This window comes from Bacilliculturomica massiliensis, assembly GCF_900605495.1.
Classification (GTDB): domain Bacteria; phylum Bacillota; class Clostridia; order Peptostreptococcales; family Anaerovoracaceae; genus Bacilliculturomica; species Bacilliculturomica massiliensis.
The window spans coordinates 115,344-173,014 of record NZ_LR027600.1 but is presented as its reverse complement, the minus strand read 5'-3'; the positions used below and the strand labels follow the sequence as shown (position 1 = coordinate 173,014).

46 protein-coding genes (2 of these 46 cut by a window edge) are annotated in these 57,671 nt (G+C 55.6%); 3 read left to right on the top strand and 43 right to left on the bottom strand.

What is annotated here, in order from left to right; translation table 11 throughout:
• Positions 1-593, bottom strand: partial view of an SDR family NAD(P)-dependent oxidoreductase gene (locus E0E37_RS04435; protein ID WP_130861780.1) — the 5' portion only. 184 nt of this gene lie to the left of the window's left edge; 593 of the gene's 777 nt are visible here — the first part of the coding sequence; its start codon is at positions 591-593; its stop codon lies beyond the left edge, outside the window.
• A 638-nt stretch (positions 594-1,231) separates the two neighbouring features.
• Here E0E37_RS04435 and E0E37_RS04430 point away from each other — a divergent pair.
• Complete coding sequence (locus E0E37_RS04430; RefSeq protein ID WP_165445203.1) at positions 1,232-2,677, top strand: MFS transporter; 1,446 nt, start codon at positions 1,232-1,234, stop codon at positions 2,675-2,677.
• Between the two features lie 157 nt (positions 2,678-2,834).
• On the opposite strand, the gene E0E37_RS04425 is transcribed toward E0E37_RS04430, so the two are convergent.
• The 7 genes from E0E37_RS04425 to E0E37_RS04390 all read right to left on the bottom strand — a co-directional run bounded on the left by E0E37_RS04425 (position 2,835) and on the right by E0E37_RS04390 (position 11,431).
• A complete protein-coding gene (locus tag E0E37_RS04425) occupies positions 2,835-4,628 on the bottom strand; it encodes a sigma-54-dependent Fis family transcriptional regulator (RefSeq protein ID WP_130861778.1) in 1,794 nt (597 codons plus the stop codon).
• A gap of 251 nt (positions 4,629-4,879) precedes the next feature.
• Positions 4,880-5,812: a 3-hydroxyacyl-CoA dehydrogenase family protein gene (locus tag E0E37_RS04415; protein ID WP_130861777.1), complete on the bottom strand. Its 933-nt coding sequence runs from the start codon at positions 5,810-5,812 to the stop codon at positions 4,880-4,882.
• A 4-nt stretch (positions 5,813-5,816) separates the two neighbouring features.
• Positions 5,817-6,473: a 3-oxoacid CoA-transferase subunit B gene (locus E0E37_RS04410; protein WP_130861776.1), complete on the bottom strand. Its 657-nt coding sequence runs from the start codon at positions 6,471-6,473 to the stop codon at positions 5,817-5,819.
• Positions 6,461-7,150: a CoA transferase subunit A gene (locus E0E37_RS04405; RefSeq protein ID WP_130861775.1), complete on the bottom strand. Its 690-nt coding sequence runs from the start codon at positions 7,148-7,150 to the stop codon at positions 6,461-6,463. The genes E0E37_RS04410 and E0E37_RS04405 overlap by 13 nt, the downstream gene beginning before the upstream one ends.
• A 120-nt stretch (positions 7,151-7,270) precedes the next feature.
• Positions 7,271-8,662 carry a GntP family permease gene (locus tag E0E37_RS04400; RefSeq protein WP_154939418.1) on the bottom strand — a complete coding sequence of 464 codons (1,392 nt, stop codon included), beginning with the start codon at positions 8,660-8,662 and terminating at the stop codon, positions 7,271-7,273.
• Between the two features lie 234 nt (positions 8,663-8,896).
• Positions 8,897-9,658, bottom strand: coding sequence for a 3-hydroxybutyrate dehydrogenase (locus E0E37_RS04395; RefSeq protein ID WP_130861773.1), 762 nt, complete (start codon positions 9,656-9,658; stop codon positions 8,897-8,899).
• A 381-nt stretch (positions 9,659-10,039) separates the two neighbouring features.
• On the bottom strand, positions 10,040-11,431 hold the full coding sequence (locus E0E37_RS04390; protein ID WP_130861772.1) for a sigma-54 interaction domain-containing protein: 1,392 nt from the start codon (positions 11,429-11,431) through the stop codon (positions 10,040-10,042).
• A 700-nt stretch (positions 11,432-12,131) separates the two neighbouring features.
• Between E0E37_RS04390 and E0E37_RS04385 the strand changes: the two genes are divergently transcribed.
• Positions 12,132-12,533 carry an HTH domain-containing protein gene (locus E0E37_RS04385; RefSeq protein ID WP_130861771.1) on the top strand — a complete coding sequence of 134 codons (402 nt, stop codon included), beginning with the start codon at positions 12,132-12,134 and terminating at the stop codon, positions 12,531-12,533.
• Between the two features lie 11 nt (positions 12,534-12,544).
• Positions 12,545-13,657, top strand: a complete 1,113-nt coding sequence (locus tag E0E37_RS04380; RefSeq protein ID WP_246019637.1) for an IS3 family transposase — start codon at positions 12,545-12,547, stop codon at positions 13,655-13,657.
• A gap of 483 nt (positions 13,658-14,140) precedes the next feature.
• Here the strand turns inward: E0E37_RS04380 and E0E37_RS04375 are convergent, their stop codons facing one another.
• The 35 genes from E0E37_RS04375 to E0E37_RS18840 form a co-directional block, all read right to left on the bottom strand.
• Positions 14,141-15,496, bottom strand: a complete 1,356-nt coding sequence (locus tag E0E37_RS04375) for an ABC transporter permease (RefSeq protein ID WP_130861769.1) — start codon at positions 15,494-15,496, stop codon at positions 14,141-14,143.
• Positions 15,489-16,892: a COG1361 S-layer family protein gene (locus tag E0E37_RS04370; protein ID WP_165445202.1), complete on the bottom strand. Its 1,404-nt coding sequence runs from the start codon at positions 16,890-16,892 to the stop codon at positions 15,489-15,491. The genes E0E37_RS04375 and E0E37_RS04370 overlap by 8 nt, the downstream gene beginning before the upstream one ends.
• Positions 16,893-17,568: 676 nt before the next feature.
• On the bottom strand, positions 17,569-18,546 hold the full coding sequence (locus E0E37_RS04365; protein WP_130861767.1) for an ABC transporter ATP-binding protein: 978 nt from the start codon (positions 18,544-18,546) through the stop codon (positions 17,569-17,571).
• Positions 18,547-19,047: 501 nt separating this feature from the next.
• On the bottom strand, positions 19,048-20,355 hold the full coding sequence (gene tyrS / locus E0E37_RS04360; protein ID WP_130861766.1) for a tyrosine--tRNA ligase: 1,308 nt from the start codon (positions 20,353-20,355) through the stop codon (positions 19,048-19,050).
• A gap of 279 nt (positions 20,356-20,634) precedes the next feature.
• The gene (upp, locus tag E0E37_RS04355) at positions 20,635-21,264 is read right to left on the bottom strand and encodes a uracil phosphoribosyltransferase (RefSeq protein WP_130861765.1); all 630 of its coding nucleotides are present in this window, start codon (positions 21,262-21,264) and stop codon (positions 20,635-20,637) included.
• A gap of 66 nt (positions 21,265-21,330) precedes the next feature.
• Positions 21,331-21,762 (bottom strand): ribose 5-phosphate isomerase B, encoded by a 432-nt coding sequence (rpiB, locus tag E0E37_RS04350; protein ID WP_130861764.1) that lies wholly within the window; start codon positions 21,760-21,762, stop codon positions 21,331-21,333.
• A 115-nt stretch (positions 21,763-21,877) separates the two neighbouring features.
• On the bottom strand, positions 21,878-22,951 hold the full coding sequence (locus tag E0E37_RS04345; RefSeq protein WP_130861763.1) for an L-threonylcarbamoyladenylate synthase: 1,074 nt from the start codon (positions 22,949-22,951) through the stop codon (positions 21,878-21,880).
• Positions 22,952-23,023: 72 nt separating this feature from the next.
• Positions 23,024-24,091, bottom strand: a complete 1,068-nt coding sequence (prfA, locus tag E0E37_RS04340) for a peptide chain release factor 1 (protein WP_130861762.1) — start codon at positions 24,089-24,091, stop codon at positions 23,024-23,026.
• Positions 24,092-24,340: 249 nt separating this feature from the next.
• Positions 24,341-25,642, bottom strand: coding sequence for an ATP-binding protein (locus E0E37_RS04335; protein WP_246019631.1), 1,302 nt, complete (start codon positions 25,640-25,642; stop codon positions 24,341-24,343).
• Positions 25,643-26,065: 423 nt separating this feature from the next.
• Positions 26,066-27,754 carry a PP2C family protein-serine/threonine phosphatase gene (locus E0E37_RS04330; protein WP_130861761.1) on the bottom strand — a complete coding sequence of 563 codons (1,689 nt, stop codon included), beginning with the start codon at positions 27,752-27,754 and terminating at the stop codon, positions 26,066-26,068.
• Positions 27,754-30,801, bottom strand: a complete 3,048-nt coding sequence (locus E0E37_RS04325) for an MFS transporter (protein WP_130861760.1) — start codon at positions 30,799-30,801, stop codon at positions 27,754-27,756. The genes E0E37_RS04330 and E0E37_RS04325 overlap by 1 nt, the downstream gene beginning before the upstream one ends.
• A gap of 2 nt (positions 30,802-30,803) precedes the next feature.
• Positions 30,804-32,183, bottom strand: coding sequence for a hypothetical protein (locus tag E0E37_RS04320; RefSeq protein ID WP_130861759.1), 1,380 nt, complete (start codon positions 32,181-32,183; stop codon positions 30,804-30,806).
• Positions 32,184-32,200: 17 nt separating this feature from the next.
• Entirely contained in the window at positions 32,201-33,274 is a 1,074-nt protein-coding gene (locus tag E0E37_RS04315; protein WP_130861758.1) for a hypothetical protein, read from the bottom strand.
• Positions 33,275-33,308: 34 nt separating this feature from the next.
• Entirely contained in the window at positions 33,309-33,695 is a 387-nt protein-coding gene (locus E0E37_RS04310; protein WP_130861757.1) for a DUF4280 domain-containing protein, read from the bottom strand.
• 1 nt (position 33,696) lies between these two features.
• Positions 33,697-34,485 (bottom strand): hypothetical protein, encoded by a 789-nt coding sequence (locus tag E0E37_RS04305; RefSeq protein ID WP_130861756.1) that lies wholly within the window; start codon positions 34,483-34,485, stop codon positions 33,697-33,699.
• A 7-nt stretch (positions 34,486-34,492) separates the two neighbouring features.
• Positions 34,493-35,074: a DUF4255 domain-containing protein gene (locus E0E37_RS04300; protein ID WP_130861755.1), complete on the bottom strand. Its 582-nt coding sequence runs from the start codon at positions 35,072-35,074 to the stop codon at positions 34,493-34,495.
• A gap of 9 nt (positions 35,075-35,083) precedes the next feature.
• Entirely contained in the window at positions 35,084-36,826 is a 1,743-nt protein-coding gene (locus tag E0E37_RS04295) for a hypothetical protein (RefSeq protein WP_130861754.1), read from the bottom strand.
• A gap of 40 nt (positions 36,827-36,866) precedes the next feature.
• Positions 36,867-37,715, bottom strand: coding sequence for a hypothetical protein (locus E0E37_RS04290; protein ID WP_130861753.1), 849 nt, complete (start codon positions 37,713-37,715; stop codon positions 36,867-36,869).
• Between the two features lie 23 nt (positions 37,716-37,738).
• The gene (locus tag E0E37_RS04285; protein WP_130861752.1) at positions 37,739-39,475 is read right to left on the bottom strand and encodes a hypothetical protein; all 1,737 of its coding nucleotides are present in this window, start codon (positions 39,473-39,475) and stop codon (positions 37,739-37,741) included.
• A gap of 9 nt (positions 39,476-39,484) precedes the next feature.
• A complete protein-coding gene (locus E0E37_RS04280; protein ID WP_130861751.1) occupies positions 39,485-40,630 on the bottom strand; it encodes a phage tail protein in 1,146 nt (381 codons plus the stop codon).
• A gap of 21 nt (positions 40,631-40,651) precedes the next feature.
• Positions 40,652-42,766, bottom strand: a complete 2,115-nt coding sequence (locus E0E37_RS04275; RefSeq protein ID WP_130861750.1) for a baseplate J/gp47 family protein — start codon at positions 42,764-42,766, stop codon at positions 40,652-40,654.
• Between the two features lie 15 nt (positions 42,767-42,781).
• Positions 42,782-45,790 carry a baseplate J/gp47 family protein gene (locus E0E37_RS04270; protein ID WP_130861749.1) on the bottom strand — a complete coding sequence of 1,003 codons (3,009 nt, stop codon included), beginning with the start codon at positions 45,788-45,790 and terminating at the stop codon, positions 42,782-42,784.
• Between the two features lie 80 nt (positions 45,791-45,870).
• Positions 45,871-46,296, bottom strand: a complete 426-nt coding sequence (locus E0E37_RS04265) for a GPW/gp25 family protein (RefSeq protein ID WP_130861748.1) — start codon at positions 46,294-46,296, stop codon at positions 45,871-45,873.
• 16 nt (positions 46,297-46,312) lie between these two features.
• Entirely contained in the window at positions 46,313-47,083 is a 771-nt protein-coding gene (locus tag E0E37_RS04260) for a phage baseplate assembly protein V (RefSeq protein WP_130861747.1), read from the bottom strand.
• Positions 47,083-48,162 carry a phage late control D family protein gene (locus E0E37_RS04255; protein ID WP_130861746.1) on the bottom strand — a complete coding sequence of 360 codons (1,080 nt, stop codon included), beginning with the start codon at positions 48,160-48,162 and terminating at the stop codon, positions 47,083-47,085. The genes E0E37_RS04260 and E0E37_RS04255 overlap by 1 nt, the downstream gene beginning before the upstream one ends.
• A 67-nt stretch (positions 48,163-48,229) precedes the next feature.
• Entirely contained in the window at positions 48,230-48,931 is a 702-nt protein-coding gene (locus tag E0E37_RS04250; protein WP_130861745.1) for a CIS tube protein, read from the bottom strand.
• A 124-nt stretch (positions 48,932-49,055) separates the two neighbouring features.
• Positions 49,056-50,078 (bottom strand): hypothetical protein, encoded by a 1,023-nt coding sequence (locus E0E37_RS04245; RefSeq protein ID WP_130861744.1) that lies wholly within the window; start codon positions 50,076-50,078, stop codon positions 49,056-49,058.
• An 844-nt stretch (positions 50,079-50,922) separates the two neighbouring features.
• Entirely contained in the window at positions 50,923-52,818 is a 1,896-nt protein-coding gene (locus E0E37_RS04240) for a hypothetical protein (RefSeq protein WP_130861743.1), read from the bottom strand.
• A gap of 11 nt (positions 52,819-52,829) precedes the next feature.
• Positions 52,830-53,414, bottom strand: coding sequence for a phage tail protein (locus tag E0E37_RS04235; protein WP_130861742.1), 585 nt, complete (start codon positions 53,412-53,414; stop codon positions 52,830-52,832).
• A gap of 300 nt (positions 53,415-53,714) precedes the next feature.
• On the bottom strand, positions 53,715-53,942 hold the full coding sequence (locus E0E37_RS19220) for a DUF6760 family protein (RefSeq protein ID WP_165445215.1): 228 nt from the start codon (positions 53,940-53,942) through the stop codon (positions 53,715-53,717).
• Complete coding sequence (locus E0E37_RS04230) at positions 53,891-54,265, bottom strand: phage tail assembly protein (protein ID WP_130861741.1); 375 nt, start codon at positions 54,263-54,265, stop codon at positions 53,891-53,893. Before E0E37_RS04230 ends, E0E37_RS19220 begins: the two co-directional genes overlap by 52 nt.
• Positions 54,266-54,402: 137 nt before the next feature.
• Positions 54,403-54,825 (bottom strand): phage tail protein, encoded by a 423-nt coding sequence (locus E0E37_RS04225; protein ID WP_130861740.1) that lies wholly within the window; start codon positions 54,823-54,825, stop codon positions 54,403-54,405.
• A gap of 25 nt (positions 54,826-54,850) precedes the next feature.
• A complete protein-coding gene (locus tag E0E37_RS04220) occupies positions 54,851-56,653 on the bottom strand; it encodes a phage tail sheath family protein (RefSeq protein WP_330548537.1) in 1,803 nt (600 codons plus the stop codon).
• Between the two features lie 108 nt (positions 56,654-56,761).
• Positions 56,762-57,592, bottom strand: a complete 831-nt coding sequence (locus E0E37_RS04215; RefSeq protein ID WP_130861739.1) for a hypothetical protein — start codon at positions 57,590-57,592, stop codon at positions 56,762-56,764.
• Positions 57,593-57,622: 30 nt separating this feature from the next.
• Positions 57,623-57,671, bottom strand: the 3' end of a protein-coding gene (locus E0E37_RS18840; protein ID WP_130861738.1) for an ATP-binding protein. The gene runs 2,081 nt beyond the window's last position; the window shows 49 of its 2,130 coding nt (coding positions 2,082-2,130); the start codon falls outside the window, past its right edge; its stop codon occupies positions 57,623-57,625.

Genomic DNA, 57,671 nt, shown 5'->3' with positions numbered 1-57,671 from the left:
TAGACTTCCGCCTGGCCCACCAGCATGGGCGTTTCCACATCCGCCGGCGCGACAGCGTTCACTCTCACGCCCAGAGGCGCCAGCTCCAGTCCCAGGGATTTGGTGATCAGCGTCACGCCGCCTTTGGAGGCATTGTAGATACAGTTGCCGGGGTTCCCTCCGATCCCGGCGTCAGAGCTGATATTCACGATGCAGCCATGGGTCTTGATCAGTTCCGGGATGGTTCTGCTGCAAACAAAGAAGGTTCCCTTCAAATTGACATTGATCGTGCGGTCCCATTCGTCCTCGGTCATTTCCCAGGAATCGCCTTCCACCCAAACGCCTGCGGTGTTGACGACCACATCCAGCCTGCCCGCCCGTTTTACCACCTCGGCCACCATTTTTTCAATGTCCGCGACCTTCGTCACATTGCACACCACATAATCGACCGCGCCCATGGGATCCATTTCGGCCTTTGCCTTCTTCAGGCGATCTTCATTGATATCTGTAATGTAGACCTTCGCTCCCTCTTCCAGAAAGCGCTTGCCGATGCAGACGCCCATGCCGCCTCCGCCTCCGGTGACCAATACGACCTTATCTTTGAATTCGCTCATTTTCTGTTCTCCTTTCTGATTCGATCCGCGTTTTGCCTCCCGGCCGGCGGATACTGCACAATGCTGGCAGGGGACCGCCGTGCCGGCGCAAATTTTCATTGCCGGCAGCGGGGAGCCGTGTTTTAATATTCTTATATAAAGCAATCTCCATGCCAATCTGTCTTCCGCGCCAAAATCACCGAAAATAATTCACAAAAACCCCATTTCCCTTCCTTATATATAGAAATATTCCGCCCCTATGCGGTTTTTCGCACAAAATAGCCGGATTTTGTCCGCCTTCATTTCTCACATTTGATAAACAGATCCATGACATTATTTCAACTGGGCATGAAAAAAACCGATGAAAGACCTTAATTGTCCCCATTTATCAATTTCGAGAAACGCATTTATCATTATTGACAAATAAAAACCGGAGATTTTCTCTCTTTCAGCGCGCATTTTCCATATTTAAAAGTAATTTCTCGGACAGCGCGGCAAAAATACGCCATTTTTTGAGGAAAGCGGCCCAATTCATTGCTCCTAAAAAGAACTGGCACGGCATTTGCAGTTACAAAACAGCATTACCGGGTTCACTGCGCCCGGGCTGCAGCCGGACGATCCAATCAGACAGCTAAGACCAAAAGAAAGGAATGACTTACATGAATGAATTGAACTGTGACCGCAAACTTTCTTTCGCATCCAAACTGGGTTACTCCCTGGGCGGAACAGGAGACGCCATCGCCTACGATTTCATCGGCGGATTCCTGCTGTTCTTTCTCACGGACCTGGTGGGCATTTCGCCCGCCTTTGCCGGAACCATCACGTTTATCGCTATTCTGTGGGACGCCGTTACGGACCCCATCATCGGAATGCTCAGCGATAAGTCCAAATCCAAATATGGAAAAAAGCGGCCCTTCCTTCTGGGTTCCGCCATTCCGCTGGCACTGATCATGATATTTCTCTTCTCGGATCCCGGACTGACAGGAAAAGCGCAGATGGCCTATTACCTGATCTTCGCACTGCTTTTCTGGACCGCGTATACCACCTTCAACATCCCCTTCTTCGCGCTGGGGGGCTGTCTGACCACCAACGCGGACGAGCGGACCAAGATCCGTTCTATCGCTCAGGTCCTCAATTTTGTTGGCGTCTTCTGCGCCAGCGCGCTGCCCACCTTTATCATCGGTCATCTCACCGAGGATTACGGCATGGATGAGCTGGCGGCCTGGGGCGTGGCTGTCAAGATCATCGCCGCCATAGCCGCCGTCACGATCCTCATCTCCTGGCGGACCACCAGAGGCCTTGAGCTGATCATCGAAGAGACGGCGGACGTCTCCCACGACAACCTGTGGCGGGAGATCAAGGAGGTCATGAGCATCAAGCCCTACCGCAATGTCATCGCTTCCAACTTCCTGTTCTACGCCTGTTACTGCATCACCACATCTTCTGTTCTGTACTATGTGGAATACATACTGGGCATGGGAGAGAAGCAGGCCTCCGCTGTCTACACCGGCGTCACGGCGGGAGGCATCATCGTCGCCATCGCGCTGGGGCCCCTGGCCGTGATCTTCGACAAGAGGACCGCCTACATTCTCTGCGCCTTCATTTCCGGAGCCATCATGCTGGGCGCTACCTTTGTCCCCATCGCCACGCTGACGGCGGCTATCATATACGCCATTCTGATCAACATCGGTTCCGCCGGACACTGGACGCTGAGCTATACATTGCTGTACGATATCAGCGAGATCGACGAATTTGAAAACGGCAGACGGCGGGAGGGATTCCTGATGGCCTACTTCTCCTTCTGCGGCAAGCTGGGCAGCGCCATCGCCAGCTTCCTCACCGGAATGCTTCTGGAATTCAGCGGTTACAACGCCGAACTGGGCATGGCTCAGCCGGACAGCGCCCTGACCACCATCAAGCATCTGTTTACCCTTTGGCCGGCTCTGTTCGGCATCGCCTGCGGCGTGGTCATCCTGCTGTCCCCTGTTACCAGAGAGCGCTACAATAAGCTGCTGGCCAGCCTGGAACTGAAACGTCAGGGGAAGGCTTACACCACCGACGGTTTTGAAAAACTTCTCTCCAAGCCGTCCTCCATCCGCCACTGATCTTCAGATCCAGTGTAATTTCAGGCGGTGCAGGGAATCCTGCTTCGCGATATCTGCCCCATGATAAAAAGACGGAGCCGGTCGGCAGCCTTTACAGGGCTGCGGGCCGGACCCGTCTTTTTTCTTATGGCAGCGCGGCGCGGCTGGACGTTTTGCGTCATTTCCTGCCGACGCCCAGTTCCTTGATCTTCCGGTAAAGGGTGGCCTCGCCCATGCCCAGCTCCCTGGCCACAGCCTTTTTGGCCTCCACAGAGTACCCTGTGCGCTCCAGCGCCCGGCTGATGACCTCCCGCTCCAGATTGCGGCACTGTTCCGCCAGGGTCAGACCCCGCCGGGGCTCTTCCTCCCTGCGCAGACGAGGCGGCAGGCTCTCAGGGGAGAGCACGGCGCCGCTTTCCATATTGACTGCATACTCCACCACATTTTCCAGCTCACGAATATTTCCCGGCCAGTGGTAGCTCTGCAGCATAGCCAGCGTTTCCCCCTCATAGCCGCGGATATTCTTTGAGAGCAGCACATTGTATTTTTCCAGTGCGTTTTTCAGAAGAAGAAGAATATCCTCTTTTCTCTCACGCAGGGGAGGGACCAGAAAAGGAATGACGTTGAACCGGAAATAGAGGTCCTCCCTGAACTCCCGGTCGGCCACCATCTGTTCCAGATCGCGGTTGGTGGCTACGATGACCCGGACGTCCACGTCCAGTTCCCGGCTGCCGCCGATCCGTTCCACCTTGCCCGTCTGCAGCACGTGCAACAGTTTTACCTGCAAATGAAGGGGCAGGTCGCCGATCTCATCCAGAAAAATAGTTCCCTTGCTGGCTAATTCGAACTTTCCGGGCTTCCCCCCTTTGCTGGCCCCCGTAAAAGAGCCTGCCTCGTAGCCGAAGAGCTCGCTTTCCATCAGATTCTCCGGAATAGCGCCGCAGTTGACCGTCACGAAGGGATTGTCCTTCCTGGGGCTGGCGGAGTGGATGACTTTGGCGATCAGGCTTTTTCCCGTACCGCTTTCTCCCGTGATCATAACGGTGGATCTGCTGTCGGCGATCTTTTCGATCTGCTCCTTCAGGCGGCACATCTGCGCGCTGATCCCGATGATCTCATCCACCGACGCGCTCTCTTTCTTCTCCGTGAGATTGTAGACCATCCGGCGGACCTCAGCGATGTCCCGGAAGGACACCACGGCCCCCACGCACTTTCCGTCCTCCTCACCGGTCACTGCTTCCCCCTCGTTCTCCGGGGATATGCGCACCGGCACCGCGCTGCAGAAGAAATGCATTTCGCTGCCGTCGTCCCTGACGTAGCGTTCCTCCGTATCGCTGTAACCCTTTCCCGTGACCACCACGTTGAGGAGATGGGTGCCTCTCCACAGCTTCCTGATACTGGATCCCACGATCTCGCTCTGTTTTTTGCCGATCAGTGAAGCCGCCATCAGGTTGCACTCCGTAACGCTGCCTCTCTCATCCACCGCAATAATGCCCTCGTGAATGGACTGCAGAACCGTCCGCATACCGTTGGTAGCGCTGACCTCGTTTACTTTTCCCGCAATGAGAAAGGCCATCTTTCTCAAAAATTTCAGATATGTCTCTTTCCTTCGGATGAGCCGTTCCCTCTGCTCCTCCGTGAAAGCCACCAGTCCGATGACTCCCATCACCCTGCCCCCGGTCTTGACAGGACAGCAGATCTCCGCCAGCTCGTTCTCATATCCCCAATAATTGGGATCGCCCGGCGCGTCCTCGATAATATACTCCGTCCCCGTGCGCAGGATCGTCCCGTAGATCTCTTTGGTACCGGGGCCCCCGCACTCCTCGATGGTATTGATCCTGTCGTAATACCTGCCTGTTCCCGCCACGATGAGATGGGCGGTGGACACAATTTCCGTCTCCAGACCGATGGCGGCGGAAATCGCCTCCGCCACATCCTGCACTGTGCTCTGAATCGTAGACAGATCGATCATGACATTCCTCCTGCTGCTTTCGTCGTTCCTTCTTCGCCGTCGCCGTTCCTCCGGCTGAACCTGCCGAGCCTGCTGAATCCATCATATCACAGCCCACCACAGGAAAGCCATAAGAAAGCACAAGAAAAGAAAAACAGCGGGGGCCCCGCAGGTCGTGATTTTATTGCAAAGAAAAAGAACGCGGCAGGCGCGTCCTTTTTCCGTTGTATGTATCTGTACGGACATTGTGCGTTGTGTGGCTTTTAAAAAACTCACTCAAACAGGCATTTGGCCAGTTTGGTAAACATCTGGTCTCTGTATCTGATCTTCTCCGCGTCCTTGCCGTCGGAATAATCGTAGAAACCAGCACCGTTCTTCACCCCGTACTGCCCCTTCTCAAACCGATCCGCCAGCATTCCGAAGGGCTCCTTACGGTCGCTGAGATCCTCAAAGAGATAGGAAGCGATGTTGTAGAAAATATCCAGTCCTCCCAGATCGCAGACCTCGAAGGGGCCCAGGCAGGCGTAACGCATGCCCAGTCCGTATTTCATCACATCGTCCACCGCCTCAGGCGCTGCGATGCCCTCCTCCACGATATGAAGGCACTCCCGCAGTACCGCCAGCTGGATGCGGTTCAGCGCGAACCCCGGAGCATCCTGCACGATGACAGGCTTTTTGTCCACTGCCAGCGCCATATCCCGGATCGCCTCCGCGGCCTCGTCGCTGGTCTCTTTCCCCTGAATGACCTCGATCAGCGGGATCAGGTGCGGCGGATTGATCCAGTGCATGCCGCCGAACCGCTCCGGTCCCTCGATCACCTCCGCTATCCTGGAAATGGACAGGCCTGAGGTATTGCTGGCCAGCAGCGCGTCCCTGGGCACCAGGCGGGACGCCTCTTCCCAGAAGGTATGCTTGACTTCCAGCTTTTCCAGGATCGCTTCCACAACGAAATCCGCCGTCCCAAAACAATCCTTGGCGTCTGTGTAGATGATCCGTTTCAGCAGCGCCTCTGATTCCTCCTGGGTAACCACGCCCTGGGATACTTCCGTCTCCTGATTCAGCCGGATCAGCTTTTCCGCCTTTTCAAGAGCCGCGGGAAAAACGTCGTAAAGCACCACGTCATATCCGTATTTTGCAAACGTCTGACCCATGGAGGACCCCATGGTCCCCGCGCCGGCGATCACGATATTTTTGATTTCCTTCATGTTCCTACTCCTCTTCCATAGGCTTCAGATCCGGGCTGATGATCAGTTCGCAGCCTGTGGCGGCCTTGATCTCGTCCAGCGTGAAGTCCGGGTGCAGCTCTTTCAATACGATGCCTTCCGGCGCCACTTCCATGACTCCCATCTCCGTGATGATCAGATCCACTACGCCCAGCGCCGTGTACGGCAGCGTGCACTCCTTCAGGATCTTGTGCGCTCCCTTCTGCGTGTGCAGCATGGAGATGATCACTTTCTTCGCTCCCACTACCAGGTCCATGGCTCCGCCCATTCCAGCCACCATCTTCCCCGGTACGATCCAGTTCGCCAGATTTCCGTGCTCATCTACTTCCATGGCTCCTAGTACTGTGGCGTCTACGTGTCCGCCTCTCACGATGGAAAAACTCATGGCTGTGTCGAAAAAGTTCGCTTCCGGCGTGTGCGTTACGTACGCTCCTCCGGAGTTGATCACATCCACGTCCTCTTTTCCCTTTTCCGCGCTTCCCGCAAGTCCCGTAAATCCGTTCTCCGAATGCAGTACGATATGCACTCCCTCCGGAAGATAGTTCGCCACCATGGTCGGCAGGCCGATCCCCAGGTTGGCCACGTCTCCGTCCTTAAATTCTTTCGCCGTTCTCGACGCGATCCTCGCCTTTAAATCTGCCATGGTTTTTCACCTCCTACAATATATGTCGCAAAGATCCCGGACATCGCGTAGGTATCCGGATCTTTCTCTCCTACCTCATACAGCTGCTCCGTCGCGATGGCCACCGTGTCCGCCGCCATAGCCATCACGTAGTTGAAGTTCTTCGTGGCCTTGGCGCAGGTGAAATTGCCGAACTTATCGCAGACGGAGGCGCGGATCAGCGCGTAGTCCGCTTTCAGCGGCTTCTCTAGCAGATAGTCTTTTCCGTCGATATTGATGGTCTCCTTGCCCTCGGCAATGATGGTGCCCACTCCGGTGGGGGTGAGTACGCCGCCCAGACCGGCGCCCGCCGCTCTGATCTTCTCCGCCAGAGAGCCCTGGGGGACCAGGGTGCACTCCAGGGAGCCGTCGTTCATTCCCTTGCCGATGAGGGGGTTCATTCCCACGTGGGATGCGATGATATGGTCTACCATGCCGGCGCTCAGAAGCTTGGCGATCCCTCTGTCCGTGGTGCCGGTGGCAGCCGCGGGAAGTCCGCCGTCGTTTCCGATGACGGTCAGATGCTTGACGCCTTTTTTCACGAGCGCGTCGATCAGAATTTCGGGCGAGCCTGTTCCCAGGAACCCGCCGACCATGATGGTCATGCCATCCTGGATGCCGGCTACCGCTTCCTCAGCGGTTCTGATTTTGTTGATCATTTGAATTCTCCTCCGTTTCACACTGCCGGATCCGGCAGGCCGCTTATTTTCTGTCGCCGGGGCCCTGGTTGGTTTTTTCCCAGAGCCCTCGTCGATCAGGATCCACTGGCGATTTCTCTGTTACGCGATTCCCATGGAACCGAGAATGATGATGGCAATACAGGCGATGGTCGGGATGACTACGGTACACATACCGATGTTGACATAGCACTGCTTATGCGTCATGCCCGTCACTGCCAGAAGCGTGATGACCGCGCCGTTGTGGGGCAGAGTGTCCAGGCCTCCGCAGGCGACTGCGGCGACTCTGTGCAGGACCTCCGGGCTGATGCCGGCGGCCGCCGCCGTCTCCATAAAGCCTTCCGCGAAGGTGGCCAGAGCGATGGACAGCCCGCCGGAAGCGGAACCGGTGATACCGGCCAGCACCGAAGATGCGATCGCTTCGCCGATCAGAGGATTGGAAGAAATGGACAGCATTCCGGACGCCACGATGGCGAAACCGGCCAGCGATTTGATTACATTACCGTAGCCTACCTCAGAGGCTGTGTTCATGACGGCGAGAAGGGAACCGTTAACGCCTTCCTTCAGGGAATCCACCACGCCGTTTTCAAATCTCTTGAAGTTGAATATTACAACGAGCACGATACCGATGATCAGCGCGATGACCAAACTCCAGGTTCCTACCACAGAACCGAAGGTGGTGCCGTATCCCTCTTCCAGATAGGAAGAGTCGCCCGCGGGCAGAACCCACTTGGAAAATGCGAAATTGGCTGCGATCACGACGATGATCGGAATGATAGAAGTGCTGAAAGGCGGCAGCTTGGAGGGATCCATCACCTTCAGGTTTTCATTGGGATGATTCCCGTATCCCTCGCCGTTGGCCTTGGCCTTCTTCAGTCTGCTGGTCAGCCAGAACATGCCTCCGAACAGCATGATCAGCGCAGCCACGATACCGAGGATCGGAGCAGCGAACGCATCCGTTCCGAAATATGTCATGGGGATGGCATTCTGGATCTGCGGCGTGCCCGGCAGAGCCGTCATGGTAAAGGTGAAAGCTCCCAGCGCGATAGCCGGAGGCAGCAGTCTCTTCGGCAGATCAGCCTCTCTGAACAGGGCCGCGCCGATGGGATAGATGGCGAAGGCCGCTACGAACAGCGAAACGCCTCCGTATGTAATGACCGCGCAGGACAGCACGATCGCCCACATTTCTTTGCCTCTGCCGATCTTTTCCGTAATAAATTCGGCGATGGCGTTGGCGCTTCCGGACAGATCCATGACCTTCCCGAACACGGCGCCCAGCATAAACATGGGGAAATTGGACTTGATATACCCAGCCAGATTAGGCATGAAGGTCTCCGTATAGGTGGCCATCAAGTGGAATTCTCCGCCTTCAAGAAGAGCGAAGGCCGCCGCAAAGCAGGCGAGGATGGGGGCGAGCAAAATGATCGACCAGCCCCTGTACGCCAGGTACATCAGCAGGAGCAGGGAAATGACAATACCGATAACTCCGATCATGATTTTCCTCCTTCTTTATAAACAACACGTCTGTTACAGCTTGTTTTTAACTAGTAAAGATTGATACGATTGCAGGCCCGGGATCGGGCCTTTTCATCGGCCGTCAGCGGTCGCTCCGACCGCCGGCCGGTTCTGTGGCCGCTCCGGCCCCCGGTCTCTCCAGTCCACACACTGTCGACAGATCTGCGGTCCGGGCACTCCCGGACCGTAAGACGCTTTATCAGCGGCGCACGATCAGCCCGCGGTCCAGCCGCCGTCGATGGTCAGCGCGGAGCCTGTGATATTGTTTCCCACGTCGGAACAGAGGAATTTGACTACCTCCGCCACTGTGGAAGGTTCCAGCAGTGTCTTGACCGCCGCCTTCTGCAGCATGATCTTGCTCACCACTTCTTCTTTGCTGATTCCGTGATTCTGCGCCTGAGCTTCGATCTGATTATCTACCAGCGGCGTTCTCACATAAGCCGGGCAGATGGAATTGACCGTGATCCCGTAAGGGCCTCCCTCCAGGGCGGCCGTCTTAGTCAGTCCCATCAGGCCGTGTTTCGCGGAAACATAAGCCGACTTGAATTCCGAAGCCACAAGTCCATGGATGGAATTCAGATTGATAACGCGGCCCCAGCCCTGTTCCTTCATGGAAGGCCACGTATACTTCGTCAGCAGGAAAGGCGCAGTCAGCATCAGGGAGATCATGAAATCCCAGCGTTCCTCAGGGAACTCTTCGACCGAGGCCACATTTTGGATACCGGCCACGTTCACCAGAATATCCGTCTTTCCATATTGATCCAGCGTGTAGTCCACCAGATCCCGGCATCCCTGCCGTTTGCTCAGATCCACTGCGAAACAGTCGCAGGACAGTTTCTCCGACGCTTCCGAGAGCAGACCCTCGTTCACATCCGCCATGACCACCTTCACACCTTCCCTGGCAAGGCACTCCGCCGTGGCATAACCGATACCGCTGGCCGCGCCTGTTACAATGGCGACTTTGTTTTTCAGCATCTCTCGCTCCTCCTTTACATACACTCATGACCATACATCAGAACTCATACACTCATACTCTTTCGGTCACCTGTCTCTGTGATAACGTTTACCTGTCACGCCTATAATAAACTGCAATTATCATTCCAATCTGACAAAGAAATTGGAAATCGTGTAATACCAACGGTTGTAAAGCTCCTCAGCCTGAGGAATAAAAAAAATCCCCCGTTTTTCCGCAGTTTTCGCAGAAAAACGTAAGGATTTCCAAACATCAATATAAGAATCAGCAAATTTATGTACGATAATTCTTACACCATTTCATTTTTTCCAATTTAAAACGTTAGATATTCCGAACATTTACTTCTTTGTTCTGAATATTTTAGACTAATTCCACTTTTCTTATCACCCGTCAAACCCGCTGCCGATTTCGTACTTCATCATTTTCTCATACAGCGTCGTTCTGCTGATCCCCAGCTCTCTGGCAGCCTTTGTCTTGCTGTTTCCGCTCCTCATCAGGGCGCCGACGATAGCCAGCCGCTCCGATTCCTCCATGGTCTCTTTCAGCGTCTTTGCGCGGAAATCCGCTTCCAGACCCGTGATCCTGGAAGGAAGATGCTCCACTTTGATCTTCCCGTCGCTTCCGATAAAATTGATCGCCCGCTCCAGCACATTCTCCAGTTCGCGCACATTTCCCGGCCAATCGTATCTCATAAGGTACTCCATAGCCCCCTTCGACACCCCCTCAACGGTGAGATTTTCCCGCCGGGCAAACTTCTGAATAAAGATCCGTGCCAGAAACGGGATATCCTCCTTCCGTTCCCGCAGTGCGGGAATGTGCAGGGTCACCACGTTGAGCCGATAGTACAGATCGGAACGGAACCGGTCTTCCTGGACCATCTTGTAAAGACTTTTGTTGGTAGCGGCTACCACGCGGACGTTCACCGGTTCTCTCACATTAGAGCCGATCTTCTGGATCTCCTTGTCCTGAAGCACCCGCAGGAGCTTCACCTGCATATCCAGAGGCAGATCTCCGATCTCATCCAGAAATATGGTGCCGCCGTGGGCCGCCTGAAACAGCCCTGTCTTACCCCCTTTTTTAGCCCCGGTGAAAGAGCCCTCCTCATAGCCAAACAGCTCCGACTCGATGAGTTGGCTGGGAATGGTGCCGCAGTTGACGCAGATAAAGGGCGCGCTCTTTCTCATGCTGGCCTGATGTACCGCGTGAGCGAACAACTCCTTTCCCGTTCCGCTCTCTCCCAGAATCAGAACGCTGGAATTTGTCTTCGCCACCTTCTTTACCGTCTCCTTCAGATCCCGCATCAGGTCGCAGTTTCCGGTGATATCATCCACGCTGTATCGGGCTGTGTTGATCTTTCCAAAAGTCTTCTTGTACAGACTGAGCTCCAGCTCCATGGAGTTCATCTTTTCGTAGAGCATCCGCAGGTCGCCCATGCTCCGAAACAGCACCCTTCCAAAAGCGCCCAGGATCTCTCCGTCCTTATAGATCGGAATGCGGGAGGCGATCATCTTTTCGCCCTTGATCTGCTGAAACTCTCCCGTTTCCGGTATTCCGGTCTTTGTGACGATATCCATTCTCGTATTCTCGATGACCTCGCTGACATGGCGGCCTACCACCGTCTTCTGGTTCACACCCAGAAACTCCGCGTACGCTTTTGAGAGCGCCTCGATATATCCCTCCTTATCCACGATGACGATAAGCTCATCCACCGCCGACAGCATGGTTTCCAGCAGGATATCCGCCGCGATTTTCTCTTTCCGGCCCGATCGCTTCATCTGTGCTCCCCCTCCCACTTATCCGTCCCGTCTCATCTGCCTCGTTTGTCTCTATTTTATTGGCCATCGTCTCCAATTGCAAGGACGTTTTTCCGCACCCCGGCGTCCCGGCTGTCAACGGCCGCATCGAGCTCTGCCCCACGGTCCTGCGCGGCGGCTGTCCGGCCACTGTCCGGCATTGGGGGCCATTGGAGCCGGATTGTGCTTCCGGCCTGCGGCACAGGATGGCATCGCGGCCAACTGGAGCCGGATTGCGGCGGTTCCGGCTCACAGTGCAGGACGGCGTTCCGAGCCGGCAGATTCTGCTCACAGCACAAGGCGGCGTTCCAGGCCGGCGGACCCGGAGAATCTGTCCAGTAACCCGGCATCGCAGGCCATTGTCACCGGACAGCCGCTCCGGCCTTCAGCACAGGGCGGCACCGCGGCCCGGCAGACCTGGACAGCGGCCACGGCTCACAGAACGAAAATTGGGTGAGATCGAGAATTTTTTCTTGATCTCACCCAAAAACCGCAATGAAATAGGCGAAATGCATTTCGTTTTTAGCATTTCACCTATTTCTATACTGTACCCATAAGTGTGGACACGACCAGATTTTAGATACCCCAATTATGGACACACAGCCCGCTAGGGTTTTGGTGCATCCTGCAAAATAGACATTCGCTTTTGTGTATGGTACGCTAGGGACATCAGGAGGTCGTCATGAGCAAAATACCGTTCACAGAAGAGCAGATAAAACTGCTGCAAGAGAACCCATATACCTACAACGTTACACCCAACACCCTCTATCTCACGAAAGAATTCAAGGAACTCTTTTATCAAGAATATAGAAAGGGGAAGCTGCCCCGGCAGATCCTTGAGGAGCATGGATTTCCGATGAGCATTCTGGGCGAGAGCCGGATCAGCGGTATTTCTTCCATGATCCGCAAGGAAGCAAAGCGGCCGGAGGGGTTCCGGGAAGGTCCCACGAGCAGGAGAGAACTGCCCCTAATTGGGGATACGCCCGAAGCGGCGATCCGTGATCTTCTGCATGAGGTACAGTACCTCCGTCAGGAGGTTGAGTTTTTAAAAAAAATTACCTCGATCAAGAATACAAGGAAGTAGGTGCATTGCTAATGAATGAATCTTCCTTTGTATTTGAAGTGATCGATCAAACGATCGCGGCCGGAGAGCCCCCGCTTTGTGTGTCAGAACTGTGCCGGATCGCAGGGGTATCCAGAAGCGGCTATTACGCTTGGGTAAAAGCGGCTCCGATCCGGGAACGGCGAGAGGCAGCGGATCGCAGAGCGTTCGATCAGATTCTTGGCGCTTACAAGATGCATGGCTACACCAAGGGGGCCCGCGGTATCCATATGGCGCTGCTGCATCAGGATCCACCCGTCATCATGAATCAGAAGAAGATCCGCCGCTTGATGAACAAGTACAACCTGTCGTGTCCGATCAGGAAGGCGAATCCCTATCGGCGGATGGCCAGGGCGCTGAAGACGGACAACGTTGCGGAGAACTTACTCCGGCGTGAATTTGAATGCTATGGACCGAGGACGGTACTGCTGACGGATATCACGTACCTGCCTTACAACGGGACATTTGCTTACCTGTCGACCATTCTGGATGCCTTTACGAAAGAGATCCTGTCGTACGTAGTGAGCGAATCGCTGGAAATGGACTTCGTTTTGGAGACAGTAAAACAGCTTGTTGATCGGCATGGCATCGCGCTCACCGCCGAGACGATCGTTCATAGTGATCAAGGGTGCCATTATACCAGCCACTGCTTTATCAACCTCCTGACGGATAAGCAGCTGCGGCGTTCGATGTCGCGGAAGGGCAATTGCTGGGATAATGCGCCACAGGAAAGCTTCTTTGGCCATATGAAGGATCACATCAAGGAAAAACTGGGTGAGTGCAAGGAATGGAAGGACGTAAAGGCGGTGGTGGACGAATACATGGATTATTACAACAACCGGCGATACCAGTGGGATCTGGCAAAGCTTTCACCAACCGAGTTCTATGAATTTTGTACGACGGGAATGTATCCATTAAACATTCCCAACAAACCGGCTGTGCCAGCTGCGCACAAACCGGTTTGCGAATTGGGAGCGGAAGCGGAGCCAGGAAACAGCAGGCCTGGCTGTGCAGTCGAACAGCCTTGCAGAAAAGGAACAGGCGTCTGTTCCAGCTTCCCTGCGAAGGACAATGCCCAGGATAACGATCAAAGAAAGAGCACCTGAACATGCTGTCCATGATTCAGGGCACACAAAAAGCAACTGTCTAACATGCAGGTTTATCCAAACCTTGATTCCAAAAAATAGGGAAATCAAAAATTGATATTGTCCTTGACATGGGGTACCATTCATTCCCCGTAAAACTGAAGACATTACAGCCGGTTTTACCGCAAAAATAGGTGAAAACCGATATTTTTTACGGTTTTCACCTATTTGACTTTCCGTAATGTTTGATTTTTCCTTGAAATTGGCCTTACTCAGTGTTTGGCCTTCCTGCGGCTGTGTCTTCCGTTGGCAGTTGGCCGCCAGCCACAGCACCCCAGCCACAGCACCCCGACCGAAGCCCCCCAGCCGTAACACCCTGGCAACAGCACCCCGACCGAAGCACCTCAGCCGCAAAACCCGGCCACAGCACCCCGACCGAAGCACCTCTGCTGCAAAACCCAGCCGAAGCACCTCTGCCGTCCGCTGTTCGGCCACCAGCCGTCTCTACTCGTTCTTCAGGCTTTCCAGAGCGCTGAGATTCATGGCCCGTCTGGCCGGATAATACCCGGAGACCACACCGATGAAGATCGCAAAGACAAAGCCGCCCGCCGCTACCCACCAGGGGATGATGGAGACCACCGAACCGCCTCCGCCCATGGCGCCCAGCGCCATCTGCATAAAGGGCAGCAGCACCGTGTTCATGGCCAGCGAGATCAGAAAGCTGATCCCCACTCCCAGAAAACCGCCGATCCCGCCGATCATAGCCGCCTCAAGCAGGAACATCTTCCGGATATCCGGCAGATTTGCTCCGATGACCTTCATGACGCCGATCTCCTTCGTTCTCTCGTAGATGGACATGATCATGGTATTGGCAATGCCCAGCGCCGCCACAAGCAGCGAGATCGCGCCGATTCCGCCCAGAATGCCCTGGATCATGCGGGCCGTGTCCTGCATGGATTTCAGCCAGTCGTTCAGGCTGCTGGTCTGCAGGCCCAGAGTCTCCCGGATGTATTCGCTCACTTCCTCCACATCGTTGATATCTCCCACGTACACCATAGCCCGATTATATTCGTTGGACTGATTGGATGTAACATTTTCCTTCCGCGCTCTTTTCAGATCGTCCTGAATTTTTTTCAGCGCGTCAAAACTCATGAATACATTCCAGGCCGAATCGTCGTTGGGATTTGCCAGCACGCCCACGCCTTTGGCCTTATATTCCGTATACTTTATCTTTTCTTCCTGTCCGCCGCTGTTGCTGTTCTGCCGCTTCTGTCCGTAACTCATGTCCCCGGTGATGATCAGCTTATCGGTGAGCACATCCACCTGTGCGTCGCCGCCCCATCCTGCATAGGCGGTTTTTTTCGGGTTGTAAAACCAGCTTGGCACCTGATTGCCGAACACCACCACATTCTTGTCGCCCGCGGTCAAAAGGCGGCCTTCCTGCAGCTCATAGCCGAATTTCTCCATGACATTGGGATAGATGCCCATTACATCAGCCTGCATGATATACTTGCCGATGCCGAAAGTCAGATATTCGGAGATGACCGGCGACACTGCATCTACCTCGGGGATCTTGTCGATAGCTGCGATATTTTTATCGTTCAGCTTTCCATAATTTTTGTCCCCTGCCGGATTGTTGCCGCCCATGTTTCCCCCGCCGTTGCTGTACACGTTGACCAGATGCAGGTTTCCATAGCTTTCGATCTGCTCCTGAAAGCTGGCGGAAAGTCCGAATCCAATGGACAGCATGACGATGATAGCGCAGGTGCCGACCACGACGCCGACTACGGCCAGCAGAGTTCTGGTTCTCCGCCGCAGCAGATTTCTCGCACAGATGCTGAGTAAATCTCTGTTATTCATCGATTTCCATCTCCTGCTCCCGCTTCTTCTTGCGATGCTTTCTCCACACGATCAGTCCGATGACCGCCACTGCTGCAGCTCCAGCTATGGAAATGGGGATCCACGGAATTTTCTTCTCCGTTTCCGTGGGGTCCATCATGCCCGGATCCTCCCATGGAACCTCTTCCATGATGGTGACCTCGAAGGGCTTCTCATAGCGCTGCTCATTCCCTGCGGCGTCTTCATAGGTGAACGTGACCGTTCCCGTCATAGGCCCGCTCTGCCTGGGGATAAAAGTAAAATCATAAGAATCGCTCTTTCCGGTCTCCATATTGCCCACATAATACATGTTGGACTGAGACGCGTCAAAATCGCCCTCCACGTTGACCCGGAGATTATTCAGAACAGTCTTTCCCATATTGTAAAATTCAACGGAAAGGCTGGACTGCATGCCTGTGTAAAGCTCCGGAGGCGCCACCAGATCGTCTACTACCAGCCTGGTCTCCTGCATCACCGGGATCGAGATCACATCTTTGGATGTAAATGCATTGCCCGCCGTATCCTCATAGGACATATCAACGGTCAGGGAATAGGTCTTCTGCTCCGCGTCCCGCTTCGCGTTCATCACGATGGAATGGGCGGCGGAACCCTTTGCTTCGATCTTATCCACAAAGAAAGCGTTGCTGGACTTTACGGGAATAAACGTCCCGTCGTCCGCCGTTACTGTTACCTTCACATTGACCAGATCCTGCGTGGCGCTGGTATTGTAAAGTCCCAGATTCAGGCCGAAGTCATCTCCCGCCTGAACATAAGAACCGCCGTAACTGTAATTGGAGATCATAAGCTGAGGCGTCTTTTCCGCGCCGCCCAGATTCTTGACCATGGTCCCCGCATACTGGCTCACCGTCACCGTCTTTCCGCTGTTTTCTCCGGACGAGGAGGAGGACGACGCCTCCGCAGTGATCTTCAGCATCTGATATTCGTCTTTTTCCGTCTTTTTCGGGCTAAACAGGGTCAGGCTGCACCGCTGGGTCTTCCCGGCTTCCAGTCCTGTGATGACGAAGACGTTCTTCGTCTTGTTGGCCAGCCCTTCCGGCACTTCCACCGTGACTTTGGCGTCCTTTAAGCTGGACGTTCCCCTGTTGGCCACATCGAAAGCCAGCGTGAACTCATCCCCCGCCATGACCTGCTGGGGAATGCTGATCCCCGTGATCTCGATGTCCTTGGCAGAAAGCTTTTCACCGGTACCCTTGACCGGAATGTACAGCGTCTGCTCTAGCGATACGGAATCGTTGGAGGAATCCGCCCCTGTAATCTTAACCGTTATGGGGTAATTCTTCGAAGTTAATGTTTCATCCCCAGTTAGAGGAAACTTACACTTAAATGTACTGCCTACAAGGATATATCCAGCGTTCACATAACCCGCCGCATTATTGATCGACATCCCGTCAGGCAAATTTAAACTTACTTGGGCATTCTTGATTTCTGTATTTCCACGATTAAATATTTCGAGATTAATGGTTGTCACATCACCCGCGATAATTCCATCTTCATTCGATAATTTATATACAATATCTACCGCTGCATTCTTGGCACTGCTTTGTGGATTCAGATCTTCGGCGATTTCTATTGACGCACGCTTTTCTGTTAATTTAGCTCCGCTGTTTGAATCATATAATATCAATGTCAGCGTGTGACTGTTAACCGACGCCCTTCTTGCGACATCGATCTTAAATGTGCGTGAATCCTTATCGCCCGGCTCCAATGTTGTAGCAGCCGTGCTGTTTCCGCTGGAAACCGACAGATCATTTCCCACGCTCAACTCAGCCCTATAATTATAAGTACTTCCTCCAAGCGGCGCATTATTTTTTATTGAAAATGTGACTTTCACATCTTGTGCACCCTGGGATGCAAAATAATCCCCTTCAAAATCTATAATCAGATCAGAGATCGCATCTGCATAAACTGGCCTCCCCGCCATGCCAAAAAACATTCCGCAGATGACCGCCACCATCGTCAGTACGGCCACTGCCCGGTTCATGGACAGCTCCAAATTCTTTTTCCCCTCATCCTTCCGATACACACTGTTCATCTTACTGCGCTTCCTCCTTGTTCCCTTTTGAAATTCCTGCTTCTCTGTGCTGTGCATCTTTTTTCTCATCCCGGTCCGAGACCGTCTTCGGTCCTTCTGTCTCTATGGTTTCATTCGGCGTTCTTTCGTCTGCCGATATGGGTTCTTTTGTGAGTTTCAGCCCTTTGGGACGCTCCTGTTCTTTCGCCGGTTTCTGGCCCCCTGCCGGGTCCGTCCCATCCGTCTCTTCCTGTCCCGCCGCGGGCTCCTGTTCTTCCAACATCACCGCGGGATGCCGGTTTTCCCTGACGTGCAGGATATTTCCGTCCTGTATGGTCACCACCTTGTCCGCGTAGGCCGCGATACTGCGGTCATGGGTCACCAGGATCAGCGTCTGACCGTGCCGTTTCACCTGACGGACGATCAGATCCATGACCTCCTTGGTGGTGTTGGTGTCCAGGTTTCCCGTGGGCTCGTCGGCGAAGATGATCTTCGGCGTACCCACCAGCGCCCTGGCGATCCCCACCCGCTGCTGCTGACCGCCGGACATCTGCGTGGGTTTTCGCTTCTCGTAACCCTTCAATCCCACGGCGGCCATCACTTCCCGGGAAATCTTCTCCCGCTTTTTTTTGTCCATGCCCTGAAAGATCAGCGGGAGACTGACATTTTCCAGTGCGGTCATCATCGGCATCAGGTGATAGGCCTGAAAAATAAAACCGATGTTCTTCTGCCGGAACAGTGTGACGCGCTCCTCATTCAACTTGTGAATGGGGACCCCTCCGATGATGATCTCGCCCTTAGAAGGCTTTTCCAACCCGGCCACCATATTCAAAAACGTAGACTTTCCCGATCCCGAAGTACCGAGAAAGCACACGATTTCCCCTTTGTAGATGTCCAGACTCACATCATCCAGCGCCACGACCTTTTCCTCGCCCATCCGGTAGATCTTTCGCACGTGCTTTACGCTGATGAGCGGCTTCTCCGACTTGTTCTGCGTCATATATAAATCCCCTTTTTTCATCCGTCCGTTTTCCCCAAAACGGGCGTTTCCGAACCGAAAATGGATCCGGGTCGGCAATCATAATCTTAGTGTACTACGACACCTAGTACAGTGTCAATCTGCATTTCCTTACGAAATCCTTAAGCCCCCATCTTCCCCTGACAACATTGTTTAGAGGGAAAATCTTCCTCTCTTTTCTATGCTCTGTTTCTGCCTCTTGAACCAAGATATGAGTTAGACGGGACCCGCGAAAAAATAGTTTCATTGATTATCATTTTTTTCGACTATTTTCTGTGCTGCGCTTGTATCCCCCCGAGTCCGCGATCTGGGAACATACGGAAATATCCTTATTCGCGCTGCGGGCTCACCTTCACAATGCAGGCTATTTTGTTATTCCGTCAATATCGCCAAAGAACGGCGACATTTCCTACATAATCAAAAAGACGGAGACGATTCCTTTCAGAAGCGTCTCCGCCTTGCGCTATATATCGCTTATCGGCCTTATTTCAGTTCGATCTTATGGAACGTTTTCTTGCCTTTCCTGATCAGAAGAGCTCCGTCGTGGAACATATCCTTCGTGACTTTCATCTTGGGATCGGTGACCTTCACGTCGTCCACAGACACGCCGCCCTGCTCGATGGCCCGGAATCCCTCGCCGTTTGAGGGAACCAGCTTGACTTCCTTCATCAGGGAAACCAGCCCCATGCCTTCCCCTTCAAACAGCGACGCGTCGAAGGATGTTGCGGGCACGTGATCCATAGCTCCGCCGCCGGCAAAGAGCGCTCTGGCTGCGTCCTGGGCCTTCTGCGCTTCCTCCTCGCCGTGGACCAGCTTCGTCACCTCAAAGGCCAGCACTTCCTTGGCGTGGTTGATCTCCGCGTCCTTCAGGGCGGACAGCCGGTTCACCTCGTCCATGGGCAGGAAGGTAAGCATTCTCAGACACTTGTTCACGTCCGCGTCCTCCACGTTTCTCCAGTACTGGTAGAACTCGTAGGGAGACGTCTTCCCGCCGTCCAGCCACAGCGCGCCCTTCTGGGTCTTGCCCATCTTGACGCCCTCGGAGGTGGTCAGCAGGCTGAAGGTCATCCCGTATACCTGCTTCTGCAGTTCTCTTCTGGTCAGATCGACGCCGAAGAGGATATTAGACCACTGGTCGTTTCCTCCGAACTGCATTTTGCAGTCCAGATCTCTGGCCATGATCATGAAATCGTAGGACTGCATGAGCATGTAGTTGAATTCCAGGAAGGACAGGCCCTTCTCCAGTCTCTGCTTAAAACACTCCGCCCGCAGCATGCTGTTCACGGAAAAATGCTTGCCGATGTCCCGGATAAACTCGATGTAATTTAACGGCAGCAGCCAGGTGGCGTTGTTCACGCAGGCGGCTTTGCCCGTCTCCGGTTCCACGGTCTTTCCCACGCCGTCATAGTGGAAATTCTCATCGAACTCGATGAACTTGTCAAACAGCTTTTTGAACTGGTCGCAGTTGTGCTGGATCGTCTCCGGCGTCATCATGCTCCGCATGTCCGTGCGGCCCGAGGGATCGCCCACCATGCCCGTGCCTCCTCCGATGAGGACGATGGGCGTATGGCCGAACTTCTGCATCCACATCATGATGATGACCTGCATGAAATGCCCTACGTGCAGGCAGTCCGCCGTGGGGTCGAAGCCGATATAAAATTTGATCTTCTCCCTGCCCAGCATCTGGCGTATCTCTTCCTCATGGGTGGTCTGTTCAATAAAGCCTCTCTCCTGCAGTACATCAAACACATTGGTGTACTGGCTGACATTGTCCGGAATAAATTGTTTCATGTCTCCTACCTCCAACTCCGCCCCATGCGGAGTTTCCCTTCCATTTTTCTCATTATCTCGTTTCGATGTTCGCCGGACCGCATGCTTCCGCATTCCGTCCGCAGGCCCTTGCCTTTCGGCGCCGGCCCGCCGCAGCCCGGTTCCATCTCCCGTCATTCTCGATTTTTTATCGTTTTGCCGTTTCAGTGAAAGCCTTTTTAAGCCTTTCGCCGCCGCGCTTCCCGGCGTGATCTCACCGTTCCTCCGGTCTCCGCCATCGCGTCGTCTCCCGGCCGCAGATCACTTCGTGCCGTACAGCCGGTCTCCGGCGTCGCCCAGACCCGGTACGATATATGCGTGCTCGTTCAGCCGCTCGTCCTTGGCCGCGATGAAGATGTCCACATCGGGATGGGCCTTCTGCAGCACTTCGATCCCCTCCGGCGCGGCGATGAGACACATGAAGATGATCCTTCTGCCGCCTCTGGCTTTGATAAAATCAATGGCCGCCGCAGCGGAACCTCCGGTAGCCAGCATGGGATCCACCACAAATACCTCCCGCTGTTCAATATCAGAGGGCAGCTTGCAGTAATATTCCACCGGCGCATGAGTCTCGGGATCGCGGTACAGACCTACGTGTCCCACCTTTGCGTTGGGCACCAGCGCCAGCATACCGTCCACCATTCCAAGTCCGGCCCGGAGAATGGGTACGATGGCGATATCCTGCCCCGCCAGCATTTTTACTTTAGTGGAGCAAATGGGCGTCTCGATCTCGACCTCTTCCAGCTGGAGATTTCGCGTGGCCTCATAGCCCATGAGCATGGAGATCTCTCTCACAAGCTCTCTGAAATCCTTTACACTGGTCTCTTTTTTGCGAAGCATCGCCGTTTTGTGCTGAATTAACGGATGATCGAATACATAGACTTTTCCCATTTCATTACCTCCAACTGTGATCCTTACTTCTGATAATCGATACCGCATGCTATTGCGGACGCACGGCTACATCTGATCCAGCATGTCCACTCTGCGCTGATGGCGTCCGCCCTCAAATTCCGTATCCAGCCAGATATCCACCAGCTTCAGCGCTTCCGCTTCCTCCAGGACTCTGCCTCCCAGCGCCAGTACATTGGCGTTGTTGTGCCGCTTGGTCATCTCCGCCATAAAAGGCGTCGTCGCCACAGCGCACCGCACGCCGGGGACCTTGTTTGCCGCGATGGAGATACCGATGCCCGTGCCGCAGCAGACCACACCCAGATCTGCCTGGCCTCCGGCCACCGCTTCACCACAGGCTTTTCCGAAGATCGGATAGTCCACGGATTCCTCCGAATGGGTTCCCAGATCCACCGTCTCATATCCACGATCTTCCAGATGTTTTTTTACCGCCTCTTTCAGCGTAAAACCGCCGTGGTCGCTTGCTAACGCTATTTTCATGTTTACCTCCTCGGGCCGATGGGCGCACGCCTGCAGGCAGTCCGTCCGCCGTTCCCTGTCTTCTTTTCTTATTTTCAGTCCGCTCCGCCCGATCTCCCGGGCGCCGCAGAAACTCTCAGACCTGCTCGACGCGGTATCCCGCCGATTTCAGCATTCGATTCATCACCGAAAACCCTACGGGATCGCTGGTATCAAGGGCAGCCGCAAGAATGATGTCCACGCCGGAAGCGTCCATTTTTCTCAGCTCAGCGAAAAACTCGCGGGCCACCAGCCTGGCGTCCTCCCCCTCAAACAAGAGGAGTCCTACGCTGCGGCCGGCCGCTTCCTCCGCCGCTTTTCGCTTCAGAGCCGCCTGCCGCACCGCTGCCGCTCCGCCCTGATAGAGGATCATCTCCGCCCTGGGTGCGTAGTGGCGGTATTTCATTCCCGGCGCCTTTGGCGCCGGCCCATCCGTCTGTTCCAGAAGACTGCCGTCCGCTCTGCCGCCCGGTGTGCCGCCCGCGCTCACATCCCGGGGCCGGTTTACAAAGAGCGCGGGATCGTAGACTACTTTGCCTCCGATCTTGTCCCTGATCATCTCCGGCGTGATGATGCCCGGCCTGAGAATGGCCGGCGTGTCCTCCGTCATATCCAGCACCGTAGACTCGATGCCTACCCTGCAGGGCTCCGCCTGCAGGATCGCGTCGATCCTCCCGGAAAGATCCTCGTATACGTGTTCCCACCTGGTGGGACTGGGTCTTCCGGAGAGATTGGCGCTGGGCCCCGCCAGCGGACAGCCCGCCTCCCGGATCAGGGCCAGCGTCACCGGATGATCAGGCATGCGGACCGCCACGGTGGGCAGGCCCCCCGTGGTCGCAAGCGGAACTTCGCCGCTCTTTTCAAATATCATGGTCAGCGGTCCGGGCCAGAAGGCCTCCATCAGTTTTTCCGCCTTATCCGTCACTCTGCCGGCGAGTTGTTCCAGTCCGCTGATCTCCGAGATGTGGACGATCAGAGGATTGTCGGAAGGTCTGCCCTTCGCCTTGTAAATATCCGCCGCGGCATTGGGATTCAGGGCGTCCCCACCCAGCCCGTACACGGTCTCCGTGGGAAACGCCACCAGCCCGCCGGCCCGCAGAACAGATCCGGCGTAAGCCAGCTTCTCCCCCGCATGCTCCAGATCCGTCACATCCAGCAGTTTTGTTTCCATTTCTTATTCTATCTCCCGTCCCGAATCGTCTCAGCCGCTTCGTTTCCGTTTCCGCGGCCTGTTCCCGGCCGTTTAGAAATTCTTCATTTTCTCCGCCTGATCAGCCATGATGAGGCCGTCCAGGATCTCGTCGATATCGCCGTCCAGGAAACCGTCCAGCTTGTAGATCGTCATGCCGATCCTGTGATCGGACACGCGCCCCTGGGGGAAGTTATAGGTTCGGATCCGCTCCGAACGGTCGCCGCTTCCCACCTGGCTCTTTCTGGCGTCGGCCTGCTCTGCGTGCTGAGCCGCCAGCTGCATGTCGTACAGTCTGGAGCGCAGGACCTTGAACGCCTTGTCTTTATTCTTGATCTGAGATTTTTCATCCTGACAGGTGACGACCAGGCCCGTGGGGATATGCGTCAGACGAACGGCGGAATCCGTGGTGTTTACACACTGACCGCCGTTTCCGGAAGAACGGTAAACGTCCACCCTCACGTCGTTGGGGTTCAGATCCACCTCCACGTCGTCCACCTCGGGAAGCACGGCCACCGTGGCCGCCGAGGTGTGGATCCGGCCGCTGGACTCCGTCTCCGGAACGCGCTGTACCCGGTGCACGCCGCTCTCATATTTGAGCCTGGAATAAGCGCCCCTGCCCTTGATGAGCACTACCGCTTCCTTGACGCCGCCGATGCCTGTGTCGTTGATGTCCATCAGCTCCGTCTTCCAGCCTCTGCGCTCCGCGTATCGCATATACATTCTGAGCAGATCCGCGCCAAACAGCGCGGCCTCGTCGCCGCCTGTTCCCGCGCGAACTTCCAGAATAACGTTCTTTTCGTCGTTGGGGTCCTTGGGCAGCAGCAGCACGTTCAGCTCTTTGCTGTACGTCTCCACCTTCTCTTCCAGCTCCGCCAGTTCCATCTTGGCCAGCTCCCGCATGTCGTCGTCCAGACCGGACTCGGACAGCAGCTCCTTGGTATCCGCCAAAGCATCGCTGGCTTTCTTATACTCTCTATATTTGTTGACGATGGGCTCCATCTCGCCCATCTCCTTGATGTGTTTCTGCCATGTAGCCTGATCTGCGATCACGTCCGGATCGGAGACCTTCAGGCTCAGCTCCTCATATTTTTCCAGAATAAAGTCTAACTTATCGAACATCGCGTCCTCCACCCTGCCCTGCCGCAATAAATCCGGTCATGCAGGGCTTCTCTTTCTCTCTTTTTATTGATTTCTTCACAATTATCCGATGTATTATACCACAAACTACCGCAAAAATAAAGGAAGATTTGTATCTCCGGCAAAATTAAATAGGACCTTGATATTTCTTATGTTATAAAAGAATGCCCGCGGCAGCTCAAAAAACTGCGGCGGACATTCTTGATGGACATCCCATTGGGAAAGAAAGCTTCACAGCAGCTCACGCATCTTTCTCGCAAGGTATAGGGGCATGTTGGTGACCAGACCATTTTTCATATAACCGCGCTTAGAAAAACGAACAACGTATTTCGGCCGGTTTTCCGCCGCATAGCGCTTAAAGGAAGGCGCGGACTTATCCTCGCCCCCCTTTACCTCCACTGGAATGATATCCGTGCCGTACTGGATCACAAAATCGATCTCGCTGCGCTGGTCGGAATAATATCTCGGCGCCACCTCGAATTGCCCCTGAAGCTGCTGTAAAACATAGTTCTCAGTCAACGGGCCCTTGAACTGATAGTCGTTCTTTAAAAGGATCGCGCTGTTGTCAAGCCCCGCCATATGCTTGAGAAGTCCCGTATCGAACACGAAAAGTTTGAACTGATCCAGCTTGTCAAAGGCAGACAGCGGATGCTCCATCCTGGCCACATTGTAGACCCGATTCAGCATTCCGGCGGAAACGAGCCATTCTATGGCTTCCTCAAAATCCCTGGCTCTGCCGCCTTCGCGGACAGCCCCGTACATGAACTTCTCGTTTGCTTTGGCAAGCTGGGAAGTAATGCTTCTGAACACCATGAGAATACGTCCGCTGTTTATCCTGCCGTTGTGTTTGGAAAAATCGTTTTCATAGAGTTCGATCAATTCGTGCTGGATCTGAGACACCTTAGCCGGGTCTTTGTACTTCACCCACGAAGAAACGCACTCCGGCATCCCGCCAATGATGAGGTAGTAGTTAAGGGCTTCCACCATGCGGTCATGAAAGATTTCTTCGATCATCTGTTCCTTCTTGATTCCGGCATAATAGTCATACAGCGGCTCGTCCATCGCCTCCAAAAACTCATCGAAGGTCAGCGGCTTAACGTCCAGAAGGTTGACCATACCCACCGGGTAGGATTTGGGCTTTGCGAGAAGGGTCCCCAGCAGGCTTCCGGCGGCGATCACATGGTATTCGTTCGCCTTCTCCCTGAAGTATTTCAGGCTGTTCAGTGCTTCCGGGCATTCCTGTATCTCGTCAAAGATGATCAGCGTCTTTCCCGGTACGATCTTTTCTCCGACGATCAAAGACAGCAGCTCAACGATCCGGTGAGGGTTCTTATTGGTTTCAAAGACAGATCTCAACTCATCTTCCTCATCAAAGTTGAAGTAAACAAAACTGTCATAGCAGGTGGCTCCGAATTCCTTCATGAGCCATGTCTTGCCGACCTGCCGTGCGCCCCGCAGCACCATGGGCTTGCGCTCTTCGCTTCTTTTCCATTTTATCAAGTCATTGATCGCGTTTCTTTTCAAGGCTATCACCATTCTTTCCTGATACAAACACAGCTTAACACATTTTTTCATTTTTATCAACGCGATTTGATCACATTTTTCATCCATATCCGGACACAAAAAACACATTTTTTACACGTATTTTTCTTCTTATAAACACATTTTTATAAACCGATTTTACCCCGGCCCCGTTCACCAGTGTTTTATTCTACAGGAGCCATGCCGTGGAACTTCGCAGTATGGGACTTCTATTTCTGATGTCCTTTACAGAAAAAAAGTGATGTCCGGCACTCCGGCATCACTTTCTTTTCGCTGTCTCCCACTGTCTCCCGCAGTCTTCTGTCATCGCATCTGCGGTCGTTTCTCAGCGTGTCTGCGGCATTCCTCCATCCTGCCCCCGTTTCCCCCGTCTTGCCTGATACGGGGCGGCTGGAACTCTGCCTGGCGCCGCTCCTAGCCGTAATATCGGAAGATCACCATGGTGCTGTCCTTCTCTTTTCTGGCTTCGCCGCGGAAACGGCCCACGTCCTCGCTCATGGCCGCCGTCATTTTATCCAGCCGGACTTCCCGCCGGGTGATCTCATCCATCCGTTCCCGTACATAGGTATCAGAATAGATATTTCCTTTGGCGTCCATGGTCTCCGCAAGACCCGGCGTGTACAGGAAGAGGATGTCTCCCTGCACCAGGTTCACAGACCGCTGAAAATAAGGCACGTTTTCCATGGAGCCCATGCGGATGCTCTGTTTGTTGGGCAGTTCTTCAAACTGCCGCCCGCTCTCCTTGAGCAGCGGTATCATATTGCCGGCGTTCACATAATCCATCCGGCCGGTGTTCAGATCGACCACGGCAAGGAAAGCCATGACGTCCAGCTCCGCGTCGTTGCGCCTGCTGATCTCGTTGTTGGTCTCCGCCAGTATCCTTCCCGGCGAATAGCCCAGCTGCGCGTAGTTTTTCATCAGCGTGGAAGTCACCACCGCCAGCATGGTGGTAGGTATTCCCGAATCCGACACGCTGCCCGCCATAATGCACAGACGGTCCTGTTCGGTGAAGAAGAAATTGTAAAAGTCCCCTCCTGCCTCCTGGGCGAATTCCAGCCTGGCGTAAATATCGAATTCCTTTCGTTCCGGGAATGCAGGAAATGTGCAGGGATACAGGCTGAGCTGTATCTGCTTTGCCACGGAAAGTTCCGCAGCCATGCGCTCCTGCTCCGAAGCCATGCCCTTCATATCCACCATATAGCGGGTGAGCTCGCGCACCATGTGGTTCAGGCGGTCCGCCAGAAGTTCGATCTCGTCCCTCGTGTGGATCTCCACTTCCTGAAAATTAAATTCTGAAGGGTCTTTGACCACGTAGCTCTGCCGTACAAAGTCGTCGGCGCTGTCGGCGATCTTTCCGATGGGCCGGATGATCCGCCGGTTGATGATGGTGATAAACGCTCCAAGGTAGACGATCATCAGCAGGATCGTCCCCACGATCACTACCGCCAGATAAGACCAGAGACTGGTATAGATCCTGGTCATGGAAATATCCAGACAGAGGATGGCCACCAGATCTCCCTGGGCGGTGCGGATAGGCGCGATCGCCGTTTTTACATACTCCCATCCGGTGGCCTGGGCGTCCTCGCCGCCCACCTGGGTGGAGTTGTCATAAAAACGGACCTGCTGGTCGTTCTGCGCCACGATCATCTGGAACTCCTCCCGCATGTCCTGGGTGAAGTCCTCTTCAGAGGCCAGATCTCCCAGATAGCTGATGGTCTCCGACTCGTTTCGCAGTTCCTCTTCCGTGTAGGCGTTCATCACATAGCGGATGGTGCCCTCCTGCGGCCCGTCGGGATAGTAGATCATGTAGATATACTGAGCGTCGGAATTTTCCTTGATCTTGTTCATCTCCTCCTGGAGCTTCTCGAAGGATTCATTTTTCGTGCCCGTCTGAATGCACTGCTGCAGCTCCTCGGCGCCGATGCCGCTGTGGATAATGGAGACCAGCGTCTCGGCGTAGTTCCTGTAGCTTTCCTGTATGTTCTCCGCATACCGCAGATAGCCCAGACCGCCGATCAGCAGACCCAGGATGACTGCGAAGGAGACGCACAGGCAGATCACGGTAGTCCTCAGCTTCTTGTGTTTCTTCGGTTTCAAATCCATCACCCCTCTCTATCAGGCCGCGCTTTTTCCTCCTGCTTCTTTTCCGTCAGGGCATAGACCGCGTTCAGCCCGGCCACGCAGCCGATCAATCCCAGGATACCCGTTCGGAATCCGATGGAGATTATACTGGCGAAGATGATCGTACCGGTGGATTCTCCGATATTATCCACCAGATCATAGCTGCCCATGGCGTTGTCTTCCCCGTAGCGGACAGCCTCCTTCATGCGTATAAAGTAGTCGATCCGTGTGGATGATCCGAAGCTGTTGGCCACTCCGATCATCACCAGGGCGAAGATGAGACTGGGAAGGGTCATTCTCCAGGCAAAGAGCAGCAGCCCCGCAAAGGTGACCAGACTGGACAGGTACATGGCCCTGCCGCCAAATCTCCTGGACAGGTAATTGGTAGCAGCCACGCTGAGGTACACACTGCACAGGGAACAGATGATGATCAGAAGACTGGCGATATTCTCAGTCAGCCCGTTCTCACTGCCGTAGATCGGCACATAGTAATAGGTGAAGCTGTTCATGACGATGTATGGCACCTGAATGCAGAGCATGAACTTCAGGATGCCCGGAGAAGCGATAAAGCGCAGGATGCCGCGCTTCCCCTCCGTCCCGGACGAACCCGCCGCAGCCGGCGCATCCGTTCCCCGGCGTATGGTCAGTCTGCCGCCCATCAGAATGAACGCCAGAGCCACCAGCCCCCAGGCTCCGGCGGAGACGAAGAAGACGCTGCCCTGGCCGATCCTTTCCGCCAGAGCGGAACCGAAGAGCATGCCGCAGTTGATGCCGGATATGCTGGCGGCGTTGAACAGAGAAAAGCCGTTCTCCTCCGCGCCCTCCGCAGACATGGAAGCGATAAAAATGTGGATCGAATTGGTGATAAATCCTACTCCGATCCCGTTCAGGACCAGACCGGCGACGATCATGGCGTAATTGACGCTCATAGCCATGGACAGGTCGCCCAGCAGGGCCATGAGTCCGCTGAGGACCGCCATTCGGGCGAATCCCAGCTTTTTGATCAGTCCCGGGCAGAAAACGGAAGTGACGCCGATGGCGATGAGATTCAGCGTCATGGGCAGCGAATTGGCCAGGGCCGTTGGCATTCCTATATCTTTGCCCACAAAACCCATGATGTAGACGGGCAGGAAGGAGGTTGCCATATTGAAGGCCATGAACGTGATGAACACCAGCACCCGCACGATATGCATGGGAACCGCCCTGCCTCCCCCGTTCAGCGTGGTCCGGTACCGCTCCCGCAGGTCGAAGAAGGACAGGACTTCACTGAACAGAAACATGATAGCCAGCACGATCATGATCATGGCGATGATGATATTCTGGGTCATGGCGCTGATCTTCCCGTCGATGACGTCGCTGAGGGTGCCCACGGACACCACGCCGATCACCCGGTGGCTGCTGTCGAAGATGGGCGTATGCACGTAAATATAGGAACCGGTCTCGCTCTGCACGTTGCTCTGGAAGATCTCCCCGGACTTGTAGACCTGGCGGACCTCCTCCGTCTCCTCGTCGGTGAGCGGATAATACGTTCCGATGGAATTGTCCAGATATGCCACAGCGTACCCCTTCTCGCCGTCGTACCGCAGTATATTGCAGTACAGGTCTTCGCTGTAGCTGTATTCTTTGTCCACCATAGTGGCCATTTTGTCCCACAGATTCCGATAGCTGCCGTTCATGAAATTCTGCGGCGAGGTGATGTCCTCGATCTCTTCCTCGTCCATGCTGTTGCTGACGATCTGCGAGATCATGGTCAGCTTCGTCAGCAGTTCTCCCCTGTAGGTGTCTCTGAACTGCCCCATCAGACCGTAGACCAGTATGATCGAGACGGCTACCACCGTACAGATCACCAGCATCCCGATCTTCTGCGTACTGGTGTAGGAAAACGAAGTCAGCAGCGCCGTCCCCCGGATCAGCAGGTAGACAGCCCCCAACAGCCCCAGGACAACCAGCAGATCAAACAGCAGCTCCCTTCCCAGATAGCCCGCGGACTTTTTCACTTCCGTAAACTTCAGCAGCTCATCCCCATTCCGGTCGGCCACGCAGGCCGCCCCGTCGCTGATATAGGTCAGATACTCCCCGCCGTCGGTCTGCCTGACGCTGGAAACGTTCCACATGTTGGTACCGGTCAGCACAGTCTCCATCTGCCAGCCGTTGTCTTCCGAAAACCGAAGAAGCCGTCCCGAGGCGATGTCGGTCACGTACACTTCGCCGCTTTGACCCATGCCCCCGCGATAAAAGGCGATCCGATCCGGCGCCGGCCCATCCGGCGCAGACTGTTCCGCAGACTGTTCCGAAGGCAGCTCGTACAACAGCGCTGCAGTCTGAGCGCCGCTCTCCGCCAAAAGCAGTTTGCCGCGCTTGTCGATGGCGTAAACGCTCAGGCTTTCCGTGTCGATGACAAAATCCTGGATCAGCGTAATGGCGTCATCCATGACCCAGGTCTGCGCCGTCTCGCATTCCTCTGTGACAGTATCCATGCGCATCAGTGAAAATCCGTCGTCGTCCGCTGTGACGAAATACAGCTGATCCCCCCGGACGTCCATGCCGAAGATCCGATGTTTATCGCAGTACTGATCGCTGTAGTCCGCCGTGTAGCATGCCCCCAGCGCCTTTCCTGTTCTGTCGTACCGCAGAATGGATTCGCTGTCCACAGAAAAACCGGTCAGGCTCCATCCTGTGTCCAGCACGTAGACGTCCCCGTTATCCGCAACGCAGATATTGTCCGCATAGTAAAATGTGTCGCCTGTGGGGGCGCATCCCTGGATCACGGTCTCCAGCCTGCCGTCGGTGATCTTCAGGACTCTTGTCTTCTCCTTATCCACCACATAGTAGCTGCCGGCTGCATCCCCCTTGATCAGCCAGGGGACCTCCACCTCCACTGCAGTGCTCAGTCGAAAATCATAATAATAAGCCGTCTGGCTTACCAGAGAAAAACAGATCACCACCGCAAGGATCCAGGCAATGTCCCCGATCTTTATTTTCTTTTCGGCAAATCTGTGAAACCATTTCTTTACTGAAAGGTGTTTCATACCTAGTAATCCTCCCGGCTGAGGTAGTCTTTATGCGCAATGTCCGTATTGTATATGGTGTTTTCCCCATCCCGGCTGAGAAACTCAGGATACAGGATAGAATCCAGCAGCAGATCGGTCCCGTGCAGCTTTTGGCATTTGCGGCCGGAATCCGTCTCATCCAGACTGTCCAGCTGGATCACATGCCTCGTCCCGAATATGTAATAGGGCAGCGCCAGCATAGTCACGTAATCGACGATGGCGTCCCGCTTCCCGTCGCTCTTCGTCAGTTTTTTTACAGCGGCTCCATCCCTCAGGTACGGCTCCCGCTTTTCGTAAAACAACCGGCACTGCTCCCGGTCCCTCTCGTGGAGGACTACCGTCTCCAGCGAGGGGTATCTCCGTTTCAGCACGTCGATCACCTCAAGATAGATATCCGTTATTTTGAAGGCCTCCGTCTTAAAGTCCTCCATGACCCTCTCCCTCATCTCTCTGTCCAGAGGTCCCAGATCGCTTTCCATGTATTTTATGTAGGACAGGTCCGGAAGGGGCACGACTACCTTCCCGCCCAGCGCCTGGGCCGCCTCGAAGAGATACAGCAGGCTGATGTATTCCTGACGGGTGATGCCGGTCTTGCGGTTCAGGATCCGGATCTCTTCCACCTGATCTCTGTACTGGGTCAGATACTCCGCCAGTCCCACGGCCGGAAGGCTGTTGTCCCTGGTGCAGCTCCTTCCGCAGCTGCAGTCGAATTCCCGGCTCCCGCCGTCCCGGAGCCGCACCTCCGCCAACACCTCGTCGATCCCGAAGAGACAGGGCCCTCCTACAAACCCCAGGGGCTCCCCGCTTTCCGCCGCTTCTCTTATGTTTTTGAGCCCCGATACCAGGAACGGAATGCGGTACAGTTCCGCCAGCCGCACGTCGGCCAGCTTCGGCGCCATCTCGCACAGTTTAGAGAACGAAGTGACCAGCGCTCTGTTTTTGTACTCGAAAAATTTCAGTTCCTCCACGGGCCCAAAGCGGGCCAGAGCCCTCCGCCGGCCCTCCTCCTCGATCTCCCGCATTTCGGTCCTCACCAGCTTTTTCTGTTCTCCCAGCTTTTCCAGCCCGGCCTTTTTATTCTCGCCCCGCTCTGTCTTTTTGATCTGGACGGTCTTCCGATGAAGCTCCTCGATCTGCTGATGCAGCCCGTTCCAGCCGTTATCTTCCTTGTATTCCTCCACACATCGGTAAAAACGGTAATGATCCGGAAGATTTTTTCCTTTTTCCAGCCCTGACAGCGGTTCAAAGAAATCCCCCGCTGTCAGCTGAAAATCCAGGATCTCGTCCGACTCTTCCCCATAAACGGTATCCTCCTTTTTCATTCCGTTTCTCTCGATCAATTTTCTCACTGTCGTGCGCATAACTTCTCCTTGTCTTGCTAATAGGATTCTATAAAAATATCCCCTCCGGCCTCTCCGTTCAAAGCCTGATCACAGCGCAGCAGATATTCCTTCGCCGCTTTATCGCTGTGGTCCATTTTCATCACTTCAATAAAATGCTGTCTTGCCTCCGCAGTCCGTCTCTCCATGAACAGCGCCACGCCTTTTTCAAACACCATCTTCGTCTTTCGTTTCCTGTTTCTCACTTCCACGCTGTCGCCGTCAAATACGTCGTAGATCTTTTCGACGGTCCTGGAGGTATGCAGATAGACGTATCCCAGCAGCCTGTAATTAAATTTCTTTCCCCAATCGGGTATGGCTTCCAGAAAGCCGGCGGTGACGATGATGCGGGCGTAATATTTCGGTCCCATAGACTGGAGGAAGCGGGCGAACTCCCGCGCCTCAGACAGGATCAGGATCGTCATCCTCCGGTCGTGTCCCACCGCCCCCACCATCAGCTGCCCGTAGCAGAGACCCACTGTCACAGCCTGGTATTCCGGGTTTTCCCGGCTCATCCGCTCCATCGTCTCGCAGACAGACACGGCGGCCACCACGGCTCTTTCCCTGTTTTCCCGGTAGAATGCGGTGAGCCCCCCCTCTGCGAAGCCTTCCACCACGCCGTCATTCTCATACACGATGGGAATGATCCGGTTCAGCATGTTATTGATATAAGTAAAGACAGCGTCCGGCTGCTTGTCGTGGACAAACGCCTGAAAACCTGCCGTGTTTACTTCCATGATGGCGGCCGATGAATACTGCTGGTCTCCCACAGACAGCTGGGAGTAGCTTTTCCTGCCCAGCAGCTTCAGTATCTCGGCAGGGAGGAATCGCTGGCAGCTGTCCTCTGTCTCTGTCTCGCCCCCACGCGCGGATGCGGCCGCCGTCGTTTCCGGCCCGCCTTCCCGCGCCGGTTCCAGGATCCGATCTCCGCTTCCGGCCCGGCGCCATTCTTCCCCCCGGGCAGGCTGCCGTTCCCGGGCTTTTCTCCGCAGACTGACGATCAGGACCGCATTCAGCAGCAGAGAGGCCCCGCAGAGGAGCGTGATCAAGAATTCTTTTCCATATATAAACATGTCTGTTTCCTCCGATCTCATCGGCTGCCGCAGCTTACGGCACCTGGATATTATTCGTCCCCGGATTTGCGATCTGGATCACCCCGCCCCAATTGCACATCAGTTTGGACGTGTTGTTCAGGGCAGGATATCCTCCGATCAGCACCGTGGGACTGCCCGGCGCCCAGGGCGCCGCGATCACCGGTATGCACGGCATGGGAGTCAGCGCTCCCAGCGCCGCGGCCGTAGCCGCCGCCACCTGAGGATTGGCCAGGCTGGAACACATGCCGAAAGGCGCAATGTTTACCATGGGATTTTTGTCCATGATCGTGGCGATGGCCATACTGGTCATCACTTTGTTTGCCGGCAGCACGTTCAAGACCGACGGCGCCGCCCCGAAGCTGCACTGCAGGTTCGCTCCGCCGCATACACACATTCCCATATCATTCCCCTCCTGCGGTAAAATCCAGATGATTGACCGCGCCCGTCTTAAACCGGCGCTCCAGCCGTACCGTCTTTTTTCCTGCGGCCTCGCAGAGGAACCGATTCGTGTCGCCGGTCATATTGGGGATCGGCAGAAAAAAGATCCCTTTGTCGTCGGCCCTGCCGGCGGTCACCGGAAGGACTGTGGTCCCGATCTTCCGGTAGTCTGCGCAGAGAGGTCTCTCCAGCAGATAGTCGCCGTTCCTGTCCATCCTCTGCAGGACCCGGAAAAATTCCGCGCCCGTCTTGTCGTTTGTTATGTAAAGGGCCTTGCCCTCGATATCCACAGTATCGGGATGGTACAGGCTGATCTGCATTCCGCCCTTTTCTCCAGACCGCTCATAATCGTAGATCAGCTTCAGCGGCCGGCCGGTCTCCGGACACAGGATACGGATCAGACTTCCCGGCTCCGCACGGCCCTCCACGCAGGTAGTGTCCCGGGGCACGGGATAGTTCCGGTCAGGCGTCAGTCTGACCTTCAGCGACGTGTACGGCACGCCTCCCAGCTCCGCTGTGAGAGTCCTGTCCTCATAGAGCCCCGCCTGGATAAATACCTGGGCCTCCCGGCCCTGCAGATTCGTAAAAACATAGTAGCCCTCCGGCTTGCGCACCGGCGGTTTCTCCCCCGGGATCCACACTCTGGCTCCGCTCCCCAGGATCACTTTGTTGCTGAAATCGTCGATGAGCGTCAGCACCAGCGATACTCTGTGCCGGACCCGCGCTCCTGAGCTTCCTCTTTCTGCATCCATGGCCCTCTCACCTCCGTTCGCTCACCGTCAGATCCGCATCTACCACTCTCCGTACCTCTCTCACTCTCTGAGATTCGATCTCCACAGGATAGACCTTGTAGTACAGCGACAGTTTGTAGGGCAGATTGGGCATGTTCCACAGCTTCATCTTTTCCTCGTTGTCGATGCGCAGCATCTCCACGCGGACGGGGAACTCCGCCGCTCCTCCCTCCTCGCCGATCCATTCGCTGCCCAGAACGGGAAAATCGAAGAGCGTCTGCATGGTCTTTCCCAGAATGCGCTGTTCCTCAGACGCCCGAAATTTGACGTCGCTGGGCGAATAGGCGGTGATCATGTAAAACAGCGTCAAAAACAGGGAGGGGTATCTCTGGCTGTTTTCACCCTCCGGCCTCATGCGGGGCGTTCGTCCCGCTACTTCCTCGCTTTCCTTCACGTCGTAAAGATGGACTCCCAGAACCATATCGCCCCTGTCGTCCGGGCTGCACAGTCCCACGGCGTCTGAATTCAGAATGATCTCCGGGACCAGCTGACTTCTCAGCAGCTTCACGATGCCGTTTCCCACGTCCGATATGATTGAATAACCTGACATACTGCCTCCTCACTGCGGCCGGCTGAGATCGCCCGCCCCCTGTTCATCCGCGCCGCCGGCCGGATCTTCCGAAGGGTTCTGGCCGCCCGGTGTATCCGGGCCTCCCGTCTCACTTTCCGCCGCGCTTTCGTCCGTTTCCTCTTCGCTGTCGCTTTTGGTCTCCTTCTCCTTCTTCGGGTCCCTGTCCTCGGCGGAGATCAGCAGTTTGCCCAGATGGAAGGTCCCCTGGCTCACGATCTTTCCGGTGGCGGCGTCAAAGAGAACGCCTTCCCCTTCGTACTGACCGCGCTGGAAACTGCCCTGATAGATCATCACGCCGCTGCTGTCGTACAGTTTTCCCTCTCCCTGATACTGGTCTTCATAAAAACCGCCCTGGTATTTCAGGTTGCCCGTATCGGGAAAATACAGGGAACCGTCGCCCTGATAAAGTCCCCGATAAAATTCTCCCTCGTAGAGGGTCTTGCCTGTGGCGGGGACAAAGAGCTTTCCCGACCCGCTGTAAAGACCGTCCTCAAACCCGCCCTCGTAGACCTGCTCGCCTTTTTCGTTGTATTCTTTGCCGGATCCGCTGCGGACCCCTTCGGAAAACTCGCCGTCATAGGAGAGGATCTCATCGTTGTAGACTTTGCCCTTGCCCTCGTACTTGCCGGCGGCAAACTGCCCGTCGTAGATCACCTTGCCGTCCTCTCCGTACAGCCTTCCGGCCCCCTCGTACAGCCCGTCCGCAAACTCGCCGTCATACAGCAGCAGCCCGGCGGCTCCGGCAGCCGTGTTGTACAGCTTGCCTTTTCCGCCGTATTTTCCGTCCGCCATGCCGCCCTGATACAGCAGCTTCCCCGTCTCCTCGTCGTACAGGCAAAGATCGCCCGATTCCATGAGACCGCCCTTAAAATTCCCCTCAAAGAGAAGGCGCTCCGTCTCGTCGTAAAGTTTGCCCTGCCCTTCTTTTACGCCCCGGGAAAACATGCCCTCATAGTGGAGCCTCCCCTCCGGATCGTACAGCTCGCCTTTTCCCTCGTACTCGCCCTTCTCAAAGTTTCCCTTGTACTGGAGTATGCCGTTGGCGTAATACAGCTTTCCGCCGCCCTCAAAAAGTCCCTGTGCAAACTCTCCCTCGTACTGCTTCCCGCCGTCTTCATAATAGAGAACGCCGCTGCCGTCGTACTGGTTCATGAGGAAGGTCCCCTTATATTTTGTCGCTCCTCCGGGATAAAACAGTTCTCCCTGTCCGGAGTACATTTCCATCTCAAAATTTCCCCTGTACGTCAGATCGCCGCCGGCGCCGTACAGAAGCCCGTATCCGTTGATCCGTCCGTCTTCCAGCCTGCCCTCAAACAGCAGCCGCCCGTCCTGCGGATCGCTGATCAGCCGGACGCGTCCTGTGTAGCCCCGCATCTCTTCCGTGTTGATCACCATGGTCTTCACGAAAAACTTCGCCTGCAGATACGGGCCTCCCACGCGGATCATAAAAATCAGAAATAAAAGGATCAGCAGACACAGAACGACCATCAGTTTTTTGGCCACATAGTGATCGCCGATCAAAAAGTATTCTTTCAGAGAGGCGGGTTTTTTCGTGATCCCTTTAATCTCTCCCTTGATGTCTCCGGACACCTTGCCCACGATGCTGGTTGGGCTGAGCAGGCGCACGATCTTGCGGTAGACCATCAAGACCGGCGCGATCAATATTCGTTTCAGCTTCCGCAGCAGCAGCGCAAGCGCCTTTGCCAGATCAAAGTTGCCAGAACCATTCATGCTTTTCTGTTCTCCCTATATCTAAACGTCCCGTGAAACGTCAAATTTCCTCTGTTCCGATCTGTGTGATGATGGAAGCGGGCTTGGCCGGCTTTGCCGCGTCCCCGATCGTCCAAATCAGACAGCCCAGCCCAAAGAGCAGGATCGCCACCACCGCCGCCCTCTTCACGGCCGGAAACAGCTTTTTGATCCGCTCCCACATCCGAAAGATCCAGGTCTTCGGCATACCGATCTCATCCTCGGACAGTTCCAGGATCTGGCGGTATACGGTACGGTACCGGCGGTAGAGCTCCATATAATCCTCGCATGGCTCGTCCCGGAGGAGATCGAGAAATTCCTCCATGGGTTCCAGGACCTGCTTTTTCAGCTCCTCGCGGAACAGCTCCTCCATGATCCGGCTCAGTCCCAGAGAGACGTCCTCCATGGTGTAATCTCCGTGATGTTCCAGATCGTCCACAGAATAACGGAAAAAGACCTCCAGGCTCCTGGTCACATAAATATTCTCAGGCCGCAGACAGCGGCTCTGAAAGTAACAGGGCATCGACTGAAGCACCATTTTCTCCAGAAGTCCAAGCCCCAGTTCCAGCCGTTCGCGAAGCCCCGTATACTCGCCCTGAAGCTTCTCCTCAAGCGCCTCGCCCTGATAACACCGAAACACCAGATGGAGATTTTCTTCAAAGACAAAGCACTCGGGCAGATCGGTAAACCTCTCGCTCTCCACCTGCTCATACAGGAAGACCATATTTTCAGCCACCAGCCGCTGATCTCTGAGTCTGATGATCAGAAACCGCTCCCGCGCCCTGTTTTCACACAGATACACGTCTTTTTCCTCATCGTGTCCCAGGTAACCGATCACCAGATATGTTTTATTTGCGGTCTCGATCATCATACGCAATCACCATCCGTGTCGTTTTACTCGTTTTTATCTCTCACCACTGCGAAAATAGAAGCCTTAACCTCGGGATACGCCACGCTGCGGGCCGACACCTCGTAGACGCCGGGGGCGTTGGGCGCCGTGTAGTGGCCGTTGCTGTCGATGTAGCCGCCGTCGTCTTTTACGCTCCACTCGATCCGCTTGTCGGGCATATTGCTGCAGACGGCTTCCAGGAAGTAGCTCTCCCTCATGCCCAGCTCAAGAATACTGGGCTTGATAAAGATCTTTTTCTCCACCTTTTCCTTCTTTTCCTCCTCCGCGCTGCGCAGCGCCGTCCAGCGGACGCGCACCCTGTTTTCCGGAACGCTTTCCAGGAGACGGATCCCGATGGTAAAACTGCCTTTCGCCTCGTTGGAGCACGCCGCCGCTTCCGCGCAGACTTTTTTGTCTGTAAAGATGCCGGATGGATCTGAGAGGATCTCGCCCTCCTCCGTCTCCACGCCCAGCTGGATGCTCACAGCGCCCAGGCCAAGGCCGTGAAAGATCTCTTTGGAAAACAGCTTCTGTCCTTTCTGAGCCCCGATGCTCAGGGGGAACTCACAGACGCCGTTTCTCACCTGAACGGCCGCGGCCCCGCCGCCCGTTCCGCTCTGTCCGGCTCCTTCCCTGCCTGTTCCCACCGAAGCGCTCCGGGATCCGCTCTCGCTGATCAGCATGGTGTTCAAAGCGGCGCTGAGCTCATTTCCCATGACGTACTGACCGAATGGCGCCGGCTCGATGCGGGCGATCATATAAGTATCTCCCGCCTTGATCATGTAGATCTTGGCCAGGTAGAGCTTTTCTCTGTCGTTGCGGTTCAGGATGCGCTCCATGGCCGACTGATGATAAGAACGGAGCAGTTCGCTCTTTACATCCCCTTCCGACACGCGGGCGATGGATCTTCCTTCCGCCCGGGCTTCCACCGGCTGCTTTGAAACAAACAGGCGAAAACTGTTTTCCTCCACCTCAGCGGCGCACTCTACTCCGGACACTTCCGCCGTTTTCAGCCGGTAGGTCAGACAGTAGCTCCCCGTCTTTTCGTGGAGCATTTCGTCAAAGGACACGGTCAGCTGCTGTTCCCCCTCCGCCGTCAGGCAGGTGAGGCCCAGATTATAGGAAAAGGAAATATACTGCTGGCTGAGATTTTCGATCTCTATCCGCAGCTGCGCATCGCAGCCGCTCTGCACGAACCGGGGAAAGACCTGCCTGACGGAAATGTCCTGATCGGTGTACAGGACCACCGTTTCCTCGCAGAGAGACCGGTAGGAAAGGTTGCGGTCTTCCGGTTCCTGATTGACCAGATACAGGCGGTAACCTTCCCGAGTCCGGCTGTATTCGGCCTGGTCCGTTCCCGCCGCGCCCGCGCCTCCGGCGATGTTGTGTACGGGATTTGTATCCTTCTCGTCGTATTCCACGCACAGATAGACATAATTGTCATGCATGTCCGTGCAGGAGTCGAAGCCGGGGAGCAGCGATAATTTTTTGATCACCGGCGTGTCGATGACGATCTCCCGTCCGAAGGAGTCCAGGGCACAGCCGGTCTCTACCGAAATGGTCTGCTCGTCCACCCCCACCACGTTCATGCCGGCTACGATGCCGGCGCCGCAGAGAAAGCGGTTGATCATGCGGCGCTTGTCGTTGAAATACTTCTGTTCCAGTTCAAAATCGTCCACGGACAACAGCTTGCCGTAAAAATACTTATTTCTTTCAAAGGGGAAAAAGGTCGTGTTTTTCATGTTATCCTCCTATCTCGATGGGTTCGTCTCATTTTGGATCACGGAAAAAGGCATCATGGACTGCCCGTCGAGAGCCAGCCCCCGATACTCGCTGAGAGATGTATTGACACCCAGATAGGTGTGGTCTCCCAAAAACAGATAGGGCTCCAGTATGACCAGGTTCAGCTCCATCTGAGCGGGCATGATCTCCTGAATGACCCGAATCAGCGCTCTGTACTCTTTCTGAGTCGGTACGTCCTGCTTTTTCAGAATGAATGACAAAACATAGGGGTTCCCCCCGTACAGTCGGGTGAGGATCACTTTTTGGCCGCTCTGCTTCATAAACGCGTCCAGCTGGTGATATTCCACCATGTAAGCGTCGCCTCCCGTATAGAGCCGGATGAAGTCCAGCATGCCCTCCCGCGTTCCCCGTTTTCGATAGAGCTCTACTGCGCGCCGCAGCAGGCCCCGGAGCTGTTCTTCCGACCACATATAGCTCTCCGCGATATCCAGCCATCCCGCCAGCCAGGGCAGAAATTCTGATCCTGTGGTATCTACATCCAGCAGCAGCGGCGTCCGGCGGATCGCCAGGTTCAGATCTTCGTACAGGGTCTGAAAGACCGCCAGATACCGCTCCAGAAACTGATTTTTGTCGTTGGCCTGATACACCTCGGGCAGATAAGAGATCCAGGACTGCCGGGGAAAGTAAACGCAGAGATCCGAAAGCCCAACGGTCTCGCTCCCCCGCCTGTACAGTTCAAAAGCGATCCACAGGTACCTTCCTGTCACGTCGTGCAGGAGAATATCCCGCTGGCCCGAGACCCTTTTCTTCACAAAGGGCTCCATGATCCTGAGTTTCTCTTCCGCGTCCAGAGTCTCGTCTTTCAGCAGCCCGGGCAGGCTGACCGGCCTGCCGTCTCTCTGGAATTCCAGGGAGTCGGCCGTGTATACGGTGACGGTGCAGGGCGCGTCCGGCCGGCGTACTGTCTCAAAGACCAGACGGTGCCATTCCATGTCTTTTTCCCTGCTGTCCAGGATCCGTGTGACCCAGACGCCCCGGTCTCCGCCGTCATCCGCCAGTCGGATCCCATCCCTGTCCCGGCTCATGCCCTGAATGCAGCCGCCGGAAAAGTCTTCCTCTTTATTAAAAATGAAGTATTTCAGTTTACGTTTCATCTGAATCTCCCGAATCGCCTTCTATTCGCCCATACTGAACAGATACTGCACGTTTCCCAGACGCACCACGCCGTTTGGCGGCAGCCTGACCGCTCCGTCCTTGCTTCTGGTCACCCCGTTTCCGCTGGCGTCCATGGTCAGAGAGTTGATGCCGGCCACGCAGGGGAGAACATCCAGAGCTCCGTAAAAATCCGCGTACTGGACAGTGGCACCGAACTGATTCCCGATCCTTGCAAAATATTGACTGACCGTCTGTTCCACCAGTTCTCTGGCGCCCACAAAATGGGGCCTGACCACGATATCCGCATAGACCTCAAATTCGATGTACCGGGGCGGAAGCAGACTGATCCTTCTGCCCGCCATGCGAAACTGTTCCAAATAATTCAATATATTATTTTTATAGGCGCTGCTGAGCCCGGATTCCCCGGACCGCGAGAATGGCTTGACTACGATGTTGATCTCGGTCTCGTCCACAGCCTTTTTCAGCAGCCTCATCTCCCGGGAGGATATGACCTTGCAGCTCTCCAGCATCAGTCCCGGCGTTTCCATCACACGGCGCTCATAATCCTGGTCGCTGACCGCCGTCTCCGGCATTTTCAGCATCTTTCTGGCCCGCAGAAAACATTCGGCCAGGGACTCTTCATCCCTGCCTCCCCGGCAGTTGTCCCAATTCCAGACCCGCATGTCCTCCGGCTCCAGTCCGTCAAACCGGTCGATGGCGCAGGCTTTGGCGTTCCCCCGCCTGCCCAGCGTCCTCTCATAAGCGGCGATCAGGATCTCTCCCTCCGGCGCCAGGCCGTGAATACAGTCGCCGAACCGCACCAGCCCTCTTTCCGCGTCCAGCACATAATGCCGGTCCGACGGACCGGACCCGGAAAGATCATCCACCTTGGTCCACAGGCTGCACACGTGGGGCCCGCAGCCGCTGTCCCTCACCATCAATTCAAAGGAATGGTATTCCACATCGCCGTCGGCCAGATCGTATTCCTGAAAGGGAAATCCCGTACCCACCGCCAGAGCCCCGCGCTCCGCGTCTTCGTCCAGAAAGCTGATCACCCGGATCCCCCGGACAGGCTCCGCCGTCTGGGGCAGCGTGAACAGAAAGCGGCTGACTCCCGTATCAAAATTACTGGTCTTCGTAAACCTGCTTACGCGGACGCACAGTTCCCCTGTCAGGGCGTAAAGTTCGTTTTTTCCGTTCAGCGACAGCATGGTATCTGTCAGGCAGCAGTTTTCCCCGGTCTCCGTCAGCTCCACCGGTACGTCCAGCTTTTCGATCCGTTGTTCGGCCTGTCTCAAAGAAAGGACGTCGGCGCTGATCATCCGCAGTACCGGCGCGGTGTCGAAGGACTGACGCTTCAGGACGAGACGCAGAAAATAGCCTGTCCGGCCCCAGAGTTCGGTCTCCTTCTGCGGTCCGTGGATCGAGAATTCCAGAAAACCTGTGGCGACGGCCCCCCGGGTCCCGTCCCGAAAATCCAAAACCGTCTCCCAGCCTTCCTCCCCAAAATACTGAAGTTCCAGTACGGCCAGGGGGAAAGGCATGTCTCCCTCCAGGGGATTTCGCGCAACGGTCCCGTTCTCCTCCAGTTCCATATAGATGCTCAGCTCCTGGGCCTCCGGGAGCATGCGGTCAAATCCAATATAAAAACAGTCGCTCTCCCGAGGCTCTCTTCCGAACAGCTCCAGCCCCAGCGAATGATCGCCTGCCAGCCGCGCTCTGTCCGCCGCCGCCCCGGGACCGTCCTCCCCGGCGCTGAAACAGACCCGGATATCGCCGCCGATCAGCTGCGTTCTCCGCTCCGCCATAAAGCAGGTGGTGCCCGCAAGCAGCTTCGTTCCCCGCAGCACCGCCACATCTTCCGGCGCTTTCACCCGGACCAGCGCGGCGGACGGCGCTCTGTGCCGCCGTTTCATCCCCAGAAGCTTCAGATATTTTTCGCGGCTCTCATCGCTGATCTGATCCAGAAAAAACTGCTGACTCTCCTTCAGCCAGGAAAACATTTCGATCAGCGTAATGCCCGGGTCGTGATAGTTAAAGTCCGTCCATTCCGGATAAAGGCTGATGATCATATTCCTGGCTTCGTCCATGATCTCCTCAAAGCTCTCTTTATCCAGCGTTAATTCCGGAAGCAATCGGCTCCCTCCTTTCTAGCTCACCTCGATGATGACCTCGTGAACGCCCCCCGCCGGCAAAACATAGCGGCCGCCTCTGTCATCTTCCAGGTCCACTTCTCTTTTCTTTCCGCCTTTCTCCGTAAAGGCGCTGATATATATGTTTTTAACAAGGGTCACCCCCGGCGTGTCGGAGATGGCGTTTTTGATCTGTATATTTCCTGGCAGCGTTCCGATCTCCCAGCCCTGCCCGTGATAGTTTCCGGAAAAAGGATCCAGAAAACGATTCAGCCTGTCCAGCACCTGCTTTTTCGTCTGAAATACATTGTTGAAATCCCGCACTGTCAGTTCCGCTCTCACATCCAGCCGGACGAACTCCGGTTCGATGATATACAGCCCGGATCCGGAGAGCAGATCGCCGCTGATCTTGTCGGAGAGATACGATTCCACGTTCTCCCTGACGGCGTTGAACTGGGTCTGGCCGCTTTCGTAATCCCTTTGTATGACCACCAGCGTTACAGCGCCGGGCCGTCTCTTTCCCTCCCCGTCGTACCCCGGGAAGCACCGCACTCTCCTGATGCTTCTGGAAGCCGACAAAGCCAGCTCTTCATAATCCCGCGCCGTCACCGCCCGGTTCTGATGCCGGATCATCGCGGCGTTTCTCTGCAGCGCCTGAGACAGGGGTTCGATGCCGCACCCGCCCATCAGGGCCACGGGATTTCTAACGCTGTTGATAAATCCCGCCTCCCGGTTCATCTGATCCACTCTGCCGGCGGGCATATTGGCGTGTTCGCCTCCCCCACGGCGGTAATGAATGCGGATATTTTCCACGGCGGAGGCAGGAGGGATCCTGCCCTGCTTTCCATTTCCGAAGACCACATATCCCTCGATCCGATTGAGAACATAGACCCGGTCCTCCGGACCCGCGTCCACAAAATCCTCCGCTTCCTCCCAGCGGATCCAGGCCGCCGTCATCACCCCCGCATCGTCCCGGGCCGCCAGCAGCCGCTCCTGGCCGGCCAGAACGCCAAGCTGCTCTTCGTCCAGCCCGGACAGCTCTTCAACATAGACCTCAGCGGTCATGATCCGATCGTCCTGCAGGGAAAAACGCATATTCTCCTGATAGATCTCCATGCGGAAATACTCGGTGGCTTCCCGATCCACATTGATGATCTTCGTGGTGTTCAGGAAGATCCCTTCGGCGGCGGGAAGGGCCGCCGGACGATTCTTCTGCTGATACACGTCCTTCGTGTCCGTGATCCTCATCCAGTACTGTTCCCGCCCGAACATGCTCTTCCTGCCGAAATCGTGGCCGCCCATCAGCGTGACGATGCCCGACTTGCCCAGGTTCACGGTCTCGTCCACCAGATTCAATTCTTTCCACTTTGATCCGTCGCAGTACTCCCAGAGCAGCGCCGCGTTTCTGCGGTCCATATTGTCTTTTAAAAGGAAGAAAAACTTCAGCGGTCCGCCAAGGGGCGGGGTATCAAAACCCAGATAAAGCGTCTGCCGCTTCTCGCCCAGCCGGAGGAAGGGCTGTTTCCCCTCCGCCTCCGCACCGGCGGACACAGACAGGTCCCGCATCTCCAGATTGTTCTGCGCCAGCAAATGCCGGGGAGCCACAGGACGGGATCCATAGTCGTACCCGAAAATGGTGTGTTCCAGCACCGGGCTGATGTAGGCGCCCTTCATTTTGTAGAAATTGTTCACCTTGATCACTCTGGCCCGTATGTAATAGGAACGGCAGGAGTTGACCGTCACCGAATCGATGTCTTCGGGACAGATAAAGCGGATCTTCTTGTACTCCCCGTACATTCTGCCTTCCGGATAGAAGAGATCCGCGTATCGCTCGTCTGAAAACAGACGGGCCCAGCCCACGCCGTTGTAATACTCCCAGATCACTTTCCCGATGGTGATATCGTATTCCGGATCCGGTTTGAAATCTGAGCGCTTCATGATCCAATCCCACTTCACCGGATCATTTTCAATATTGAAATCCAGAGGGATCTTGACAAAGTCCAGATTAAAGGCCAGCTCCACAGCCGCCCCTTTCTTGCAGAGAGCCTCGTCGGAACCAAAATAGACCTCGCTGAAATTGGTCAGGCGTTCCCCAAAGGGAAAATAATGCTTCTTGTTGCTCTCCGCGCCGTCGGCGTAGATGCTGTCCGGTACGATATCCGCGCCATAGGTGCGCAAAAGCATGCCGTTGAATGTAAAGCGCTCCAGGGCCTCGATATCCAAAACCGTACAACGGATAAAATATCCCTCTGCCTCTCCCACCTGGGTCCAGGCAAATTCCGGCTGTCCCGCTCCCTTGTGAAAGATCAGCCTGCCGTCTTTGAGCTCCTGTTCTTCAAACGCAAGATACCCGTCTTCCGTATAGTATTCAAACCGGGCGCAGCCGCTGTCCGCCAGCCGCCTCAGAAGTTCTTTGGATGCGCTCCGCTCCCCGTCTTCTCCCAGCTGTATAAATGACAGTTCAGCCCAGCCCTCTTCCCGGATGCGCAGCGCCTCGCCGTGACAGAAATACATCTCGTGGCTCTGCAGGTTGTTTTCGTGCCGGTCAAACAGGATCAGCTCCTCCAGCGGTTCTTCTCCGTCCCAGAGCTTAAAGATAGAATCGCTCCTGTCGCTGGTCTGGTAAATGCAGCTCAGTCTGGCAGGCGCCACATATACGTCGTCCACCGTCCGGTAGGAGACCACGCCGATCTCCTCGTCCTCCGACTGGGCGTTCACCACAGTTCCGGCGGGCAGCTCCACTCCTCCCGCTTCCTCGTTGACCAGAGAGAAAGTCACGTACCCCCGGGCGGGCGTGGCCGGAAGAAGGCTGGCGTCCAGCTCGTTCAAAAACGCGATCCTGTTTTTCAGCAGGGTCTGATTGAAATGCTTCAGGGTTTTGGAAAACATCTCCGCGTAGACCAACGCCACCGCCGTCCCGATATCGGGATTTTCTTCTTCAAACCGCCATTCCGGCACATAGCTTCCAGCCTTTTCTCTGATCTGTTCTATGATCTGATTCTTTGTGCGATCGTCGATATTCTGCATGTGGATCGCCTCCTTTCCCGCCGTTCAAAGGGCACTTTCTCCAGACAGCCGGGACGCCGTCCTGCCGCGCTGTTTCCGACTTAAATGTTGTCGCCGAATCCCTCGTTGATATAGAAGGGGAAGACCAGATTAAAGGGATTGTTGGTGGTCCTGACCACATAGCCGATGTGGACCACCAGCTTTCCGCTCTCCGCCTGATCCAGGTCCACCTCCACATCGATATCCCGGATCCTGGGTTCCCATAGGATCAGAGCCTCTTCCACGCTCCGCTCCATCTCTTTCAGCGACGTAAAATCCATCGTCCCGAATATATAATCGTGGATGCCGCACCCAAACTCGGGATTGCGGACCCGTTCGCCTTTTTTCGTCATTAAAATGAGATAGATGGCTTCCTTGATATCCTCCTCGTAGGCTGAAGTCTTCATCCGGCCCGTCACCTCATCCACCTCGATGGGAAATCGAAAACCCCTGCCCAGGAAGGAATTTGCATCGTTTCCTCCAAACATGACCCGCCTCCTCCGATCAGTTGATCTTAACCATAGCTCCCTTGACCTCCAGCATGCCTCCGGACTCCGCTTTCAGGGAGCTCTGCGCCTTGATATTCAGCATGCTGCCCTCTATGGTATCGTTCTGCCCTTTGAGCTGCAGCGCCTGACCCGCCTCCGCCTTAATATTGTCCGCCTTGATCTGGGCGGTCTTCGAATTGCCGTCCAGGGCGACCATGGCCTTGCCTCCCACTTTCAGCTCGATCTTCGTCTTGGCGCTGATCTCCAGTTCGCCCTTTTCCGCGTCGATCCGTATTCCGTTTTCCCCTTTTTCGTCCTTGATCAGGATCTGCTTCTTCTCATCCTCAATGGATATGGTGAACTTGCCCGGGCTTTTCACTTCGATGCGCGCCTTTCCGTTTTCATCGTCAAAGGTCACCTCGCAGCCGCCTTTCGTCCGAAAGGACTTGATGGTGTTCTTGTCATTGGCCGTATCCGCCTGCAGCTTATTTTTATTATTCCAGAGCGTCCCAAGCACGATGGGACAATTTCTGTCCCCCATGTTGAACGCCACCACCACCTCGGCGCCCACCTCCGGAAGCGCGTAAAAACCAAAGCCGCTGCCGCTGTACTGAGTCATCACGGGGATCCAGCCCGTTACATTCTGGCCTTCTTCGCCCAGAAGGATCTCCACCTTGACCTTGCCCGGATAGTCCTTATTCCAGTTTTCCTTTACCACGCCTGTGGTAACGCCTGCAATGCTGCGTCCCTCGTTCTCCTGGCCGGTGAACTCGCTAAGAAGTCCCATTACTTTACTCCCCCTATCTCAAAATACGTCAGGAAACTCTCTCCGCTCATGGTGTGGACCACTTCTGTGATGTAATAGGACTGGTCCGCCATCTTTTCCAGAGCCTCCACCTTGAGAAACCGGCCCGGTACGATCTCCGGCAGTCCCAGCGTGCTTCCGCTTCCTGTGCAGGACTTGTCCCGCCGCATCCGCGCAATGGCCTCCGCCCGCACCTTGGCCTTTTCCCTGCTGTCCGCGTCCGGGGCCGTCACCGTAAAAACAGGCGTCTGTCCCTGGATCTTCGACTGACTCATGACTCCCTTGGCCTGGGCCTCTCCCTTCACCGCCGTCTGCTCCGCCGGGTTGTAGCCCACCGCTTCCACCTTCAGATCCAGATAGGAAAAATCCACTTTCAGGTCCTGCAGTTCCCTGCCATACTTGACGGACAACACAGGCGCCGTCACCTTCTGAGGCTTGCGGAAATAGACCTTATCTGCCAGTACAAAAAATTCTCTGTCGGTCCTTCCGCTGGCGATCAGCTCCTTGGATATGAAGTCATAATCGCTGGTAGTCTGCGACACCGGCTCCGTCAGCGAGTCAGCCGTAGCGTCCACCGCAGGAGTGCAGAGCCGGGAATAATCGCCCAGCACCGTCTTCACCGCATCCGAATAATTTTTTACGTTGTAAAGCTTGTGCTTTTTCCCGCTGCTCATCATCAGACGCCTGGCGTCCATCAGCGTGACTACCAGCAGGGGATGCTCGCCAAACTCGAAGCCCAGCATGGCCACATAGCCTTTGAAGACCTTCTGCGTCGAGGACAGGTAACCGATCTCCACCTCCACCACAGTGCCCAGCTTGAATTTGGTCTTTGCGGCGGACTGAAAGGAGTGACTTTTCTCGTCGTACAGCCCCGCCAGCCGGATCACCGCGCTGCCTGCCTGGGTGAGAGACAAAGTAATGACGATCTCCTCCACGATCAAATTCATGGTCTTCACCACGTCTGCGCCTCCTACCTTGATCTTCAGCGCCGGGACCATGAAATTTCCGTAGCGGGCCTCCAAAAGCTTATAATTTGTCACAGCTGTCATTAAATCCGCCATAAAACAAGAGCTCCTCTTATCAATCCTTTTCTCTCGCGGGTCCGCCGTCGGCCACCCGTGAACTCCTCTACAGATCCGTAAGGGCCGGGATCTTCAGCGCCGTTCCTGCCGGTACGTCCAGGGGATCCAGTATGCCGTTCGCTTTGGCGATCAGTCTCCACTGTTCGATATCCCCGTACTCTCTGCCGGCCAGCTCCCAAAGACTGGTGTCCTCGGACAGCACTCTGCTTTTCGTTCGGTCCGGAGACGCGAAAGGAGAGCGCTTGATCGCGCTCTGTTGTCCCACCGATAAAAGGGTGCAGTCCACCTTGGCCCGCACGGGCACCCCCTTTTTGTCGAACATGGTAAAACTGGTATCCACTTTTACCACCACGCCCGTTATGCTGATGGAGCCCCAGGAAAAAGTCACGCAGGGAGGCCGGTGCAGGTTGCCGTCCACCTTCAACAGCGCGGAAAACTTTACGGTCAGAGCCGACACGTCTGTGGCGATCTTCGACTGCGACACGCTGGTGGCCAGCACAGAATCCGTGTCGAAATAAAAACTCAGACTTGCCACAGACTTTACCGATCCCACGTACTGCGTCACATCGCTGTTCGTGCCCTGGGCCGATACCTGATTGTACTCCACCGTTTCGCTGATGGAATAGGACTCCGGATTGAACTGCACATACAGCGGCAGCGCGTCGCCCTCGATCTTAAACTTCGCCTTGTTGTTCATCATGCCGCTCAACGCGGTCTTCGCCGAGTTTACCGCCGATAAAATTCCCATGCACGCCCTCCTTCTCCGGTCCTGTTCGTACTCGATCTATCAATTATATCCAGTTGATCTATTCTATTGAGTGACGCATCATCCGTCTCCGGCGCCGTCCTGTCCCCGGCTGCGCGGTCCCGCTCTAGTCAAGGCCTGACCGCAGGCGTTCCATGCGCAGTTCCGTTTTCAGCTGTTCCAGAACCTTGTGGGACAGTCTGCCTCTTTCCCCTGCGGGTCCGCGGCGGGCGGTCTGCCTTTCCTTCGTCAGTTGTTCCCTCGTCAGCCGTTCCACCGCCTCTGTCTGCACTTCTATCTTTTTTACCAGCTCGTCCATCCGTTCCCTGTCCTGCCACGCTGCGTACTCCTGCTGCCTGATCCTGGTCTCCAGACGGATCACTTCCTCTTCCGGGTTCGCCCTTCCGACCGTTTCTTTTCGCGTCTCATGCCGCTTCTTGCCGCCTTCCGCATACACCAGAGACGCCCCTTCCGCCTTTGGGCGCCGGCGAAGCTCCGCCGCCGGCTGACGATTCCGGTCTTCTGCCGGCCCCATTGTCCCATGGCTGTTTTCCAGAAGTATCGTTTCTGCCGGATCCGCCTTTCTCCCGGTCGAAAACCGGATCTTCCGGCCCGGGCCCTGAACTGCAGACGCCTGGGACCGCCTTTCGTACGGAGACTGCCGCCGTACCGTCCCAAAAGTCTGGATCCAGCCGCTTTCAGCCGCTGTCTTTAGCATCTCCATCCGCCCCTTCGGCCCGTCCAGACCGCTTCCCCGACTCCCCTGCAGATCTCCCGACCGCAGGCTGCCCAGTCTCAGATCGCCTGACTGCAGGTCCCCCTGCCCCAGGTCGACCGACTGCAGATTCCCCCGCCGCAGCGCATTGGTCTGCAGGTTTCCCGATGGCAGCTCTCCCGCCAGTCCGCCTCCACGCCGCGGCTGGTCCGAAGGTGTGTTTCCTGACCGCAGGCCGCCCGGGACGCTTCCACGGGCCGTCAGCCGCAGGGAACGTTCCCTGACCCGATCCGCGGATCTTTCGCTCCAGGCGGCCCGAGAGACCGGTCCAACGGGATCCGGCAGAAGGAAACTCTGCTCGCTGCCCCGCTCGCCACCCTGCCCGCGTGCCTGCCTCGGTTGGCCCGCAGCCTCCGGCGCCCTGGTCTCTTTCAAGATCCGGTCCCGCCTAGCCGCCGGCTGCAATCCTTTCTGCACCGGATGCGCCGGCTTTCCCCTCAACATCAGACCAGCGAGGGTCCGCTTTTCCGCCTCCGCGGCAGAGAATCCGGTGTTTTGAAGCATGGGACTGGAAAAGGACCGGATAGGGGGGTTCCCCAGCCCCTCTTCTCTGGGGCGCAGCTCTGTTACAAAACGACTGTTCCCTGCATCAGTCTCAAAATGACCGCGCTTCTTATCTTCAAAAAAATTCCAACTTATATACTGCTGTCCGCTTCGGTTTCTCTCCTTGACCGCTTTCTCAGTCCTGCGTCCAGTCTGAATACCGCTATTTTCGGATACCGAACTGCCGGAATTCATCCGATGCAGCGCCTGCGGCGGTCTGTGATCCAGCGTCCGCTGTCCTGTCTGGTGTACTGTCCGCCATACTGTCTGCTGTGTTGTCCACGGTACTGTCTGCTGTATTGTCTGCCGCAGTGTCAACTGTATTGCCCGCCGCAGTGCCTGCTGCGGCAGGCTGGCTGTCCCCACCGGCAGATACGGCGTCCGGACCGCTCCCGCCGTTAAAGGCGGCGTCAGTAAACTCCGCCCGCGCTCCTTGTCTCCACCTTCGCTGGCCTGACCGGGCCCCCTGGTCTCCTGCGGCGGCGCTCCTCTGCGCCCCCGCACTGGGCCGGCGCCGTCCGCCAGCGCGCCCTCTGCCTTTTTCTCCGCCTGGAAAAGCCCCGGACGGCCATATCCCAGGAACGCTCCCGGTACCGCTTCTTCGGTCATCCATTGCCTATATGAAAGAATGCGTTCCATCGCAGCAGCCGCGCCAGCTCCACGCTCTGCCGCGCTGTCACTGCCCGCCGTACCATCGTGCTCTGCCCCGGCCGGCATGGCCGTAGACGGCTGCGGCTCCACGGCCGCCGGGCGCCATGTCGGGCGCCATGCTCCCCAGAACTCCCAGACCGCCGTGCCGCGCCGGTTCCATGCTTGCCCACTGTTGTAACAGGCCCATGGATGCGGAATGAAGCGATCCTGCAGTTCCCTCCGGCTTCGCCGTTTTCCCTGCTCTCTCCGTTTCCTGCGCCCGTCTGCCGGACTGGACGGTCAGTGGATCACTTTTCTTCTCCTGCGCTCTGCTGACCTGAAGATCCGAAGCGCCCCCGCATAACGTCTTAAATATTGTCTCAGAAACCATTCGCCGTATCTGGTCAAACTGCGCGGCGCTGATCTGCGGGGATCGGAGCTGCTCTTTTTTCCCGCCTTCCTGTTCTGCCTGTCCTTCCCGAGGGAGACCGGCGGTCCGGAATATCCGTGGGGCGCCGCTGTTCTCTCTGCTGTTCTGTCTGCCGTTTTCTCTTCGTTCTTCTCCGGCCGGTCTCCTTTTTTCCCAGATCTCCTCTCCCACCGTTCGGGCGAGCAGCGAACGAAGAGTCTCCTGGGACGGAACGCCGCCTTCTGTTTCTGCATCCCACAGAAATCGACGGGAGATCTCACCTGCGGCGGCGTCGACCGCCGGTCCCGCCGCGGTTCTGAGCAGCCTTTCTCTCAGATAGTCTGTACGTGCCCCGCCTTCCAGCGGTGCATCCCAGAACCCTTCGGACAGTTCCTTCGCCGTCTTCCGCAGCGCTTCCAGCGCAGCGCTGCCCGCTTTTTCTTCTTCCGCCGGCCGCTGATAGGCGATGAGCGCCTGATACCGATCCTGGATCCCCGCCAGCATCTCAGCCGCAACGCGGATCTCCCCTTCTCCTCCGGACGACGCCAAATGGATAAGACGTTGGGGCGAAAGGGTATTTATATACTCCCAGACCAGCATGCCGGTCCCGTTCTTTTCCCCGGGCAGCCCTGCCCTCAGATCTGCCCCGGGCGCTCCGGGCTTTCGCCATATGGCTGCGGCGGGCTCCGGCAGCGGCGCTTCGGCTTTTTCCTGCGCCCCCGGCGCGTTCTCCTTCCGCACCGGCTGGACCCCGGTCCCGATCCCTGTTTCAGTGTTCATCCGGCCGCGGATCTGCGCTTCTATCTGAGCGGATACGCGGTCCTTTACGATCTGCAGATAATAATCGCTCTGCTGCCGCGCGGTCTCCCGCAGAAACAGCCTTCTGCCGCCGGAGACGGACCGGCGCACGGCAGTCTGATCCAGCAGGCGGTCAAAGGGAGCGCCCAGCGCGGGGGTGATCAAACCGCCCCGGACTTCCCCCGCACGCTTCGGATCCGGCATCCGGTCAACACCGCGGGTGATGGGCGGGCCTGCCGGCAGTCCGGCTCGTTTCCCGGGAACAGCCCCCATCCGGCTCAGTTCTTTTTCAAAAACTTCTCCGATCCTCCGGAGTTCCGTCTTTATTTCCTGCCGGCTCCAGCCGTTACTGTCCTCATAAATGCGAAGCAGCTCTCCGTGGACTTCTTTATCCAGCCTTTCCAGCCTGTCCAGATTTTTTTCCAGCATTTGCTTCACGTTGGCGTCAGAAACGGCCCATCCGTTAACGCCGCCGCTTTTCAGCAGTCTCTGTTCTGAAAAAACGCGAAGGATATTCCAGGCGAGCAGAAAGACGTCCGCTTTCTCCCGGTTATCACTCCGCTCTTCGGAGGCTCTCATCAAAAAAATCAGAGTTTCATATCGCCATGGACTGTTTCCCCGACCGGTGTATCTGTCCATGATCTTCTGTGCAAACCGGACCGCAGAGAGGGCGTTTTCCGGCAGCGCTTTTCCCGACACAGTGGGTTCTATCAATTCTGTCGCTCTGTGACTCATCGCCGCCTCCTTTATGGAATCGGAATTTCACTGAAGCCTGTATGCGCCAGCTCCAGTGATTCGATCAGAATAGCGCTGCTGTTTGAATCCAGATCGCCGAACTTCTTTGAGAGGATCAGCCCCTCGTCAATGCTGAATATCTTCATGAGCTTTCCGTTTCTCTTGACGAATATCAAGATGTTGGTAAGCTTCATTCCCTGTCGCAGAATGGAAAAGATCGTGCCTCCCATCGTGCTTGTCATCCCTTTTTCAAAGATGATGATGTCCGGCTTCTGCCTGGCTTTCTGCCTGACGATGGGAAAATCATTGTTTCCCCCTTCCACGAAGGTCTCGGTCTCTATCTTATTCTCGATCCCTGTGATCTTGCTGAAATTGACCTGGATCAGATTGATCCTCACATCAAACTCAAAAGAACCGATGAATTCCCGCGTGGCCTCCCGGTTCAGGACCTTGGTCACGCTGGGTCCCTGACCTCTGACATACCGTTTGACCGGCGCAGGCGCAGGCGCGGCCGGCGGCTCGTAACGCTTTTTCTCCACCGGCGGCTTTTCCGTGTTTTCGACTATGTATCGCTTTTTTCCATTTATAATCGGCATACGGACAACCTCGTCTTCTTACTTAATCTCCCATAGATCTCCCATAAAAAACTTATTTTTGACACGATAAAAAGCGATTCATGTCGCTTTTATCCGAATGATGGAATATAAATTCATGGTATATTAAAGTAAGCCCCTTGAAAACGGGGCTTGCACACTTGGTCGATATTTCGCACGATTGGTTGCTGTCATTCACCTTATAAAGATACCTGCTTCTGGACGTTCTATATGTGTCCTTGAATTTCACCCATTCTGCCCCGCGGCAGTCCGGCCGCCCGCGGCGGAGAGCCTGCGCCGCCGCTATATCTGAAAAACATTCTCCGGCTCCTGATTGAGCTTGCTGTTGATCTTGGATATCTCTCTGCACCAGCGCAGTCTGTCGCCGTGGCTCAGACTCATGATCTCGTCGTGGGACCAGTGGGTATAATACGCGATGAACGCGATCTCTTCATAGATCTTTTCCGCCGGATACGTGCTTACAGACCGGCGTCCATAAAATTTACGGGTACCTCGATCTCTTCTCCGCAGTGAGGGCAGATCGTCTTGTACATGGGCATTTCCATGGTATTGACCCTCTCGTACAGGTCCTGCAGATAAGCCAGGTCCATGGTGTAAAGGCGTTCGATCACATTGGTGTCCACGGTGGGCAATGTGCCGAGCTTGGTGATGACTCTGGCCAGCAGAATGATCGTCAGGTAACCCGGGTTCTGCTGCACCCGTGGATCCCGCAGGGGCAATATTTCGTCCCCGGCATTGGCCAGGCGCATGACTCCTTCCCGATGCAGATTGCCGGCCTTGTCGAGAAAGCCTCTGGGAAGCGTAAAACTGAATTCGGTCTCAAAATCCGTCATGTTGTTTCCTCCTGATATTTTTTGATCTATTTTCTGTGAAAAGCAAGAAAGAGGGTGCCCCAAAGCCTTTTTACTTTCCAGCCTTGGGACACTCTCGCATACTTACCTTTCTCTGCCTTTAACCGGCCTGCGTTTCATCAGGAAACGCGCACCATGCCCTCGTGGGCGATCTCCAGCGTTTCGATCGCCACTTCAGAAGCCGTAGCGTTGAAATCAGGAGCTGTGTACTTGGTGGGCCACGCGTTGATCACCTGCCAGGACGCCGCCGGCGCTTCTTCTTCGTCCAGCAGTGTGATGGTGATGGTCTTTCTGTCAACGGCGCCGTCCACGCCTGCGATGATCCAGTCGTACAGCACCATGCTGTCCGCCAGACCCTGCTTCAGCGTAATGTTGCCGTATTTTTTCAGTCCCGGCACCTTCATCGGCGTCTGGACCATGTCGCCCTCGCGATACTCCATCACGTCGATGGATACGTCAAAGCCGCTGACTTCGGAAAATCCCCCGGCGTCCAATCCGTCAATTTCTACTTTATATCTAAATTTTCCATGTGGGTAAGCCATCTGAATTGTCTCCCTTCTTTAGCAATTACTCCGCCGCTTCATTTGTTTTCTGCGTGATTCTGAAGATTACAAATTCCGCCGGCTTCACAGGAGCCACACCGATGACGCAGATCAGTCTGCCGTTGTCGATATCGTCCTGACTCATGGTATTTCTGCCGATGTTCACGAAGAACGCCTCGTCCGTACTGGTTCCGGCCAGCGAGCCCTGTCTCCAGAGGTTGGTCAGGAAGACGCTGATCGTCCTCTGCACGCGTACCCAGAGCACTTCGTCGTTGGGTTCAAACACAGCCCAGTTGGTGTTGGCCTTGATGGACTCCTCGATAAAGATGAACAGCCGGCGCACGTTGATGTATTTCCAGCTGCCGTCGCTTGAAGCCGTGCGCGCTCCCCACACGCGGATCCCCTGTCCCGGGAATACGCGGATCAGATTGACGCCCTTGGGATTCAAAATATCCTGCTCGCCTTTGTTGAACTGGCAGTCCAATCCAACGCAGGCTCTGACCACCTCATTGGCCGGCGCTTTGTGGACGCCCCTCGTATTGTCACTTCTGGCGTAGATCCCGGCCACAGAGCCCGAGGGCGGAATGGCCGCGTTTTTCTTGTCCAGAGGATCGAAGACCTCCAGCCAGGGATGGTACAGCGCAGCATAAGTGCTGTCGAAAATATCCCGGTGCGCGATCACATCCTGGACCTTTTTCGAGTCTCTGGGAATATCCAGGATCGCAAACCGGCTGCCCAGATTCTCGCAGTGCGCCACCAGCGTCAGCTGCACGTTGGGGTCTGTCACTCCGGGAATAGCCATGATCGATACCACGTCGTTGTCCAGGAAGGACTGGATACCCGTTCGTCTTCCTGCTCCGTTGTCAACGCCGATAAAATCGGAGGCTGAAATGCTGTCCACAGAGCCGTTGCTGCCGCCGCTGAGAGAAACAGCCGCTCCGCAGCTTCCGGAAGCGGTAAACACATCGAAAGGCGATACCGCGTCCTCATCCGCCGCGCCCACGAAATTCGCTATGACAATATCCGATTTTGCCAGCTTCTTGTCTATGTAATTAGGCGCTTCCACATTGAAGGACACATTTTCATAGGTCTCCGCCAGATCTTCATATTTGACCTCAAGGTTGATCTCGCAGGTAGCCAGCACTTTAGAGGGAAGCAGATCCCGATCCACCACATCCTCTTCAAAGGGCCTGCTGAATGTGATCACATTGTCCTGATTGGAAACCACACGGTTGTACACTGCGCCGTCCTCGTTTTTTACCGTAAAGGACACCACGTCTCCCGGCTGGAATCCGGCGCCGTTCTTCACCCGGTATTTCTTTTCTCCGCCCGCTTCCAGAACTTCAAGGACCTGCGTTCTGGCTTTGCTGGACGGGGAAGCGGAGACTGTGATCCTGTCTCCCCAGATCCCCGGATTCTTGGCGATGAAACGCACGGCCTCTTCCCCGTTTTCCGGAGCGCTGCCCATGGCCTGCTTGGCGTTTTCCGGGGCGACCCGGGAAACAAAGCATCTGGATCCGCCGTTGATAAAGAAATGTTCAACAGCGTAGGCCAGAAAACGGTATTCTCCAAATTCGTTCTCGGACAGATATCCGCCGTAGGTCCTCTTAAAATCTGCAAAATTAGTGATCAGCTGAGGTACTCCTAACACAGGACCTTTCTCCGCCAACCCGATAAAGCCTGCCGTACTCGTCCCGACTCCCTCCATCGGCTTGGCGCCTGAATCAAATTCTTCCACGTATACGCCTGGTGATAAGTATTCCGCCATATTGTCCCGATTTCGTCCTGTTACCGGATAAAACCGGATACCTCCTTCCTTCGCTTTCAATTTTTATCCTTCTCAGACAGGAGTGTCTGATTCGTCACAACCTGTTACGGTCCATCATAAACTCCTGTTCTAAACATTTTTATAACCATTTCACTTTTTATTGCAAAATTATTTTTCCCTCCGCTCTGGGGCGTCGGAGATCTCTTCCCCCGTCTCCCCGGGCGCGGCCTCCGCCTCCTGGGGCGTTTCATCCTGTTCTCCGGTCTCCCGCTGTTCCTTTGCCTCCGGCGCCACCGCCGGCTGCCTGCGCATCAGCTCCGCCGGCGAGGGGAACGCTTCCTTTTTCATGCGCTCCACGGCTGAGACAAGTTTTTGGCGCAGCTTCCGCTCCGCCTGCTCTTTCTCCTGTATTTCCCTGTCCAGCCGTGTTCTTTCCAGCTCCAGGCCGTCTGCTTCTGTGCGGCGGTCCTTTTCCCGCAGCGCCCGGGCTTTTTCTCCCAGATTTTTACGCTTCTCCTTTTCAGGTCCAGCAGACAGGAAAGGAACGGTCTGGCGCAGCGTTTCCTGGTCAAAGCGCGCGGCGTAATCCTGCATCTTTCCCAACATCATCGCCGGGCTCAGACCCCGGTCGTAGCGGAACGCCACAGCGCCCTTCGAACGGTCCCCGCTGTTCGCATACACCTTTCCCCTGCCCACTGGACGCCGGATCTGCCGGCTTTCTCTGAGTTTTTTCTCCCTGCCGGTGATATTAGGCTGGTCAAACCGTCTTTTTTCACTGACCAGGATGGTCATTTCCTTTTCCGGACCGCTTCCGAAGGCAATATTGCCGTAAGAGTTTTCAAGACGCAGGATCTCTCTGGTCCGCCGGTCTTCCCTGTGGCCGCCGCTGTATTCGAAGCCGGTGATCCCTTCTTTCTTCTGGTCTTTTTTCGTCTCTTTTACACGAAACAGCCCTTCCGATCTCCGAAATCCGTCCGCCTTTTTTCTGCGTTCGTACATCGTCACGTTCCTTTCGACGGTCCCGTCCGTTCAGGACCCCAGCTCCGGCAGCAGCACGTAATACTCGCCCAGATCTTTT

Coding starts and splice junctions, on each gene's coding strand:
- E0E37_RS04430 (WP_165445203.1), top strand. CDS start 1,232: ATGAATGAATTGAACTGTGACCGCAAACTTTCTTTCGCATCCAAACTG.
- E0E37_RS04425 (WP_130861778.1), bottom strand. CDS start 4,628: ATGATCGATCTGTCTACGATTCAGAGCACAGTGCAGGATGTGGCGGAG.
- E0E37_RS04415 (WP_130861777.1), bottom strand. CDS start 5,812: ATGAAGGAAATCAAAAATATCGTGATCGCCGGCGCGGGGACCATGGGG.
- E0E37_RS04410 (WP_130861776.1), bottom strand. CDS start 6,473: ATGGCAGATTTAAAGGCGAGGATCGCGTCGAGAACGGCGAAAGAATTT.
- E0E37_RS04405 (WP_130861775.1), bottom strand. CDS start 7,150: ATGATCAACAAAATCAGAACCGCTGAGGAAGCGGTAGCCGGCATCCAG.
- E0E37_RS04400 (WP_154939418.1), bottom strand. CDS start 8,662: ATGATCGGAGTTATCGGTATTGTCATTTCCCTGCTCCTGCTGATGTAC.
- E0E37_RS04395 (WP_130861773.1), bottom strand. CDS start 9,658: ATGCTGAAAAACAAAGTCGCCATTGTAACAGGCGCGGCCAGCGGTATC.
- E0E37_RS04390 (WP_130861772.1), bottom strand. CDS start 11,431: ATGAAGCGATCGGGCCGGAAAGAGAAAATCGCGGCGGATATCCTGCTG.
- E0E37_RS04385 (WP_130861771.1), top strand. CDS start 12,132: ATGAGCAAAATACCGTTCACAGAAGAGCAGATAAAACTGCTGCAAGAG.
- E0E37_RS04380 (WP_246019637.1), top strand. CDS start 12,545: ATGAATGAATCTTCCTTTGTATTTGAAGTGATCGATCAAACGATCGCG.
- E0E37_RS04375 (WP_130861769.1), bottom strand. CDS start 15,496: ATGAATAACAGAGATTTACTCAGCATCTGTGCGAGAAATCTGCTGCGG.
- E0E37_RS04365 (WP_130861767.1), bottom strand. CDS start 18,546: ATGACGCAGAACAAGTCGGAGAAGCCGCTCATCAGCGTAAAGCACGTG.
- tyrS (WP_130861766.1), bottom strand. CDS start 20,355: ATGAAACAATTTATTCCGGACAATGTCAGCCAGTACACCAATGTGTTT.
- upp (WP_130861765.1), bottom strand. CDS start 21,264: ATGGGAAAAGTCTATGTATTCGATCATCCGTTAATTCAGCACAAAACG.
- rpiB (WP_130861764.1), bottom strand. CDS start 21,762: ATGAAAATAGCGTTAGCAAGCGACCACGGCGGTTTTACGCTGAAAGAG.
- E0E37_RS04345 (WP_130861763.1), bottom strand. CDS start 22,951: ATGGAAACAAAACTGCTGGATGTGACGGATCTGGAGCATGCGGGGGAG.
- prfA (WP_130861762.1), bottom strand. CDS start 24,091: ATGTTCGATAAGTTAGACTTTATTCTGGAAAAATATGAGGAGCTGAGC.
- E0E37_RS04330 (WP_130861761.1), bottom strand. CDS start 27,754: ATGGATTTGAAACCGAAGAAACACAAGAAGCTGAGGACTACCGTGATC.
- E0E37_RS04325 (WP_130861760.1), bottom strand. CDS start 30,801: ATGAAACACCTTTCAGTAAAGAAATGGTTTCACAGATTTGCCGAAAAG.
- E0E37_RS04320 (WP_130861759.1), bottom strand. CDS start 32,183: ATGCGCACGACAGTGAGAAAATTGATCGAGAGAAACGGAATGAAAAAG.
- E0E37_RS04315 (WP_130861758.1), bottom strand. CDS start 33,274: ATGTTTATATATGGAAAAGAATTCTTGATCACGCTCCTCTGCGGGGCC.
- E0E37_RS04310 (WP_130861757.1), bottom strand. CDS start 33,695: ATGGGAATGTGTGTATGCGGCGGAGCGAACCTGCAGTGCAGCTTCGGG.
- E0E37_RS04305 (WP_130861756.1), bottom strand. CDS start 34,485: ATGGATGCAGAAAGAGGAAGCTCAGGAGCGCGGGTCCGGCACAGAGTA.
- E0E37_RS04300 (WP_130861755.1), bottom strand. CDS start 35,074: ATGTCAGGTTATTCAATCATATCGGACGTGGGAAACGGCATCGTGAAG.
- E0E37_RS04295 (WP_130861754.1), bottom strand. CDS start 36,826: ATGAATGGTTCTGGCAACTTTGATCTGGCAAAGGCGCTTGCGCTGCTG.
- E0E37_RS04290 (WP_130861753.1), bottom strand. CDS start 37,715: ATGATGATCGAGACCGCAAATAAAACATATCTGGTGATCGGTTACCTG.
- E0E37_RS04285 (WP_130861752.1), bottom strand. CDS start 39,475: ATGAAAAACACGACCTTTTTCCCCTTTGAAAGAAATAAGTATTTTTAC.
- E0E37_RS04280 (WP_130861751.1), bottom strand. CDS start 40,630: ATGAAACGTAAACTGAAATACTTCATTTTTAATAAAGAGGAAGACTTT.
- E0E37_RS04270 (WP_130861749.1), bottom strand. CDS start 45,790: ATGCAGAATATCGACGATCGCACAAAGAATCAGATCATAGAACAGATC.
- E0E37_RS04265 (WP_130861748.1), bottom strand. CDS start 46,296: ATGTTTGGAGGAAACGATGCAAATTCCTTCCTGGGCAGGGGTTTTCGA.
- E0E37_RS04260 (WP_130861747.1), bottom strand. CDS start 47,083: ATGGGACTTCTTAGCGAGTTCACCGGCCAGGAGAACGAGGGACGCAGC.
- E0E37_RS04255 (WP_130861746.1), bottom strand. CDS start 48,162: ATGGCGGATTTAATGACAGCTGTGACAAATTATAAGCTTTTGGAGGCC.
- E0E37_RS04250 (WP_130861745.1), bottom strand. CDS start 48,931: ATGGGAATTTTATCGGCGGTAAACTCGGCGAAGACCGCGTTGAGCGGC.
- E0E37_RS04240 (WP_130861743.1), bottom strand. CDS start 52,818: ATGAGTCACAGAGCGACAGAATTGATAGAACCCACTGTGTCGGGAAAA.
- E0E37_RS04235 (WP_130861742.1), bottom strand. CDS start 53,414: ATGCCGATTATAAATGGAAAAAAGCGATACATAGTCGAAAACACGGAA.
- E0E37_RS04230 (WP_130861741.1), bottom strand. CDS start 54,265: ATGACGGATTTTGAGACCGAATTCAGTTTTACGCTTCCCAGAGGCTTT.
- E0E37_RS04225 (WP_130861740.1), bottom strand. CDS start 54,825: ATGGCTTACCCACATGGAAAATTTAGATATAAAGTAGAAATTGACGGA.
- E0E37_RS04215 (WP_130861739.1), bottom strand. CDS start 57,592: ATGTACGAACGCAGAAAAAAGGCGGACGGATTTCGGAGATCGGAAGGG.